This window comes from Kineococcus anabasis (genome assembly GCF_054590795.1).
Map to the genome: position 1 here is coordinate 2,651 of NZ_BAAIHU010000011.1, position 55,925 is coordinate 58,575.

Sequence of the window (55,925 nt, forward strand, 5' to 3'; positions counted from 1 at the left end):
CACGTCCCACAGCGTCGCGTCCCGCGGGACGTCGGGGTGGGCGCCGGTCACCAGGCGCTCACCCGTCGCGGCGTCGTAGTAGTACCAGGGGAACTCGGTCCACACCCCGCCCTCCGTCTGCTGGATGGCGTACCCCTCCAGGCCGGGACGCCCGGGGTCGAGGTCGCCGACGTGGAAGCGGTCGCCGTGCACGGCGCGGTCCACGACGTACCTGGGCGTGCCGTCGCTGCCGAGGACGTGGTTGCCGTCGGCGACGTCGTCGCGGCCGTCCCCGTCGACGTCGGCGATCCGCAGCTGGTGGAAGCTCGTCCCGCGGCCCAGGAGGTGCTTCCAGCGCTGGGTCAGGGTGCGCCCGTCGAAGTCCCACGCCGTGAAGAGGGTGCGGAAGCCCCCCCGGCCCGCCCCGGCCCGGGTGACCTGCTTGGTGACCAGGCTCGGGTGCGCGCCGTCGAGGTAGGCCACCGCGAACTGCCCACCCGAGGGGCCGTCGGCGGCGAGGTCCGGCGGCAGCGGCGCACGGGTCAGCTCCGAGCCGCTGCGCCCCTCGACGACCGAGACGTACTGCGACTCCGGCCGCGGCCCGCTCACCGTGGCGCCGTCGGCGAAGCGCACCCCGGGGGCCGTGTGCAGGAGGACCTCGGAGCGGCCGTCCCCGTCGAGGTCGTAGACGGTGACGTTGTCGTCGTTGCGGAACCCCGCGACGTCCCCGTAGCCGCTGACCGCCGCCGGCGCGGGGTCGTTCGCCCCGTTGCCGCCCGCACGGGTGTGCGAGGCGGCACCGAGGTCGATGCGCCAGAGGTTGCGGCCGTCGAGGTCGTACGCCTCCACGTAGGAGGGCAGGCCCGCGGCGAACGGCAGGCGGGTCACGACGAACTCGTAGCGCCCGTCGCCGTCGAGGTCCCCGGGCCAGGCGTGCTGGACGTGGTAGCCGGCGGCGGGCAGCAGGGGGATGTCGAGGCCCTGCTCCCCGCCGAACCGGACGGCGGGCGCGCTGTCGGCCTCCTCCCGCCCGCGCAGCACGGCGCGGACCGTGTAGCTGCCACCCGCCGCCCCGCGGTCGAGGTAGGTCGTGGAGCGCCGCACGGGTGCGGAGGTGATCCGCCGCCCGTCCCGGTAGACGTGGAAGTGCAGCGCCTCCTCGCCCTGCTCGGCGCCCAGGAGGCGCCAGCTCAGGAAGGTGCCCTCGGCGGTCGGGACGGCGGCGAGGCCGCGGTCGAGGCGCTCCACGACGCGGCGGGGGGTGTCGGCCACGGGGCGCGCGGCACCGGGTGCGGCGGCGGCGGGCGGCACCGAGGCGGGCAGCGCCGCGGCGAGCAGCAGCGCGAGCACCCCCGCGCGGCGGGGGGCGGGACGGGCGGGCACGGGTCCTCCGGTGGTGTCTCTGAAAGGTCTGGAACGTTTCACCGGTCCGCGCGGAAATGCCCGGGGCTCAGGGCCCCGGGCACGTCCGTGACAGCGGACCGGATCGGGCGGGGTGGTCCGGTGAGGTGGTCGGGTCGGGTGGTCGGGTCAGGTGGTCACGACGGGACCGGGGCCGGCAGGCGCCGGCCCGCGAACGTGCCCTCGCGCAGGGCCTCCAGCAGCGGGCGGCCGCTCACCTCGCCGGTGGCGTACCCGCTCTGCGGGCGCGGCAGCCCGTAGTGCTCGCGCAGCGTCGTGCCGGAGTACTCGCGGCGGAAGAGGCCGCGGTCCTGCAGGACCGGGACGACCTGGTCGACGAACGCCTCCAGGACGCTCGGCAGGAGCGGGGCCATGACGTTGAACCCGTCCGCGGCCCCTGCGCGGAACCACTCCTCCAGTGTGTCCGCCACCTGCTCCGGGGTGCCGGTGAACGTGCGGTGCCCGCGCCCGCCGCCCAGGCGGGCGATGACCTGGCGCACGGTGAGCCCCTCCCGGCGGCCCAGGTCGGTGACGAGGGTGAAGCGGCTCTTGTTGCCGTTGATCTCGGACTCCGCCGGCAGGTCCAGGGAGGCCAGCGGCCGGTCCAGGTCCTCCGCGGACAGCGGCACGGTGAGGATGCCCGAGAGCTGGGCGAGGCCGTGGTCCCAGACCAGGAGCTCCTCCAGCTCCCGCTCCAGCCGCCGCGCCTCGGCCTCGGTGGACCCCAGGACGGGCACGATGCCGGGCAGGATCTTCACGTGGTCCGGGTTGCGCCCCGCGGCGGCGACCCGGCCCTTGACGTCGGCGTAGAACGCCTGCGCCTCCTCCAGCGTCTGCCAGGCCGTGAAGACCGCCTCCGCGCTGTGGGCGGCGAAGTCCCGGCCGTCCTCGGAGGAACCGGCCTGCACGAGCACCGGCCGGCCCTGCGGGGAGCGTGGCACGGTGAGCGGGCCCTGCACCGCGAAGTGCCGGCCCCGGTGGCCGACCTCGTGCACGCGCTCGGTGGCGGCGTACACCCCCGACTCCTTGTCCAGGACGAGCGCGCCGTCCTCCCAGGAGTCCCAGAGCTTCACCGCGACGTCGACGAACTCCGCCGCCCGCTCGTAGCGCACCCGGTGCTCCAGGTGCTGCTCGTAGCCGAAGTTGCGGGCCTCGGCCTCCGTGCCCGAGGTGACGATGTTCCAGCCCGCCCGGCCGCCGGAGAGGTGGTCGAGCGTGGCGAACGCACGGGCCGTGGCGAACGGCTCGGTGAACGTCGTGGACACCGTGGCGATGAGACCCACCCGCGAGGTGTGCGTGGCGACCGCGTTGAGGATCGCGACCGGGTCGAGCCCGCCCTGGCTGTTGTGGCGCACGTTCCCGCGCACCGCCACCCCGTCGGCGAAGAAGATCGAGTCGAGCCTCCCCCGCTCGGCGGTCTGCGCGAGGGAGATGAAGTGCCGGACGTCGTGGGCGCGGGAGGGGTCGCTGGCCGGGTGGCGCCACGCGGCCTCGTGGTGGCCGAGGTTGAGGAGGAACGCGTTGAGGTGGAGCTGGCGGGACACGGGGGGCCTTCCTGGGTGCCGGGCGGGTACGGGGTCGGTGCGGGTCTCAGGAGCGGACGTCGGTGCGCCAGCGGGAGAAGCGGCGCTCCAGCCCCACGAGCAGCCCGTTCACGACCAGGCCGATGGCGGAGATCGTGAGGATGCCCGCGTACATCTGCGGGATCATGAAGTTGAACTGCGAGGAGTTGATGAGGTACCCCAGGCCGGCCTTCGCGCCGACCATCTCGGCGGCGATGAGGACGAGGATGGAGGAGGCCCCGGCCAGGCGGACGCCGGTGAAGATGGACGGGACCGCCGAGGGCAGGACGACCTTCCGGAACAGCTGCAGCGGGGGCAGCGCCATGGAGCGCGCCGACTTCAGCAGCAGCGGGTCCACCGTGCCCACGCCGCTGATGGTGTTGAGCACCACGGGGAAGAGGCAGGCGTAGACCACGATCGCGATCTTGGAGGTCTCGCCGATCCCCAGCAGCAGCGTGAAGACCGGCAGCAGGGCGAGGGCCGCGGTGTTGCGGAAGAGCTGGAGCACCGGGTCCAGGAGCTGGTGCACGACCTTGTACCAGCCGAGGAGCACCCCGAGCGGGACCCCGACGAGGACGGCGATGCCGAACCCGGTGAACGCCCGGGTCAGGCTCGCGCGGGTGTTGTCCAGCAGCTGCCCGTCGGCGGCCAGCGCCCACCACGCGCGGGCCACCTCGCTGACCGGGGGGATGAGGGAGCGCTCCACCCAGCCGAGGCGCGGGGCGAGCTCCCACAGGCCGAACAGGACGGTGAGGACCGCGGCCGAGCGCAGGACCGTGGCCGGCGAGCCCCGCCGGGGGCGCGGGCGGGCCGCAGGAGGCCGGCGGGCCGCGATCTGCCGTGCCGCGGTCGCCAGGGCCTGCGGTGTCGTGAGCGTGTCAGCCAACTCCGACGACCTCCTCCTTCTCGGGGTCGAGCAGGTCCGAGACCCGCCCGGGCCGCTCCAGCAGCTCGGCCTTGCGGACCTCGTCGTGCAGCAGCGACCACACCTCGTGGCGCAGCGCGGTGAACCCCGGGCTGGTCCGGATGTCGGCGTCCGCGGTGCGGTCGCCGAGGTCCACGTCGAGGACGTGCTTGATCCGGCCGGGCCGGGACGTCATGACGGCGACGCGCTGGCCGAGGTAGACGGCCTCCTCGATGCCGTGCGTGATGAACACGATCGTCTTGCCGGTCGCCTGCCAGATGCGCAGCAGCTCCTGCTGGAGGGACTCGCGGGTCTGGGCGTCCAGCGCCGCGAACGGCTCGTCCATGAGCAGCACCTCGGGGTCGAGGGCGAGCGACCGGGCGATCGCCACGCGCTGCTTCATGCCGCCGGACAGCTCGTGCGGGTACCGCTTCTCGAAGCCGTCCAGCCCGACCAGGCGCAGGAACTCCCGCGCCCTGCCGGCGCGCTCGCGGCGCGGGAGCTTCCTGGCCTCCAGGGCCAGCTCGACGTTGCCCTGGGCGGTGCGCCAGGGCAGCAGCGCGTACTGCTGGAACACGATGCCCCGGTCCAGGCCGGGCCCGGTCACGGGCTCGCCGTCGAGGAGGATCTGCCCGCTCGTGGGGGCGGTGAGCCCGCCGAGCAGGTCCAGCAGGGTGGACTTGCCGCAGCCGCTGGGCCCGACGAGGGCCAGCAGCTCACCCGGCCGCACGTCGAGGGTGAAGGAGTCCAGGGCGGTGAAGACCTCGTCCTCCACGCCGCGGATGGGGAACGTCTTGGTGACCGCGTCGAAGCGGATCCCGGCCGTCACGGGGCTCACCCGGCCTTCGCGTAGGGGTTGTACTCGTTGGTGTACAAGGACTTCACGTCCAGCTCGCCCTTCTTCACGGCCCCGGTCGCGTCGAGCCAGGTCTCCCAGCGGGTGAAGTCGGAGTCCTGGATGAGGCCGCCCTCGCTGGCCACGCCGGTGCTGTGCCAGTACTTCAGGGAGGCGGTGCTCTCGTTGGTGCGCTCGCGAGCCTCGATGATCTTCGTGTAGCGGGCGATGACGTCCTGGTGCGGGGTGGTCTTCGTCCACTCGATCGCCTTGGCGATGCCGGCGACGAACGCCTCCACCGTGTCGGGGTTCTTCGCGATGAAGTCGTCGCGGAACACGTAGGTGCCGGCGCTGAAGTCCCCGAAGAGCTGGGAGTCCTTGAACACCGCGCGCACGCCGCCTCCTGCCTCGGCCTGCTCGCGGAACTGCCCGGACAGCGCCGCGACGTCGATCTGCCCGGCGCGCAGGGACTGCTCCATGTTCGGCGGCGGCAGCGGGACGAGCTCCACCTTCTTGATCTCGTCCTTCGTGAGGCCCTCGGAGGAGAGGTAGGTGTGGATGACCGCCTCGTTGTGACCGCCGAGGGTGTTGACGCCGATCTTCTTGCCGATGAGGTCGCGGGCACCCCGGATCGGGCTGTCCTCGACGACGTAGAACCCGTTGAACGCCTTGGCGTCGGAACCGTAGTAGGCGACGACCGCCGTGACGGGTGCACCGGAGGAGATGAGCTTGGCGACGGCACCGTCGAACGCGCCGCCGAAGTCGGTGGCGCCGGTCGCGGCGGACTGGATGTCCTGCGGCCCGCTGATGGTGTTGCCCACCCACTCCAGCTCCACGTCGCCGAGGTAGCCGAGGTCCTGGGCGAGCTCGGGCAGGGTCACGGTGTTCGACCAGCCCTGGTAGCGCAGGGTCTTGGTCCCGCCCCCGGCCGCCGCCGCGGCGGCGGTCCCGGCCGGAGCGGCCTCGGAACCGCAGCCGCTGACGGTGACGGTGGCGGCGAGGAGGGCGGCGGCGAGGCCGGCCACGGACGACAGTCGGATCTTCACGGGTTCTGCAGCTCCTGCGGTACGGGTGGGTGGTCAGTGCGAGGGGGTGTAGGCGGCGTCGTTCCCGCGGACCACCCGGCTGGGGGTCCCGTCGACGCCGACGGGCACGTCCCCGGCGACGGTGACGCGGGTGAGCTGACGGTTCGCGCGGCCGTAGTCGTTGACGGCGTAGTGCTGGGTGGCGCGGTTGTCCCAGATCGCCACGTCGCCGGACGCCCAGCTCCAGCGGACCTGGTTCTCCGGGGAGGTGATGCGGTCCTGGAAGATCGTGAACAGCGCGGCGAACTCCTGCGAGGTCAGGCCGCGGAAGGCGCGGGCGAAACCACCGAGGACGAGGGTGCGCTCGCCGGTCTCGGGGTGGACCCGCACGACGGGGTGCTCGGTCTCGAAGAACTCGGAGACGAACTGCTCGTGGTAGGCGCGCTCCCGGGCGCCCTCCTGCTCGCGGGGGCGGACGTAGTCGTTCTGGTTGGTGTGCACGACGCGCAGGGAGTCGGCGAGGGCGCGCAGGTGCCCGGGCAGCCGCTCGTAGGCGCTGGCCGTGTTCGCCCAGACCGTGTCACCCCCGACCTCGGGCAGGGTGACGGCGCGCAGCACGGTGAACGCCGGCGGGCGCTCGACGAACGTGACGTCGGTGTGCCAGGTGTCGGCGCGGCCGGCCTCGGAGTCGATGGGCAGCACGTGCTGGGACTGCTCGGCGGAGAACGCCGTGGGGTGGGCGGTGGTGAGCTCCCCGAGGAGGCGGGCGAAACCCACCTGGCCGTCGAGGTCGAGGTCGTGCTGGCCGCGGAAGAAGAGCACCTTGCGCTCCAGCAGCAGCTCGCGGATCCGGGCGACGGTCTGCTCCGGCAGGTCCGGGCCGAGGGCGACGCCGGACACGACGGAGCCGGTGGTGGCGGTGAGGGAGGTGGCGGTGAGCGTGGTGGGCTCGGCGACAGCGGTCATCGGAACTCCAGGGGCGTGGTGGAGGGGGGCGTGGCGGGTGGCGTGCGTGCGGGTGCGCCCACCGGCGTCGGGATGCGCGGCGGCGGGGCAGGGACCGGACCGGGACCTGTTGCGGCTCAGGCGGGGACGTGCGTGCGCCGGCGGCGCGGATCGCGCGGGCGGCGGGGGCTGTCAGCGACAGCGCGTGCCGGGCGGCACGGGGGACATGCTGAGGAGATGACGCACGAGGGCGGGACCCGACGGGGTCCTGCTGCCCTGTGCGTGCATCGTGCGCTCCTCGTGTCGTGGCCGGGAACCCGGCGGGGAACACACCACCAGCACCGGCCGGTCATTGTCAAGTTCGCCGGTCGACATTGCCGGGAGAGCGGTGCCGCCGGGAGAGTTCAGCGGGTGACGACGTTGCCCATCATCATCATGTCCTCGTGCTCCAGGTTGTGGCAGTGGAACACGAACCTGCCCGCGTGGTCGGTGAACCGCACCAGGACCTCCACGACCTCCCCCGGCCGCACGTCGACCGTGTCCTTCCAGCCCGCGTCCCACGCGGAGGGCCCGTGCGCGCCGCGGCGCACCACCTGGAAGGGGTCGAGGTGGACGTGCACCGGGTGGTGCACGTCCGTGCGGAACCGCCAGCGCTCCACCTGCCCGAGCACCGGGTCCGCGTCCACGCGCGCCGCGTCCCACGGCCGCCCGTTGAGGACCCAGTGCGGCTGTCCGGGCCGGCCGCGGGAGAACCGGAAGTCCCGCGTGACGCGCACGGCGCGCGGGGACAGCGGCTCGACCTCGGACAGCCGCGCCGGCACGGTGGAGCCCTCCCGCCCCCGGCGCACGACGCGGAAGCGCAGCACCTCGGCGGTGCGGCCCTCGCCGAGGGAGTTGCGCACCGCGACCTCCGTCCCCACCGGGTAGCGCCCGAAGTCGACGACGACGTCGAACCGCTCGGCGGGCGCCACGCGCAGGCTGCCGAGTTCCTGCGGTGCGGCGAGCAGACCGCCGTCGGAACCCACCTGCACGAACACCGGCCCGTCCGGCGGGGGCGGGTCGAGGGTCAGCTCGTAGCGCCGGGCGCCGGAGGCGTTGAGGACCCGGAACCGGTGGCGGACGGCGTCCACCTCCAGGACCGGCCAGGGGGCGCCGTTGACCAGCAGGACCTCCCCCAGCACCCCCTCGGAGAACTCCGCGCGGACACCGGGGGCGTGCAGCATCGAGGGGTCCCGGGCCGGGTAGCGGAAGGACCCGTCCTCGGCGAAGGAGCGGTCGGTGAGCACCAGCGGCACGTCCCGCTCCCCCGCCGGCAGGCCGAGGAACTCCTCCTCCTCGTCGGTGACGAGGTGCAGCCCGGCCAGGCCCCGGTGCACGGCCGGGGCGGTGAAGTCCATGCGGTGGTCGTGGTACCAGAGGGTCGCGGCGCGCTGGCGCATCGGGTAGCGGTGCTCCCGGCTCCCGACCCGCACGTCGCCCGGGGCCCCCCCGTGCGCGCTCCCGTGTGCGTGCGTCGCGCGGGCGGCGGCTGGGTCGGACCCGGCGGGCAGGAGCAGGTCGGTGGGGAAACCGTCGCTGTCGGCGGGGGTGTGCCCGCCGTGCAGGTGGACGACGGTGGGGACGGGCAGCTCGTTGACGTGGGTGACGAGGGCGGCGCGGCCGCTGCGCGAGACGAGCGTCGGGCCGGGGAACGTGCCGCCGTAGGTGAACACCTCCGTGTCGCGGTCGGGCAGGATCCGCACGCGCGCGACGCGCTGGACGACCTCGTACACGTCCCCCGCGGCGGTGGTGCGCACCGGCTCCAGCACCGCGGGAACGGGCAGCGGCACGGCGAACGGGCGGGGCAGCGGCCCGGCGTGGGCGAGGAGCTCGCCGCTGCGCTCCCGGGTTCCCGAGCACCCGGTGGCGCCGGCGAGGGCCGCACCCCCGGCGAGGAGGAACCCGCGGCGCGACAGCGGGCTCACCGCGGGCCCCCCGGCGCGGTGCGCCGCCCGGGACGCCACAGCAGGGACCAGACGGCGAGGGCCACGAGCGCCCCGACGACGCCCACCCCGAGCGGGACGTGGACGGCCAGGACGCGGCCGTGGCCCATCCCGGTCTGCAGACCGACCGCGAAGAACAGCAGGAGGCTCACCGGCGCCGGCCACCAGGGGCCGCGGCCGGGCCGGACGAGCAGGACGGCGGCGGCGAACTGCAGCATCGCCCCGAGCGGCAGGAGGCTGCCGATCACCGAGTGCGCGGCGATGGAGTCGACGTCACCGGCGAAGTAGGACCCGGCCAGCAGCGCCTGGGTGCAGGCCAGGGCGGCCTGCAGGGCGACCACGGCGGTGAACAGGTACCGCGTGGTGCGGGGGCCGGTGCGCGCGGGCCGCGCGGCGGCGGGGGTCCGGGCGGGCGTGCTCGTCGTTCCCATGTGCAGACACGCTACATATCGATGTGTCAGCAGTCTACGTATGTAGCCGACCGACATCGGGAGTACGCTCCTCGTGTGGATGCCGAGGCCCTGCGCGGCCACCTGGAGTCCCTCGTGCTGGCCGTCCTGGAGGACGAGCCGCGGCACGGCTACGCCGTGATCGAGGCGGTGCGCGAGCGCAGCGCCGGCGTGCTCGCCCTGAACACCGGCAGCGTCTACCCCGCCCTGCGGCGCCTGGAGCGCGACGGGTTCGTCCGCGGCACCTGGAGCCTCGTGGACGGCCGCCGGCGCCGCACCTACCGCCTCACCCGCTCCGGGCAGACGGAGCTGGAGGCGTCGCGGGAGCGCTGGCGGCGGTTCACGGCCGTCGTCGGCGGCGTGCTCGACGCGAAGGGGGCCGCCTCGTGACCGCCGTGGCCGTGCCCGGGCCCGTCGAGGACTACGTCCGGGACCTCGCGCGGGAACTGCGCGGCCCCGCCCGCACCCGCCGGGAGATGCTGCGGGAGATCCGCGACGGCCTCGACGACGCCACCGGGGCGCTCACCGGGGAGGGCCTGCCCCGCCGGGAGGCCGAGCAGCTCGCCGTCGAGGAGTTCGGGCCGGTGGCGGAACTGGCGCCGCAGCTGCAGCGGGAGCTGGCCGTGCACCAGGCCCGCTGGACGGCCGGGTGGAGCGCCGTGTCGCTCGTGCTGCTGTGGGTGGCCTGGGACGCGGTCTGGGTCTCCGCGCCGCACGTGACGGCTCCCGCGACCGCCGTCGGCGCCGGCACCGGGCTCTCCCGCCTCATCGACGTCTTCGGCCTCACCACGGCCCTGCTGTGCCTCGGCGCGCTCGTGGTGCTGCAGGTCGCGGGCACCCGGATGCGCCGTCCCGAGCTCCTGGCGCGGGTGATCGGCCGCACCACCCTCGGCGGCGTCGTGGCGACGTACGCCACCTCCCTCACGCTCACGGTCCTCGCCGCCCCGCAGGTGGTGGCCACCCTCGGCGCCTCGGCCCTGCACTGGGCCGTCGTCACGCTCACCCTGGCCGTGCCCGCGGTCCTGCTCGTCTCGGCGCACCGCTGCGTCGGGGCCTCGGACCTGCACCGGAACCGCTGAGCGTCCCGCCCGCGCCCTCCGCGCCGGGCCCCCCGGGCGCACCGGGCGCACCGGTCAGGCGTACCCGGGTCCGCCGGGAACCCCGAAGAACTCCTCCAGGGTCACCACCCCCCGCTCCGCCATCCGCGCCACCAGCTCCCGCCCCACCCAGCGGTAGTGCCAGGACTCGGGGGCGTAGCCGGTGACGGGGGTGAGCCCGGCGGGGTAGCGCAGCAGGAAACCGAAACCGCCGGCGTGGGCCGCCAGCCAGCGCGCCTCGGGGGTCTGCCCGAAGCAGTCCTGCACCGCGCAGGCCGGCTGGGCGGCGCTGCCGAAGTCGACGGCGAGCCCGGTCTGGTGCTCGCTGTAGCCGGGCCGCGCGGAGAACCGCTCGGCCACCTCGCGCCCGTCGCGCCGCACCGCCCGCTCGTGCACCGCCTCCTGCTGGGCCCGCGAGCGGTAGCCGCTGGTCAGCGTCAGGCGCACCCCGTCGGCCTCCCCGGCGGCCAGCAGCGCGGTCAGGTCGGGCACGACGGCGGTGGCGACCGGCTCGCCCGCGACCTCGGTCAGCGACGCCGGGACGTGGTCGCCGGGGACGAGGGGGCGCTTCTTGTTGACGACGACCCACGGGCTGGCGGGGTCGGTGGTGGAGTGCCCCGGCTCGCCGGCGGCAGCGGGCTCCTCGCCCCGCAGCTGCGCCAGGCCCACCCCGGTCCCCGCGCCCGCCACCACGATGCCGGCCAGCAGCGTGCGCCGGGCCACGACCGCGCGGTGGCTGTAGCGGCGGCTGCCGTCGGGCATCCGGTCGGCGGCGAAGGGCGACGGCACCCGTACCTCCCCGGCTCGTCGGGTCGACCCACGCGGACACCCGGATCCTGGCGCACCGGAGCCCGCGCCGTCCGCCGGACGCGCCGGACGCGGGCACACGACGTGCCGTCCGCGTGGCCCCGGGTCGCAGGGCGAGGAGCGCATGGCGGCCCTGGAGGCGGCGGGCGGGAAGGTCCCCACCTTCCCCGGCGAACGGCGACCCGGGGCACGGGACGCGTGACGCCGGGCCCCGGTGCCCCCGGAAAACCGGTCGGCTCCGGGGCACCGCCGCACTACCCTCGTGACCGGGACCACCACCCCCGGAGCGGACGATGACGACCACGACGACGACGATCACCTGGCGCCGGCTGACCGAGCGCGACTTCCCCCTCGTGCGCTCGTGGTTGCAGCAGCCGCACGTGGAGCGCTGGTGGAACCACGAGACGTCCCCGGAGGCGGTGGAGCGCGACTTCGGCCCCCCGGCGCGCGGTGAGGAGCCGGCGGAGGACTTCCTCGTGTTCCTCGACGGCCGCCCGGTGGGCCTGTTCCAGCGCTGCCGCATCGCCGACTACCCCGAGGACCTCGAGGACCTCGGACCCGTCGTGGACGTGCCGGCCGGCGCGGCGGAGCTCGACTACCTCATCGGGGAACCCGGGCTCACCGGCCACGGCCTCGGCCCGCGCCTCATCGCCTTCGCGGCGGAACGCACGTGGGCCGACCTGCCCGACACCCCGTGCATCGTCGTACCCGTGGTGGCGGCCAACCGCGCCTCGTGGCGGGCGCTGGAGAAGGCGGGGTTCCGGCGCATCGCCGAGGGGGACATCGAGCCGGACAACCCGGTCGACGACCCCCTGCACTTCGTGTACCGGCTGGACCGCCCCTGAGGGACCGGCCGGCACCGCCCCGGCGCGAGTTCTCCTCGGCCGTCACGCCGGGTGGGTGGGGCGGGAACTGCTGCACCGCACGACTAGTAGCGGTCCCGGCGCACGACGTGTGCGTCGACCAGGCCGAGGAAGGCCCCCACGGCCGGGCTGGGCGTGGGACCGGCGAGGCTGGCCGCGGCCAGGGTCCACGGCGCGGGGGGCGGGTCGAGGTCGACCGCGGTGAGCCGGCGGCCGTCCTCGGTGGCCAGCGGCGGCACCAGGGCCACCCCGATGCCGGATTCGACGTAACCGGGGATGGTCGTGATGTCGCTGACCTCGACGGCGATCGTGCGGGCGATGCCGGCCCGGCGGAAGTCGTCGTCGGTGCGGATGCGGTTGCAGAAACCGGGGGGCAGGTCGATGAACGGCTCCTCGGCCAGGGCGGCCGGGCTGACCGTGCTCCGCCCGGCCAGCGGGTGGCCGGCCCGCAGCAGCAGCCGCGGCTGGAACTCTGCGATCGGGTCCAGGTGCAGGTCGGGCACGCTCGCGGCGTGGAGGGCGACGAAGGTGATGTCGAGCTCACGGGCGCGCAGGGCGGCCAGCAGTGCGTCGGTGCCTCCGGTCGCCGTGCTCAGGTACAGCCGCACGCCGGGGTAGCGGGCGCGGAAGTCGCTCACCAGCCCCGGCAGGTCGACGGCGGTGAGGCCCGAGAGCGTGCCGACGCGCAGGCTGCCGGTCAGCCCCTCGCGCGAGCCGTCCACCGCGGCGCGCGCCCGGGCGAGGGCGTCGAGCGTCCGGCGCGCCTCCGGGAGCAGCGCCCTGCCGGCCTCGGTGAGCGAAACCCTGCTGGTGCTGCGCTCGAACAGTGGCGTGCCGAGGTGCCGCTCGAGCGCCCGGATGCTCGCCGAGACCGTGGACTGCACAGCATGGCTGCGCTGGGCGGCGCGGGTGAAGTTGAGCTCTTCGGCGACGGCCACGAAGTACTGCAGTTGACGCTGCTCCACGCGCCGATGTTAATCGCCCGGGGCGATCGAGGACATGAAAACTGTTCGTTGGCGGCGAACGCCCGGGTCAGGGCAGTCTCGGCGGGTCATCCGAACCCGAACGAGGAGCCCCTCACCGTGAACGTCTTCCTGACCGGCGCCACCGGCTACATCGGCTCAGCGGTCCTGCCCGCCCTGATCTCCGCGGGCCACCCGGTCACAGCGCTGGTCCGCTCGGAGGAGAAGGCGGCGGCGGTGCGCGCTGCCGGGGCCGCGGCCGTCGTCGGCGACATCCGGGACCTCGACCTCGTGCGCCGCCTCGCTGCCGGCGCCGAGGCCGTCATCGCCACCGCGTCGCCGGGCGACGCGACCAGCGGCCCGGTCGAGACCGCCTTCGCCGGGGCCGTCCTCGACGCCTCGGGGCCGGGTGCCACGTTCCTGCGCACGGGGGGTGTCTGGGTGCACGGCTCGGCGCCGGACATCACCGAGGAGACCCCGCGCCACGCACCGCCCCTGGTCGCCTGGTACCAGGAGGTCGACTCGCGCGTCCTGGCCGCGGACGGCATCCGCTCGATCGTCATCGAGCCGGGCACCGTCTACGGCAACGGCGCCGGCATCCCCACCGTGGTGTTCGCGGGCGAGCGGGTCGGCGAGCCGTCCGCGCTGCGCATGGTCGGCCCCGGCACCCAGCACTGGACCAGCGTGCACGTGGAGGACCTGGCGGAGCTGTACGTGGCCGCGCTGGAGCGGGCGGAGAGCGGTTCGGTGTACCTCGGGGTGAGCGGCGACAACCCGACGGTCCGCGAACTGGGGGAGGCCGCGTCCCACCGGCTGGGTCTCGGCGGTCGCGTGCTGGCCGAGGACGCCGCCGCCCTGGTCGAGCGGCTCGGCGGGTTCGGTGAGGCCCTGCTGCTCGACCAGCAGGCCACCGGCGAGAAGGCGCGCAGCGAGCTGGGCTGGAAGCCGTCGCGCCCGTCCCTGCTCGAGGAGTTCGCCGCCGGCGCCTACGACCCCGTCTGACGACCCGGACGGAACGCGGTCCGCGATCCGGCGCGGCCGTCACCACCGCCGGGGCCGTGCCCGCGCCGCGCGCCGGTCGTGGACCACCGCACCGGACCATCAGTGCCCCTCGGCGTGCCCCTCGGAGTGCCCGGCGGGCGCGGTGTTCGGCACGGGGACCCCGCCCGGCGGGACCTCCCCCACCCGGTACCAGGCGGACGCGGCGCCCTCGGTGCCGGCGGCGTCGCGCGCCGCCACGGACACCAGGAGCTGGAACGCGCTGAGGGACAGCTGCGCCGCCTCGTCCTGCGCGACGCGCGCGGCGGGGCTGGTGCCCGCGGCGGCGTCCAGGGAGAACTGAGGGGCGTCGAGCACCTCCTCCCGCCCGCCGCGCCCCTCGGAGGTGCTGAACCGCAGGACGTAGCCCGCCGCGCCGGCCACGGGTTCCCAGCGCAGCACCCACCGGGTGCGCCACTCCACGAGGCCGCCGGGCACGTCCCGCCGCGAGCGCTCCAGCGCCACGGCGAAACCGGCCGGGACGGGCAGCGGGGCCGCCGCGGCGCGGGCGTGAGCGGCCGCCGCGGCATCGGTCGCGGGTGCGGCGGGGCGCTCCGGCCCGGCCGGCTCCGAGGCGCACCCGGCGGCGAGCAGCCCGGCGAGGACCAGCCCGGCCGGCAGGCCCGCGGCACCCCGGCGCCCGAGGGCGGGGGGCCTCACCACTCCACGGCGCCGAAGACGGAACCGTTGGCGTAGATGGTGCGGTCGGGGATGCGCTGACCCTGCGCGAGCTCGCTGCCCACGACGGCGCTGCGGGTCCCGATCTCGGAGTCGTTGGCGACGAACGAGCGGAACACCACCGAGCCGTCGCGCAGGACGACGTCGTTGCCGATGACGGTGGGGGCGGCGAGACCCGTGGTCGGGTCGACCTGGGGGCGCCCGCCGCCGTGGACGATGACGCCCTGCCCGTAGCGGACGCGGTTGCCGACGTGCAGGTCGCTGCCCTCCAGGGCGTGGAAGGTCACCCGGTCGCCCATGCGCTCAACGTTCCCGACCCCGAACGGGCCACCCTCGTCGGCGCGCAGGGAGATCCGCTCGCCCATCACGCGGTCGAGCTGCGCGGCGCTGTCCTCGAAGCAGACGTCGCCGATGATGCGGTTGCGGAACCCCGGGTCGCGCACCTGCGGGCCGGTGCACAGCGCCGACTCCACGGTGGGCAGGTCGCGGGAGCGGTCGAAGGGGTTTCCGCCCGGGTCGGGGCCGATGCCCCGGACGTCGGCGGGGGAATCCCCCGCCATCCGGGAGTACTCGCGGGCCAGGCCGACGTTCACCTCGACCACGCCGGCGTTGAACTCCCGGTCGGCCCGGGTGATGGGGCGCACCTTGCCCAGGGCGGGGTCGTCGGCCTCGGCCTGGGTGCGCACGTCCTTTCCGGGCAGCACGATGAACCCGGAGCGCAGCCGGACCCCGGGACCGACGCGCGCGAGCGCCGACACCCCGCTGTCCCGTTCGAGGACCGCGCCGTCGACCATCGCGCCGAAGCTGACGAACACCCCGGAGTCGCCGGTGCGGCCGCCCTCGCCGTCGGGGACCTCGATCTCCGGACCGACACCGATGCGGGCGGGGCCGCGGACGGAGGAGCCGTGGGCGAGGATGACGCGCTCGCCGGTCTCCACGCCGCTGCCCGGCCGCAGCCCGACCCGCAGGAGGGCCTGGGAGCGGGGGGCGTCGGAGAACGGGGCGGTGTCGACGGTGACGTTGTCCTGCAGGTTCGACTCGGCGCCCACGAGGAGGTTCGCGCGGCCACCGCGGACCGCGGCGAAGGGGCCGACGTAGACGTGCTCGCCGAGGTGGACGGCGGCCGGGCGGGAGACCGTGGCGGAGGGGTCGACGAACGCGGCCGTGGCGATCCCCCCGCCGGTGTCGCAGACCGGCCGCCGCTCGGGTGTGGGCGAACAGGTGGCGCCCTTCTCGTCCGCGCCCGCGGGAACGGTCAGCGCCGCGGCCACCGCGCAGGAGGAGACCGCCACCCCGGCGAGCCGCGCTCGCCACCACCGACGCCGCATGAGCCGCTCCAATCACCAAGGGTCGCCAACGGTCACCACAGAGTTGCGCAGGTGGTGCGCGGTGTCCATCCCCCCGCGGTGAAGAGCGCCTTGACGTCAGGTGATCCTGACGAGCACGCTGGAAGCGTGGTCACCGCCGACGAACTGGAGAGAGCGGTCAGCCTGCGGGCGGCCGTCGCACGCTACGAGGTCCTGCGCGCCCGGGACTCCCTCGTCGAGGGCGCCGACCCCCTCGGGGAGCGCGACGGCGTCCCGGACCCCCTGGACCGCGAGGAGGCGCTGGAACTCCTCGCACTGGGCGAGGTGATCGCCCGCAAGGCCGGGTACGGGCAGCAGCTCGCGGTCCGCACCGCCCGCAGCCACGGCGCGACGTGGGCGCAGATCGGCCAGGCCCTCGGCACCAGCAGGCAGTCGGCGTGGGAGCTGCACATGCGCTGGATCGAGCAGCAGGTCCACCAGCACGCCGAGCACGAGCACTCCGGGCTCGACGCGGCCGAGGAGGTCATCGCCCGCGCCGTGGCGGGGTCGGTGGACGACCCGGCCTGAACGGGGAGGCGGAGGGCTGCGCCCCGCGAGGCCTCACCCTCCCGCGCAGGGCTGCGGCCGTGCTGCGGGCCCCGCCCCGGCGGACCGCAGCCAGGTGGACGTCCAGCGGTAGAACTCCGGGGCGCCGTGGCTCACGTTGACCGAGTGGCCGGCACGGCGCACGACCAGGTCGGCGCCGCCGGTGCACGCCGTGCCGCCACAGGCGAGGGTGTCGTGCTCGCCCACGGCGTACGCGGTGGGGACCTCAGCCCGCGGCGGCGGCACCGGCCCGGGTTCCGCACCGGGTCCGGTCCCCGGCCCGGGGCGCACCGCGAGCAGTTCCGCGACGGCGAGCGTGTCCTTGGCGGCCTCCTCCAGCGGCACGACCGCCGGGTCGTGGGTGCCCTCGGCGAGGAACACCCCGGCCCGGGTTCCCGGCCGGGTCGTGAGGTAGTGCGCCGCCCACGGCTCGGCGGCGAACTTCGGGTCCTGCTGCGCGGGGTGGAAGGGGAACAGCGGATCGGCCGGCCCGTCCCCGCCCGGCCCGTCCCCGTCCGGCCCCGCCCCACCGGCGCCCCGCCGCGCCGGGATGCCGCTGACGACCACGGCGTCCACCCCGCCGAGCGCGGCGGCCCGCTCGGCCACCAGCCCGCCCATCGAGTGCCCGTTCAGCACGACCGTGCCCGCCCGCGGGCCCAGCGCCCCGGCGCGCAGGTGTTCCACCACCTGGTGCACGGCGGCGGCTCCCACCGCGAAGTCCAACCGCCGCCCGTCGGGACGGTCGCTGCGGCCGTACCCCAGGCGGTCGAGGTTCAGGGTGGCGTACCCGGCGCGGGTCGCGTGGTCGACGTAGGAGTGGGTGCGCGGCCGGTGGGGCCAGTCCCAGTACGCGTGGTCGTAGGTCCCCCCGTGGAGCAGAACCTGCACCGGGGTCCGGGAGGTGCGGCGGCCGCGCGTGCACAGCTCCCCGTACACGCGGTGCCGTGCGCCGAGGACGGCGACGGGGAAGGAGTAGGCGCGGCACCGGGCACCGCTGGGGCTGTCGGCGTGCGCGTCCAGGAGCACGACCCCGCGCGCCGGCCGGTGCTCACCGGGTGCACCGGCGGCGGGGACCGCAGGCAGGGCGGTGAACGCGAGGGCCGCCGCCAGGAGCGCGCGGGAGCGGGTGGGGTTTCTCGTCATGCGCCCAGCCTCCGGGCGCGTCCGCCCGGCGTCGTCGGCCTGGTGTGGAGATGCCGGTACGCACGACGTGCAGCCGCCTCACGGCACGGGCGGGCGCACCAGCCCGGAGGTGTACGCCAGGACCACGAGCTGCGCGCGGTCGCGGGCGGCGAGCTTCGCCATCGCGCGGCTGACGTGGGTCCGCACGGTGGCCGGGCTGACCACGAACTCCCGCGCGATCTCGTCGTTGGACAGCCCCTGCGCCACGCGGACGACCACCTCGCGCTCCCGCACCGTCAGGTCCGCCACCGCCACCGCCACCGCCACCGCCGCCGTGGAGGCCGGCGCCGCGACCGGGGCACCGGTGCGCGCGGTGAACTCCGCCACGAGCCGCCGGGTGACCCCCGGCGACAGCAGCGCCTCACCGGCAGCCACCACCCGCACGGCGCGCACGAGCTCGTCGGGGTGGGTGTGCTTGACCAGGAAACCCGCCGCCCCCGCCCGCAGCGCCGCGAACACGTACTCGTCGAGGTCGAAGGTGGTCAGGACGACGACCCGCACACCGGCCAGCCGCTCGTCCGCGCAGATCCGCCGGGTGGCCTCGATGCCGTCCACCCCGGGCATCCGCACGTCCACGAGCACCACGTCCGGGCGGGTCGCGACGGCCAGGGCCACGGCCGCGGCCCCGTCGCCCGCCTCGCCGACGACGTCGATGTCCTCCTCCGCCCCCAGCAGCGCGCGGAAACCGGCGCGGACGAGGTGCTGGTCGTCCGCGAGGACCACGCGGATCACCGGCCGCCCCCGTCCGGGGGCACCGGGGCGGGGGCACCCGCAGCCGCGACCGCCGCGGGCCAGCACGCGGTGACCTCGAAACCCCCGCCCGCCCGCGGGCCGGCGGACAGCACCCCGCCGGTGGCCTCCGCCCGTTCCCGCATGCCCCGGACCCCCGCCCCCGGGCCGCGGGCGGCGCCCGGGGCGGCGCCCGGGGCGGGACCGTCGTCCACGACGGCCACCCACAACCCCGCGGTGTCGAACGGCGCGACCGCGACCCGCGCCCGGGCGCCCGGCGCGTGCCGTGACACGTTCGTCAGCGACTCCTGCACGACCCGGTACACCGCGAGCTGCACCGATCCGGGGACCGGACCGGGCAGCGGCGCCACGTGCAGTTCCACCCGGGTCCCGGCCTGCTCGGCCGCCAGCGCCAGCTCCGGCAGGTCCACCAGTCCGGGAGCCGGGTCCAGGGGTGAGGCCGCCGGGCCGTCGCGCAGCACCCGCACGAGAGCGCCGAGCTCGTCGAGGACCGTGGAGCTGACCGCGCGCACCGACTCCAGCGCCTCCCTGGCCACCTCCGGCCTGGCCGGCAGGGCGCGCGCGGCGACCGCCGCCTGCACGGTGATGGTGGCCATGGCGTGCCCCACGGTGTCGTGCAGGTCGCGGGCCAGCTGCAGGCGTTCCTCCGCCAGCCGGCGCCGCTCCTGCAGCTCCCGCGCCCGGGCCAGCAGCTCCTCGCGCGCCTGCCGGGCGGCAGTGCGCTCCCGGGCCCCACGAGCGGCGTCCGCGCCGAGGACCGCGGCGGCCGCCCAGCCGGCGAACGCGACGTCGAGGGCCCCCACCCCGCCGTCGAGCAGCGCGCCGGCACCCACCACGACGCCCGTGGTCACCACGGCCACGGCGTACGCGGCGCGCCGCCGCCGTCGCCACGCCAGGATCACCGGGACCGCCAGCGGGACGAGCAGCACCGGCCCCTCGGGGTGCTGCCGCGCCGCGTGCGCCAGCACCGCGAGGACCACGACGGCGGCCGCGGCGACCGGACGCCACCGGGCCGCGGCGAGCGCCGCGCAGGCCAGTGCGACCAGGCCGTACCCCGCCGCGTCGAGAGGCCGCTCACCGTCACCGGGCCGCAGCATGGAGGTGCCCAGCAGGACGAGGCCGCCGCCGGCGAGGCACAGCAGGAGCCACGGCAGGGCACCGGCGGCCCGCGCCGGTGCCGCACCCCGGGTCCCCACCGCCCCTCGCCGCCCCACCGGGGCATCGTGGCGTGCACCGGCGGGCGGGCACCAGGGGCGGGCGCGACCGCCCCTGGCGGGAGCGGCTACACCGCGGCGATCTGGAGCGCCGCGCGTCGGCGCGTGGACTTGGTCGCGTACATCTCCGCGTCCGCGCGGCGCAGCAGGTCGTCCATGTCCCGGCCGCTGCCGACGACGTGCCCGACGCTGCCGCCCACCGGTGGAGCGGCGCCGACGACCACGGGCGGGTCCTCCAGCGCGGCGCTCAGGCGCCGCGCCAGGTCGTCCCCCGCCGCGGCGTCGGCCACCCGCGCCAGGACCGCGAACTCATCGCCGCCGAGGCGCACGGCGAGCTCGCCGGGACGTACCACCGCGCGCAGGCGGGAGGCCACCGCGCGCAGCACCTCGTCGCCCGCGGCGTGGCCGAAACCGTCGTTGACGGCCTTGAACCCGTCGAGGTCGACGTAGAGGACGGCGACCGGGCCGTCCTCCTGCTGCAGCCCGCGCACGGCCTCGGTGAAGGCGAGGCGGTTCGGCAGCCCGGTGAGCGGGTCGTGCGTCGCCTGGTGGCGCACCAGTTCCTGCTCCCGCTCCAGCGCGGCCTTGCCCGCCCGCTCCTGCGCCAGCAGGGCGTCCGCGGCCCGCTGCGCGTCCCGGTGCGCCGCCGCGTTGCCGCGCAGCAGCCCGGCCAGGAGCAGGGTGACGGTGGCCAGCGCCGCGGCGAGCGTGACGTGGGCCGTGCGGTGCGCCTGCTCCGACGACGACGTCGCGCTGTCGGAGGCGGTGAGCAGCAGGTCGTCGAGACGCTCGTAGGCCGGGGTGGTGCGGTCCTCCTCGGCCTTGCGCGCCTGGTCCGTGCGGTTCAGCGTGATGTGGGCGAGCTCCTGGTTGAGCGCCTCGTGGTACTCCTCGACGTGGCCGCGCAGGCTCGTCAGGTCGCCGATCCCGGAGGACACCAGCCCGTCGATGAGGCGCCGTTCCTCCTTGCGCGCGTCGCCGAGCCGCCGGGCGACCTCCAGGGAGGACTTGTCCCGGGCCAGGGCGCGCCACTGCAGGTCGCGCTCGTTGCTGAGCATCCCCCGCAGCGTGGCGATCTGGGTCACCATGCGGGCGCTGCCGTCGGCGCGCTCGTGCAGGGTGATGTTGACGTAGCCCACCGCGGCGAGCACGAGGGCGACGAGGACGGCGTGGGTGCGCCAGCTCCGCGGCGGGCGCGGGCTCCGCGCCTCGCTGCGGAACCGGGGCATCATGGCGCGGTCAGCTCCCCGACCTGCTGGGCGGACGCGGTGACGAGCTCCGCGACCCGCTCGTGGGGCAGGGGCCCACCGGTCTGCATGACCTCGCCCCACAGGTTGCTGAGGTCGTGCTGGAGCTGCGCCTCGACGTCGATCCACCGGGACGCCGGCGGGTACTGGCGGCCGTGCTCGGCGGCGGCGGCGATCGCGGCGGTCCTGGGGTCCGAGGCGGTCACGGCCGCGCGGACCGCGGGCAGCAGACCACCGGAGGCGGTCATCCGGCGCTGGCTCTCGGGGGAGGACAGCCACGTGATCCACCGCAGCGCCTCCGCGGGGTGCTCCGCGTGCGCGGAGACCGCGAGGTTGCTGCCGCCGAGGAAGCCGATGCGCCCGGCGGGGCCGGCGGGCAGCTCCGCGGTGGACCAGTTCTCGCGCACGACAGGCGCGGTGGCCTCGTCGGCGAGGACCGGCACCGTGTACGGCCCGGAGATAATGAGGGGGTAGTCGCCGCGGGCGAAGCCGTCCTTGGCGTCGCTGTCCGTGCGGTTGAGGATGTCCTGGTCGCCGAAGGTGCCGACGAGGCGCTGCATCCGGTGGATGCCGTCGAGGGTGCCCTGCTCCTGCACGGCGCGGCCGGAGGCGTCGAGGATGTTGCCGCCGGAGCTGTAGACCCACGGGGCGGCGTTGTGCACGACGTTCCAGTCGTTGACCCCGGGGAAGCCAAGGGGGCGCTTGCCCGTGTGCTCCTGCAGGCGTGTCAGCGTCGCCTCGAACGACTCGAAGGTCGCGAAGGCGGTGGCGGGGTCGAGGCCGGCGGCCGCGAGGACGTCGGTGCGGTAGAAGAGCACGCGGGTGTCCACGAGCCACGGCACCGCCACGGGGCGCTCGGCACCGAGCGGCTGGGTGGAGTGCCAGGAGGCGTCCAGGAACGCGTCCCGGCCGCCCACGGCGGCGAGGTCGGCGTCGGAGACGGGGCGGAAGGCGTCCTGCGCGGCGAGGCCGGCGACCCACGTGGAGCCGACCTGCGTGGCGTCGGGGCCCTCACCGCTGGCGGCCGCGGTGGTCAGCCGGGTGAGGGCCTCCTCCCACGGGACCTGCACCAGCTCGACGCGGACACCGGGGTTGGCCTGCTCGAACAGCTCGGCCTCGCGGCCGATGGCCTTGCCGGGGTGGGCACCGTCGGGCATGTACCAGAACTCCAGCGTCACCGGACCGGGAGCCGCCGCGGGCTCCTCGCCCCCGCACGAGGTCAGCCCGAGGGCTGCGCACGCGAGCAGCGCCGCTCCCCTCAGGGTGGCGCGCCTGGTCGTCCCGTGTCCGGTCATGTGCAGACCATCGGCACGCCGGGATCCCGGCTGAACACCTCTGCGGGGCCCGCCCGGACCGGGCCCGCGGGCGGGGGAGGCAGCCCGCGGGCCCGGTGGTCAGCCGGCCGCCACCGGCAGGTCCGACGGGACGTCCGCCGGGACGTCCTCGAGGGACCAGGACACCCCGTGCGGGGCGAGGGAGCCGAGGAAGCCCGCGGGGTCGAGCACCTGCGCGGGCGACCACGCCCCGGGCGGCACCGCCCCCGAGGCCGCACCGGCCGCGAGCACCCGCGCCGCCTCCACCGCGATCACGGCGGTGGTGCCGTACATGTCGCGGGCGGTCAGCTCCGCGCGGCGCCTGCGCCCGTCCACGGCCGTGGCGTCGACGACGAGGGAGAACCGCGCCCGGGCACGCGCCTGCGGGTCCGGTCCCCCGCGCAGCGGCATGGCGTCGACGAGCTCCTGCGTCGCCGCGGAGAAGAAGTGCTGGATCTCCGGGGTCGCCAGGCCCTCGGCGTGCCGGGTCCGCACGTGCCGGGGGATGGTCACGGCGGGCGGCAGGGCGAACCTCACCACGGGCGTCTCCTCCGCGCCGCCGGGCCAGCGCACCGCCCGGCGGCGGGCGGGGGTGCCCGTCACGTAGCCGGTGCCGTCCCAGGCGGAGCCGCCGGTGCGGAACGTCCCCGCGTGGGTGAGGGCCATGAGCACGGTGCCGCGGGAGCCCTCGGCGTCCCGGGCGTCGAAGGCGACGCTGACGGTCTCCAGCTCCCCCAGGCCCTCGGCGACGAGGGACCCGAGCAGGTCCCCGGTCAGGCAGTCGTTGTTCGCCGCGGGCAGGACCACGACCCCGGCGGCCGCGGCGGGCGCGGCCCAGGTGTCGAGCACCCGCCGGATCCACGCCTCCTCCCCGGAGATGTCCACGTGGTGCACGCCGGCGTCGATCGCGGCGCGCAGGACGGGCTCGGCGAACAGCGCGAAGGGGCTGACGCAGTTCACGACGGCGTCGGCACCGCGCAGCGCCGCGACGAGCGCGTCGTGGTCGCCGGGTGCCGCGACCCGCACCGCGTCCGGGCCGAGGCCCGCGGTGCGCGCCGCCGCCAGCAGCCGGCCGTGGTCGCGGCCGACGAGGACGACGTCGAAGCCGCGGCGCACGGCCTCGGCGGTGACGAGGCGCCCGGCGAAACCCGTGGCGCCGCCGACGGCGAGCCTCATGCCCGGCACGCCCTCAGAACCCGGCGACCGCGACGGAGCGGCCCACGGAGGCGGCCTGCCGCACGGCCTTCCACGGCGCGTACTCCTCGGAACCGAGGTAGGCCTCGATGGCCTCCTTGCTGTCGAACTCCACGAGGATGACCTGCGCCGGGTTCCAGCCGCCCTCCAGCGGCAGGACCTGCGGGTCGAACGCGACGACCCGGCCGCCGTGGCGCTCCAGGACCGGCAGGGCGCCGGCGGTGTACTCGCCCATCCGCCGGGCGTCGGTGGGGGTGATGTCGATGACCATGTAGGCGCTCACGGGGAGCTCCTTCCGGAGGGGCCGGCGGGTGCGCCGGCCGGTGGGTTCGGGGTGCGGCGCAGACACTGCCGCCGTCCGCGCCCGGCAGCCACACCGGCGTGCGGGTACCCCCGGCAGGGGCAGGCTGCGCCGCGGGCGGGGCGCGCATACTCCCGTCATGCAGGCGACCGAGGAGCTGGGGTCCTTCCTGACCGCGCGCCGTGCGCAGCTGCGGCCCGAGGACGCGGGGGTGGCGACGTACGGCGAGCGCCGGCGGGTGCCGGGCCTGCGCCGGGAGGAGGTGGCCCAGCTCGCCGGGGTCAGCGCCTCGTACTACCGGCGGCTGGAGCAGGGGGAGTCGCGCAACGCCTCCCCCGAGGTGCTCGACGCCCTGGCGCGCGCGCTGCGGCTGCGTCCCGACGAGCACGCCCACCTGCACGCCCTGGCGCGCCGGCCCGCCCGCCGGCCCGCCCGCCGCCCGCCGGCGGAGCAGTGCCCGCCGGCCCTGCTGGAGCTGCTGGGGGCGGTCGGGGACGTGCCGGCGGTCGTGACGGGCCGGCGGGGGGACGTGCTGGCGTGGAACGCGATGGGGCACGCGCTGTTCGCCGGTCACCTGGACCGCGCGAGCTCCTCGCGGCCGGCGGAGCGGCCGAACACGGCGCGGCTGGTGTTCCTGGACCCGCACGTGCGCGAGCTGTACGCCGACTGGCCGGGGAAGGCGCGTGCGGTCGTGGAGCACCTGCGGCTGGTGGTGGGCAACCACCCGGACGACCCGGTGCTCGCCTCCCTCATCGGGGAGCTGACGATGCGCAGCGCGGAGTTCGCGCGGCTGTGGGCGGACCACCGGGTGCGTGCCTGCGACGTCGCGACGTACGACCTGCGCCACCCGCTGGTGGGGACGCTGACGGTGACCCAGCAGACGCTGCGGCCGCTGTACGCCGCCGAGTGCGCGCTCGTGACGGCGACGGCCGCGCCGGGCTCCGCCTCGGCCGCCGCGCTGCAGCTGCTGGCGGGGCTGGTGCACGCGGGCGGTGCGGCGCGGGCCCCCGGTGCCGGCGCGTGGGCCGGCGACCGGGGTTGACCTAGACAGATCTGTCTGCCAGAGTTCGGGCACCGCCACCCGAGGAGGTGTCATGGCACGGCAGAGCACCCCGCAGCCCACCCGGGCACCGCGCGAGCGGATCCTCGCGACCGCCTCGGAGCTCTTCTACGAGCACGGCCTGCGGGGCGTGGGCATCGACCGGATCATCGCCGAGTCCGGCGTGGCCAAGGCGACCCTGTACGCGCACTTCCCCTCCAAGGACGAGCTCGCGGCGGAGTACCTGCGCCGCCGCGACGAGTTCTGGTCCGGCCGCCTGCACGCCGCGGCGGCCGCGGCCGGCGGGGACCCGCGCGCGCAGCTCCTCGGCATCTTCGACGCCGTGTCCGCGGCCTGCGCGTTCCACGGCTTCCGCGGGTGCGCCTTCGTGAACGCCATGTCGGAGAGCGAGCCGGGCAGTGCGCCGCACGCCGTGGCGACGGCCCACAAGGCCACCGTCCGGAACTGGGTGCGCGACCTCGCCGCGGCCGCCGGGGCCCGCGAGCCGGAGGTCCTCGCCCGCCAGCTCACCCTGCTCGTCGACGGCGCGCTCGTCGGCGGGCGCTTCGAGGAGGACCCCTCCGCGCTCGCCGCCTCCGCGGCGCGCGCCGCGGCCTCGCTCGTCGACGCGGCCTGCTCCCCCCGCTGAACCCCCGACCCCTCCCACCTGCGCCGAGCCCCACCGTCATCAGACAGACCTTTCTGTACAGGAGGATCCCGTGTCCGTTCCCCACACCCTCGTCGTCGTCGGCCACCCCGACCTCGCCACCTCCCGCGTCCACCGCGCGCTCGCCGACGAGGCCGCCGCGCACCCCGGCGTCACCGTCCACGACCTCGGCGCCCTCGCCCCGCGGGGCGGCCCGGACGTGGAGACCGAGAAGGAGCTGCTGCGGGCGCACGAGCGCGTCGTCCTGCAGTTCCCCGTCCACTGGTTCGGCGTCCCCGCCCTGCTCAAGCAGTGGATCGACACCTCCCTCGCCTTCGGCTTCGCCTACGGCCCGGGCGGGGACGCGCTGCAGGGCAAGACCCTGCACGCCGTCCTGTCCACGGGCATGCCCGCCGCGGACTACTCCCCCGGCGGGCGCGCCACGCGCTCCCTGGACGACCTGCTCTCCCCGCTCAGCGCCACGGCGGAGTTCACCGGCATGCGCTGGGCCGCCCCGCTCGTCCTGCACGGCACCCGGTGGCTGACCGACGAGCAGCTGGCCCGGCACGTCGCGGACTACGCCGCGCTCCTCGACGAGCAGCCCGCCCTCGCCGCCTGAGGCCCCGCACCGACCCCCGCACGACCCCCCGCACCGACCCCCCTGCACCGACCCCTGCAAGACCGACCGAGGAACCCGAGGAGCCGACATGTCCACCACCCGCCGTTCCGTCAGCACCGCACTGCTCGCCGGGGCCGCCGGCGTGATCGCCGCCCCCACCGCCGCCACGGCCGCCACCCCCGCCCGGCGGCCCGGGCGGCGCGGCCCCGCCACCCGGGAGAGGGCCAACACCGAGGCGGCCGTCGCCCTGCTCGTGGGGGCCTTCAGCGACCACGACCCGCGCACCGCCGCGCTGCGGTACATCGACCCGCACACCTACGTCCAGCACAACCCGCTGTACGGCAACGGCCGCGACGCCTTCATCGAGGGCATCTCGCACTTCGTGGCGCAGTTCCCGCAGTCCTCGGTGACCGTGCGGCGCACCGTCGCGCAGGACGACCTCGTGGTGGTGCAGACCCTCTTCCGCACCTCCCCGCAGGACCGCGGCACCGCCGTCAGCGACACCTTCCGGTTCAACCGGGAGGGCAGGATCGTCGAGCACTGGGACGTCCTGCAGCCCATCGCCGACAGCACCGTCAACGGGAACCCGCAGATCTGAGGCCCGCCCGGCCGGGCCACCGGCGGCACCGCGCACCGGACCACCACCGCTCCCCGGGGGGGCGGTGGTGGTCCCACTCCTGCGGAGCACCGTCCGGGGCGGCGACTGGACACCCACCGCCGGGAGCCGGTAGGCAGAGCGGCGGCCACCGCGCGGTGGCGGGAAGAGGTGCGGGGTGGGAGCGGATCGGCCGGTGCGGCGGCGCTCGCGGATGGTGACGCTGTCGGTGACGGGGGTGCTCGTCGCCACGTCGCTGGCGGCGTGCGGCGACTCCGAGGAGGAGGACCCCGACTACGCGGCCGTCTGCGTCGACGAGGAGACGCAGGAGCGCGTCGACGACGACCGGTGCGACGACGACGACGACCGCGGCGGCTACGTCGGCGGTTTCGGCTGGTTCTTCTTCTCGCGCGGCTCCTTCGCCCCGGCCATCGGGCAGCGGGTCAGCGGCGGCACCATGATGCCGCCGGGCAACGCGAAGGTGGTGCGCGGCGGCGTCCCGGCCAAGGGCGCCACCATCTCCCGCGGCGGCCTCGGCGGGGGCAGCGGCGACAGCGTGGGCGGCTGATGCGCCGCCTCGCCTCCTCCCCGCGCCCGGACTGGCGCCGCACGGTGGAGTCGCAGGGCCTGGCGTACGCGGTCGGCCGGGACGAGGGCTCCGGCGTCCCGCGGCCCTACTGGGACGAGAGCGCCACCTACGTCTTCACCGGGGACGAGGCGGACGTGCTGGAGGCGGCCACCGAGGAACTGCACGCGATGTCGCTCACCGCGGCGCGGCGCATCCTCTCCGACGAGCGGCTGCTGGCCTCCCTGGCGCTGCCCGCCCACGCGGTGCCCATGCTGCGCCGCAGCATCGACGCCGGCGGCCCCTCGATCTACGGGCGCCTCGACCTCGCCTACGACGGCAGCGCCCCGCCGCTGCTGCTGGAGTACAACGCGGACACGCCCACCTCGCTGGTGGAGTCCTCCGTGGTGCAGTGGTACTGGCTGGAGGACCTCCACCCCGACCGCGACCAGTTCAACATGATCCACGAGCGGCTCGTGCAGGGCTGGCAGCAGCAGCTCGTCGGCCGCGCCGGCCGCACCGTGCACTTCGCCGCCGGGCAGACCGAACCCACGGAGGACTGGCTCACCGTCGCCTACCTGCGCGACACCGCGCGCGAGGCGGGGTTCCGCGACAAGGGCCTGCGCATGGAGGACATCGGCTGGTGGCAGGAGGCCCGCCGCTTCGTCGACACCGACGGGGAGCCCATCGAGGTCTGCTTCAAGCTCTACCCGTGGGAGTGGATGGTCGCCGAGCGGTTCGGCCCGCTGCTGGACGACCCCTCCGCGGGGGTGGCGTGGATCGAGCCGATGTGGAAGATGCTGCTGTCCTCCAAGACGCTGCTCGTGGCGCTGTGGGAGGAGTTCCCGGGCCACCCCATGCTGCTGCCCGCCTGGCTGGAGGAACCGGCTCCGGGTTCGGCGGAGGCACGGCACGGCTACGTCAGCAAACCCGTCTTCGGCTGGGAGGGTGCGGGGGTCCGCATCGTGACCGGCGGGAGGGTCGAGGAGACCCCCGCGCGGCACACCCGCGGTCAGCACCTCGTCCACCAGCGCTACACCGAGCTACCGGTCCTGGACGGCAACCACGCCGTCGTCGGCAGCTGGGTCGTGGGCGGCCACGCCGCCGGGATCGGGGTGCGGGAGTCCACCTCCCGCATCACGGACCTGTCCGCGAGGTTCGTCCCGCACCACCTGGACGCCCCCCGCTCCACGCCCGAGCAGGTCAGCGCCTGGCTCGGCACCTGAACCGACCGGGACCGACCCCGACCGACCCCGACCGACAACCCGATGGAGGACCCTCCCGTGCTCGCCAGCCTCGGCTACGCCACCGCCTACTCCCTGCTCGGTGCGCTGCTCCTCGCGGTGGGGTTCGTGGTCCTCGACGTCCTGACCCCCGGCAAGCTCGCGCACCACGTGTGGGTGGAGCGGTCCATGAACGCCGCCGTCGTCGTCTCCGCCGGGTTCCTCGGCCTCGGGCTCGTCGTGTTCACGGCGATCTGGACCAACGGGGAGGCCGGCCTCGGCACGGCGCTGGCCTGGACGGCGGCCTTCGGGCTGCTGGGCGTGCTGCTGCAGGCCCTGGCGGGGGTGGCGCTGGAACTGCTGACCCCGGGGCGGATGCGTGACGTGCTCGTGCAGCGGGAGCTGCACCCGGGCAGCCTCGTCGTGGCGTCCGCGCAGCTCGCCGTCTCGCTCGTGGTGGCGGCCTCGATCTGGTGAACCCGCGCGCGGCGCGAGCGTGCCCTCCACCCCGGCCGGGGTGGAGGGCANCGCGCCGGGGCGGCCCGCGGCCGGGCCCGGCGCCGGGGTCAGCGCGCGGGGCGGAACGCCCGCAGCGCCGGCAGGGCGGCACCGGAGCGGTCGAACATGGTGAGGTTGTCGTTCGGGTTGCCCTGCCCCGGGGTCCAGCCCACGCCGGGCAGCCACTCCGGCTCCCAGGCGAAGAACCCGAGCCCGCGGCCGCCGGGGACGTCGAGCAGGACCTGGCGCAGCGTCTCGAAGAACGCGGCCTGACCCTGTGGCGTCGGGGGGTACGTCGCGGCGTCGGGGAGCTGGGCGAGGTCCTTGATGAGGTTCTCCAGGTCGTCCCCGTTCCCCAGCGTCCACGGGTAGGCGGTCTCGACGACGACGACGTCCTTGCCGTAGCGCTGCACGCTGTCGGTGAGGTTCGCCGCGAGGTCGGCGACGGAACCGTGCCAGAACGGGTAGTAGGACTGTCCGATCACGTCGAACTCGACACCGGCGGCGAGGATGTTGTCGAAGAACCAGCGGGTGTCGCCCATCTTCCCGCCGCGGTCGATGTGGACCATGGTCGGGATCCGCTTGCCCGTGGTGGTGGCGTCGTGGACGCCGGCGATCCCCGCCCCGAGCAGGGTGCTGAAACCCGACCAGTTCGGGGCACCGGAGCCGTAGATCTTGCCGAGCGGCCAGAGCATGCCCGCGGTGATCTCGTTGCCGACCTGCACCATGTCGGGCCGGGCGCCCGCGGCCTCCAGCTGCTCCAGGGTGACGCGGGTGTACCGGCGCACCGTCGCGGCCAGGGTGGGCAGGTCCTGGCCCTGCCACGCGGCGGGGATGGTCTGGTGGGCGGGGTCGGCCCAGAAGTCGGAGTAGTGGAGGTCCAGCAGGACGTTGAGGCCGGCCGTCTTCGCGCGGCGGGACATCTCGACGACGCTGTTCAGGTCGCTGTAGCCGGCGGGCGGGTTCACCCACAGGCGCAGGCGGATCCAGTTGGCGCCGTTGGCGCGCAGGACGTGCTCGATCGGGCGCACGCGGCCGCCGTCGCTGAACTCGATGCCGGCGGCCTCCAGCTGCGGGGTGAAGGAGATGTCGGCGCCGCGGATGCTCAGGGCGTGCCCGCGCCCGGAGCTGCCGGCCGCGGGACCGGCGGCGGCGGCCGGGGTCGCGCCGAGGGCGACGGCGCCCGCGGCGACGGGCAGGGCCGCGAGCAGCCCGCGGCGGCTGAGGGGCGAACCGGTGGGGGACGGGGTGTGCTGGTCGTTCATGACGCTCCTTCGCGTGAACGGTCCGGAACGTCCCATCGCTGGGCGTCCCGGGGGCGGGCCCCCGGCTGGGACCCGGGTCAGGAGGGCTCGCCGGCCGTGGAGGCGCGCACGACGAGCGTGGTGGGGACGGTGATGGACAGCGGGGTGCGGCCCTCGACGCCCTCGGTGAGGAGACGGACCATCTCCTCGCTGATGCGCTCCAGCGGCTGGCGCACCGTCGTCAGCGGCGGGTCGAGCGTGGCCGCGAGGCCGGAGTCGTCGAAGCCCACGACCGCCACGTCCCCGGGCACCGAGCGGCCCGCCTCGCGCAGCACCGACATCGCCGCCGAGGCCATCAGGTCGGAGGCGGCGAACACCGCGTCGAGGTCACCGGCGTCCGCCAGCAGGCGCCGCATCGCCGCCGACCCGCCGTCGCAGGTCCAGTCACCCTGCGCCACGAGCCGCTCGTCCCCGGGCAGGCCGCAGGCCGACAGCGCCTCCCGGTAGCCCAGGAGGCGGTCCACGCCGCCGGAGGTGTCCAGCGGGCCGGTGATCGTGGCGATCCGGCGCCGCCCGGTGGCCACGAGGTGCTCCACCGCCGAGCGGGCCCCGACCCGGTCGTCGGCGGCCACGAAGTTGATGACGCCCTCGTAGCCCAGCACCCGCCCGCACGCCACGGTCGGGACGCCCGCGCGCACCAGGTCCCCCAGCATGGGGTCCCCGGAGTGGGAGGAGACGAGGAGCACCCCGTCGACGTGCCCGCCGGAGAGGTACTCCAGCACCCTGCGGCGCTCGCTCTCGGTCCCCGCGATCATCAGGACGAGGGTGAGCTGGCGGTCCGACAGGGCCTGCGCGACCCCCCGCAGGAGCACCGAGAAGTTCGGGTCCTCGAACAGCAGGTGCTGCGGCTCGGTCAGCAGGAACGCGATCGAGCGCGAGCGCCCCGTGGCCAGCGAGCGGGCGTGCGCGTTGGCGGTGTACCCGGTGCGCGCGATCGCCTCGCGCACCGCCCGTGCGGCCTCCGGGCTGACCCACTCGCGGCCGTTCAGGACGCGGGAGACGGTCGCGTAGGAGACGCCGGCCTCCCGCGCGACGTCGCGGATGGTGGGGCGCTTGCGCGTGCTCCCCGGCCGGACCGGCGCGGCGGGGACCGCCGGGAGCTCCGGCCGGACGGGGGCCTGCGTCACGACTTCACGGCTCCCGCGGCGAGGTCGACCTGCCAGTAGCGCTGCAGGCAGAGGAACAGGGCGACCAGCGGCAGGATCGACAGCAGCGCACCGGTGATCACCGAGGTGTACATGGCCGGCTGCTGCGCCCCCTGGTTCAGCAGGCCGTTGAGGCCCACCGTGATCGGGAACAGGCGGTCGTCGCCGAGCATGATGTACGGGAGCATGAAGTTGTTCCAGATCGCGACGAACTGGAACAGGAAGACGGTCACCAGGCCGGCCTGCATCATCGGCAGCACGATGCGGAAGAAGATGCGCCCGTCGCGCGCCCCGTCGACCCGGGCGGCCTCCAGCACGTCGTCCGGCACGGCGGCGGCGGCGAAGATGCGCGAGAGGTAGATGCCGTACGGGCTGATGATGCTCGGCAGCAGCACCGACCAGTAGGTGTTCGTCAGGTCGAACTTCGCCAGCAGCAGGTACTGGGGGATGGCGAGGATGACGCCGGGCACCAGGACGCCGGCCAGCATCACGTTGAAGACGACGTTCTTGCCGGGGAAGGCGTACTTGGCCAGGGCGAAACCGGCCATCGCCGAGACGACGGTGGACAGCAGCGCCCCCACCCCGGCGTAGAGGGCGGTGTTCAGCATCCAGCGCCAGAACAGGCCGTCGCGGTAGGCGCTGAGGTCGGCGATGTTGGCGAAGAGGCTGGTGCTCGGCGCGAAGGTGAACGTGGCGAACAGCTCCGCCGCGCTCTTGGTGGAGGCGATGAGCACCCACAGCACCGGCAGCAGGCAGTACGCGGCGCCGAGGAGCAGCAGGACCGTGACGGTGGCGCTGGAGCGGCGGGGGCGCCCCGGGGCGCTGCCGGGCCCGGAGGCGGGGGCGGCTGCGGCCGAGGGGGCGGGGGACGGGGCGGCGACGGACGTGGTCACGGTTCACCTCTCCTGGTTGAAGGCGCGCGAGCCGACGAGCTTGAGGAAGCCGAAGGAGAGCACGAAGGTGGCCAGTGCGATGAGGACGGAGGTCGCCGCCGCGGAGTACACGTCGTTGCGGACGAACGCGTCGCGGTAGACCTTCATGAGCGGCGTCCAGGTGGTGGAGATGGTGTTGCTCAGCGGGCGCAGCGTCATCGGCTCGGCGAACACCTGCAGGGTCGCGATGAGCGAGAACACGAACGTCATGATCATGGACGGGACCACGATCGGGATCTTGATGCGCAGCGCGATCTGCAGGTCGCTCGCCCCGTCGAGCCGGGCCGCCTCGTAGATGTCGCCGGGGATGGACCGCAGCGCCGTGAAGAGGACGATCATGTTGAAGCCGGTACCGCCCCACACCGCGATGTTGGCGACGGCGAACATGATGAGCTGCGAGGACATCACGTCCGGCGCGGTGATGCCCACGGCGGCCAGGACGTCGACGAACGGGCTGACGCGCGGCAGGTACAGGAAGCCCCACAGCAGCGAGGCCACGACCGCCGGCACCGCGTAGGGCAGGAAGATCGCCGTGCGCGCGAAGCCGCCCACGCGGGAGCGCTCGGAGTCCAGCAGCAGCGCCATCAGCAGCGCCAGGCCGAGCATCGCGGGGACCACGATGAAGCCGTACGCCGCGACGCGCCCCACGCTGGCGAGGAACTCCGGGTCGGCCACGGAGCGGACGTAGTTCTCCACGCCGACCCACTGCTCGGTGCGCGAGCCGGACCCGAGCCCGAGCCCCTTCACCTTCGCGGAGCGGAAGCTGAGGTACAGCGAGTAGAGGATCGGGGCGGCCAGGAACGCGACGAAGAGCACGATCGCGGGAGCCAGGAAGCCGTAGGGGGTGGCGATGCGCCCGGCGGCCCGGGAGCGGCTCCCGAGGGAGCGCGCGGCGGGGACCACGGCGGGAGCGGACCCCTGCGGCGTGGCGAGCGACGGTGCTCTGGTCGACATGTCTTGCCTTCCTGCGCTCGGCGGTGGTGTGGACGGCCGGCGGGCCGTGGGTGGACCGGGGCGGGGCGAGGGGGTCAGCCCCGCCCCGGTCCTGCTCAGGAGAGCGGGATCGACCGGTTCGCTGGAGCGGGGATCACCTGCATCACCGGAGCGGGATCACTCGGCGACGGTGAAACCGCTGTTCTTCATGTCGGCGACCGTGGTCGCCTGCATGGCCTCGACCGCGGGGACGAACCCCGCGGCCGACTTCGCCTCCGCCGCCTTGCCGAAGGCGTCCTTGTAGGCGCTGTAGGCGACGTTCACGTTCGGGCCGTAGGTGAACGGGTTGGTGACCTCGGCGGCCTGGGCTGCGATGTCGTAGAAGTCGGCCTGGTCCGCGAAGAAGGCCGGCGGCGCGGTGAGGGCGCTCGCGCGGGCGTCGGTGGCGGCGGGGTAGACGTTCGCCGTGGAGGCCAGCAGCTTGACCGCGGCGGGGTCGGTGTTCAGCCAGGTGATGAACTCGGCGGCCTGCTCGGCGTTGTCGGACTGGCTGGTCACGCTGGTGGCGGAACCGCCCCAGTTGCCGTTGGCGGGGTTCGCGGCGTCCCACTGCGGCAGGGGGGCGGCCTTCCACTTCCCCTTGGTGTCCGCGGCGTTGCCCTCCAGGACGCCGGGGCCCCAGACGGCGCCGAGCCAGGCGGCCTGGGTCCCGTCGTTGAGGGCGGCGTTCCACTCCGGCGTGTACATGGGGGTCTTGTCGATCACGCCCTCCTGCACGAGGCCGCCCCAGTACCCGGCGACCTTCTTCGTGGCCTCGGAGTCGACGTCGACCTTCCAGGACTCGCCCTCCACTCCCCACCAGGAGGCGCCGGCCTGCTGGGAGAGGCCGGTGAACCAGCCCGGGTCGGCGGCGGAGAAGGTGCCGAGGAACTTGGTCGGGTCGGCGGCGCGGAGCTTGCGGGCCGCGTCGGCGTACTCCTGCCAGGTGGTCGGGACGGCGATGCCGTGCTGCTCGAAGATGTCGGCGCGGTAGAAGAACATCATCGGGCCGGAGTCCTGCGGCACGCCGTAGACGGCGTCGGAGCCGAGGGTCACGCCCTCCCAGGCGGACTCGGGGAACTTCGCCGCGACGTCGTCGCCGACCTGCTCGGAGATGTCAGCCAGGGCGTCGGCGGCCACGAGGGTGGGGACGGCCTGGTACTCGGCCTGCATGATGTCCGGCGCGCCGCTGCCGGCCTTGACGGCGGTGAGGAGCTTGGTGACGGCGGCGTCGCCACCGTCCTGCTTGTTCACGGTGACCTGGACGTCGGGGTGGGTCTTGTTCCACTCCGCGACGACCTCGTCCATGTTGGGCGTCCACGTCCAGTAGGTCAGCTTGACGGGGCCCTCGCCGCCGCCCTCACCGGTGGAGCTGCCGCCGGAGCAGCCGGTGACGAGCAGCACTGCCGAGGCCGCGAGCGCCAGGCTCTTCGACGCCATCTTGATCTTCGGTGCCACGTTGAGACGCAAGGATCCTCCTCGATCGGCCGCCGCGTCCTCGCGACGGGCGGCGGGCAGCGTCTGAACGCCGCGCCCTGCCTGTGACCGTTTACAGTCGTGGTCACCCCGAGGCTTGTCAAGTCCCTGATCGGTTCGCCCACGAACCGTTGGATGCACTGTGCCGCCTGGGTTAGCATCCGGCCCAGGAGCCTGTAACCGATCACAGGTCAGCTGGCGCCTCTCGAGCTGCCGGCCGCAACGACGCCCCGAAGGACTCCCGTGACGACGCCCTCCTCCCCCACACCCCAGCCGCCCGTCCTGGGCCTGCGGCACCGTCCGTGGGCCACGGCGGTCACCCGCCCGGCGATGGGCGACACCGTCGACCGCGACCCCCGGGTGTCGCTCACGAACCGCTACGTCGAGCGGGACGGCCGGCCGGTGATCCCCGTCTCGGGCGAGATCCACTACAGCCGCGTCCCACGCTCCCGGTGGCGCCGGCGACTGGAGGCGATGCGGGCCGGGGGCATCACTGTCGTCTCGACCTACGTCGTGTGGATCCACCACGTGGAGCAGCGCGGCGTTCCGCTGTTCGAGGGGAACCTCGACGTCGGGGCCTTCCTGGACGAGTGCGCCGCGACCGGCCTGGACGTCGTGCTGCGCATCGGGCCCTGGTGCCACGGTGAGGTCCGCAACGGCGGCTTCCCCGACTGGGTGCAGCAGGCCCCCGTCGCGCACCGCACCGACGACCCGGCCTACCTGGAGCTGGTGCGCGAGTGGTTCGGGCAGCTCGCCGGCGCCCTCGCCGGCCGGTGCACCCCGGGCGGGCCCGTCCTCGGCATCCAGCTCGACAACGAGCTCTACGACCAGCCCGGGCACCTCGTCACCCTCAAGCGCCTGGCGCGCGAGGCCGGCATGTCCGCACCCCTGTGGACGGCGACGGCCTGGGGCGGCGCCCAGCTCCCCGAGGAGGAGGTCCTCCCCCTCTACGGCGGGTACGGCGACGGTTTCTGGGTGGACGCCGACCAGCCGTGGGACCCCAGCTTCCGGGACCACTTCTTCTTCTCGCACGTCTGGGACGACCCGGGCATCGGCGCCGACCTGCGCGGGCGCGACGCGACGGTGGAGCCGCCCCGGGCGCCGTCCGCGCTGTTCCCGCCCGCCACGTGCGAGCTCGGCGGCGGGATGGCCACGGCGTACCACCGCCGCCCGAGGCCCGGCGCGCTCGACGTCGCCGCCGTCGCGCACTGCAAGATCGGCAACGGCTCGGCGTGGCAGGGCTACTACATGTACGCCGGCGGCACGAACCCCCCCGGCGAGCACGGCATGCAGGAATCCCACGCGACGGGGTACCCCAACGACGTCCCCCGCCTCGGCTACGACTTCCACGCCCCCGTGGGCGAGGCCGGCACCCTCGCGCCGAGCCACGCCGAGCTGCGCCGCCAGCACGCGTTCCTCGCGGCGTTCGGCCCCTCCCTGGCGCAGATGCCCTCCAGCCTCCCGGACCTGCGCCCGGCCGGGGTGGAGGACTCCACCACCCTGCGCTGGGCGGTGCGCTCCGACGGGAGCAGCGGTTTCCTGTTCGTCTCCTGGCACCAGCCGCACGTCGCCCTGGACACCTACCGCGGCGCCCGGTTCCGCGTCCGGCTGGACACCGAGGAGCTCCGGCTGCCCTCGCACCCCGTGGACGTGCCGGCCGGCACCCTGGCCCGCTGGCCGCTGAACCTGGAGCTCGGCGGCGTCCGGATCGCGTGGGCCACGGCCTCGGCGCTGACGGTGCTGCCCGGCGAGCTGCCCGGCGAGCTGCCCGGCGCGGTGCCCACCCTGGTCCTCACCGCGGAGGCGGGGATCGACGTGGAGCTCGCGGTGGACGGCGACGGCGGGCGGACGCTGCACGCCGTCGAGCCCGGCCTGGCGCCGCTGCGCGTGGACGCGGCCGGCGGGGCGCTCGACGTGCTGGTGCTGCCCGCGGACGTCGCCGCCGACGCGTGGGTGCCCGAGGGCGCCGGCGGGCGCAGGCTCCTGCTGTCCGGGGAGGAGCTGTCGTGGGACCGCGACGGGCGGGTCAGCGCGCACAGCGCCGCGGCCTTCCCGCAGGTCCTCGTCTACGACACCGCCGCGCGGGGGTTCACCGCCCTGCCGCTGGCGGCGGAGGGGAGTTCCGCCGCGGTCGTGGCCGACGCGGCGGTGGAGCCGCTCCGCCCCGCCGCCGCCACCGTGCCCGTCGTGCACGGCAAGCACGACGGGCGGCAGTCCGCCCCGGCACCGCAGGTGTTCGAGGAGATGGCCGCCGTGCTGCGCCTGACCCTCCCCGCGTGGGCGCACGAGAAGGAGCTCGACACGTACCTGCACGTCGACTGGGCCGGTGACGTCGCGGAGCTGCGCGTCGACGGGCGCGCCATGACCGACCGCTTCTGGGACGGCTCGCGCTGGACCGTCAGCCTGCGCGACGCCGGGTGCTCGGCCGGCTCGGACGTCACCCTGCACGTGCTCCCGCTGGCCACCGGTTCCACCGTCCACCTGCCCGCCGACGCCCGGGACCGGCTCGCGGGCACCGACGGGCAGCTCCTCGCCGTCGACGCCGTGCGCGTCGAGGCGCGCCGCACCTGGCGCGAGCGCGTCGCCGCCCCGTCCCCCGCCGGGGCGGGCCGCGACCGCTGACCGAACCCCCGGGCTCGCTGGGAGCCCGGGTGTTCCACCGATGGACCGATGCCTCGAAGGAGAGACATGCCCAGAGTCCTGACCGCCCTGCGTGCCGCGTTCGCCGCCTGCGCCGTCGCCGCCCCGGCGGCGCTGGCGGTGACGCCGGCCTCCGCCGCCACCCCGCTGACGATGCTGGGGGCGGACGTCTCCTCCCTGCAGCGCGCCCGCGACCTCGGCGCCCGGTACTACGACCAGAACGGCACGCTGCGCGACCCCCTGGACGTCCTGAAGGAGCGGGGCGTCAACTACTCGCGCCTGCGCGTATGGCACAACCCGAGGAGCGGCTACAACAACAAGGCCAAGGTCCTGGCCGAGGCGAAGGTCCTCAAGGCCAAGGGCCTCAAGGTCATGATCGACTTCCACTACTCCGACACGTGGGCGGACCCGGCGAAGCAGTACAAGCCCGCGGCGTGGTCGACGCACACCCTCAGCCAGCTGCAGAAGGACGTCTACGACCACACCTACGACGTGTGCACCTCGCTCAAGGCGCAGGGCACCACGCCGGACAGCGTGCAGATCGGCAACGAGATCAACGTCGGCATGCTGTGGAACGAGGGCAAGATCGCCAACAGCAACTTCGCCCCCCTGGCGGCGCTGCTGAAGTCCGGCTACAACGCCACCAAGGCGTGCAACGGCGCGACCCAGGTGATCGTCCACACCGCGCACGCCGACAGCAACACCAAGGCCCGCTGGTTCTTCGACGGGATCGCGGCCCAGGGCGTGCAGTGGGACATCACCGCCCAGTCGTACTACTGCATGTGGCACGGCTCCCTGGCCAACCTGTACGACAACCTCGTCGACCTGCGCACCCGCTACGGCAAGCCGGTGGTCGTCGTGGAGACGGCGTACATGTTCACCACGGCCGACGCCGACCACGAGGCCAACTCCATCCCGGGCGACGTGACGTGCGACGGGCAGCCCGCCACGTGGGAGGGCCAGGCCACGCAGTTCCGGTACGTGCAGAACACCGCGCGCAACGCCGGGGCGATCGGCGTCTTCTACTGGGAACCCACCTGGACCGCGATCCACGGCAACGGCTGGGACCCGGACGACATCTGGAACACCGGGGACGGCTGGGACAACATGGCCGTCTTCGACTGGAACGGGCGGGTCAACCCGCACATCCGCTGGACGCCGTGACCCGAGCGGCGCTCCCGCGCACGACGAGCGTGGTGGGCACCGTGACGGACAGCGGCCCGCGGCCCCCGACCCCCTCGGTGACCAGGCGCACCATCTCCTCGCTGATGCGCTCCAGCGGCTGGCGCACCGTCGTCAGCGGCGGCTCCAGCGTCGCGGCCAGCCCGGAGTCGTCGAAACCCACGACGGACACGTCCCGCGGGACCGACCTGCCCGCCGCGCGCAGCACGGGCAGCACCGCCGAGGCCATCAGGTCGGAGGCGACGAACACCGCGTCCAGGTCCGGCGCGGCGGCGAGCAGCTCCCGCATCGCCGCGGCGGCGCGCTCGCGGCCCCAGTCGCCCGTCGCGACGAGCGCCGGGTCGGCCCGCAGCCCGGCCCCGGCCAGGGCCTCGCGGTACCCGGCGAGCCGGTCCACCCCGCCGGAGGTGTCCTGCGGGCCGGTGATCGTGGCGATCCTGTGCCGCCCGGTGGCCAGGAGGTGCTCCACCGCCGAGCGCGCGCCGCCCCGGTCGTCCGCCGCCACGGAGGAGATCGCCGCCTCGTACCCCAGGGCCCGCCCGCAGGCCACCGCCGGCACCCCGGACTCGACGAGCCGGCCGAGGAGCGGGTCGCCCGAGTGCGAGGACACCAGCAGCACCCCGTCGACGTGGCCACCGGCGAGGTAGGCGAGGACCCGCTCCCGCTCGTCCGGCGTCGCGGCGATCATCAGCACCAGGGTGAGCTTGCGGTCCGACAGGGCCTGCGCGACCCCGCGCAGCAGCACGGAGAAGTTCGGGTCCTCGAACAGCAGGTGGTGCGGCTCGGTCAGCAGGAACGCCACGGACTCCGAGCGGCCCGTCACCAGGGAGCGGGCGTGCGCGTTGGCGGTGTACCCGGTGCGCTCGATGGCCTCGCGCACCGCGCGGGCCGCCTCCGGGCTGACCCACTCCCCGCCGTTGAGGACGCGGGAGACCGTCCCGTAGGACACCCCCGCCTCGCGCGCGACGTCACGGATCGTCGGGCGCTTGCGGGCGGGGCCCGGCACGGCTGGCACGGCCGGATCCTAGAGGGGTCCGGGGACGCGCTCCCGCGCACCGACCCGGCCCGGCCCGGGCGCTCAGCCCGCCCGGCGCCGAGGCCCGAGCCGGGCCCGCTTGTCGGCGAGCATCGCGGACTCCGCGGCGTGCCAGGCCTCGTGCAGCGAGTGCTCGGAGCTGCCGGCGCTGGCCCCCACCGACGCCTCCACCCCGGCGGCGTGCAGGGCGGCGCGCAGGCGGCCCGCCCAGGCGCGGACGCCGTCGCCGCCGGCGTCGGCGGCGATGAGGGCGAACTCGTCGCCGCCCACGCGGGCCACCTTGTCGCAGGGGCGCACGGTGGAGTCCAGGACGCGGGCGGTCAGCGCGAGGAGCTGGTCCCCGGCCTCGTGCCCGCGGCTCTCGTTGAGGGCGGCCAGGCCGTCGAGGTCGACGACGGCGACGGAGCTGCACCGGCCGCTGCGGACGCACCGCTGGGCCTCGGCGTCGAGGGCGCGCTGCCAGCCGCGCCGGTTGAGCAGACCGGTGAGGGCGTCCCGCTCCGCCGCCGCATAGGCGGCGGCGGCGACCTGCGAGCGCTCGTGGGCGAACTCCTCCTTGGCCAGCAGGGTGCTGAGCAGGCGGGCGAACAGCTCCACCAGGGGCAGCTCGCCGGCGATCCGCTCGGGCTGGCGGGAGCCGGCGAAGCCGCACAGGGTGCCGCGCAGGCGGCCCTCCTCGGTGAGCATCGGCACCCCGACGTAGGCACCGACCCGGAAGCGGCGGTCGACGCCGGGCGCACCGAAGGACATCTCGATGCGCGCGTCGGTGGCGACCCGGGGGGCGCTGCCGTCGAGCACCCGGCGGCTGAGGCCGTCCACCCACGGCAGCCGGGTGCCGGGTGGGATGCGGAAGGCGCCGGAGCGGGCGACGCGCACCTCCTGGGAGCCGTCGCGGACCTCGGTCACGGCCCACAGGTCCATCCCGAGGCTGCCCTGGAGGAACTCCAGGACCGCGTCGGCGGCCTCGGTGAACCCCGACCACGGCACCTCGGCCATGTCCGTGAGCACGCGCAGGTCGGGTGTGGAGGACACCCGCGGCCTGGACGTGTCCGCGGGGGCGGAGCCGGCCATGCGATCACCTACCTCGACGTTCACGACGCTGTGAGGTCAGCGAGGTGTTGCTCCCCGATGGTAGGCACGGAGCGTCACTGAACGTCACCCGAACGTCGGTCGGAGGCAACTCCTGCGCCATGAGGGTGAACCCGCGGGGGGCTCAGCGCGAGCCGGGCTCCCCGGCACGCCCGTGCGCCTCGTCGGCGGCGGTGCGGGTGGCCTCCACCACGCGCCCCAGCAGGCCCGCGAACCTCTCCAGCTCCGCCTCGTCGTGGGCGGAGAGGACCTCGCGCACGCGGTCGGCGAGCGGCGTGAAGAAGGACGTGGCCAGGGCCTGCGCCGGGGGCGTCATCCGCAGCCGCACCCGGCGGCGGTCGGACTCGTCCGAGAGGCGCTCGACGTGCCCGGCGCGCTGCAGGCGGTCCACCAGGGCGGTGGTCGCGGAGGTGCTGATCGACAGGGCGCGGGCCAGCTCCCCGGGGGTGACCGAGCCGCCGGTGGCGCTCGCGCGGGAGATGTGGGCCAGGGCGCTGAGGTCGGTCGGGTGCAGGGAGTGGGCGCCGGCGAACACCTGCGCGAAGCGCTGGGCCTCGATGCTGAAGGTCTGCAGCAGCACGAGGAGCAGGTCACGGGTGTCCGGGGGGCCGACGCTGTGCACGCCCCCACTGTGCGGCATCCCCGGTGTTGCCACGGCCCTCACCACCCTTTAGCTTGAACACAGGACTTTCCCATCATCGAACTAATTCGCCACCTGGGGGCCGCCGTGACGTCCTTGCTCACCCGCCTCGTCGGCCGCGCCACCGCCTGGCTGGTCGTCCTGCTCGCCGTCGCCGCCAGCGCGGGCGTCCTCGCCCTCAAGGGCAGCGCGCCCGAGGCCGAGGCCACCGGCGGCCTGCCCGCCTCCGCGGAGTCCAGCCGCGCCGCGGCCCTGGCCGAACGCCTCCCCGCCGCCCGCAGCGAGCCCGCCCTCGTGGTCGTCGAACGCGGCGGGCAGCCCCTCACCGCCGCCGACGAGTCCGCCGTCGCCGAGGCGGCCGCGGGCCTGCGCGACCTCGCCACCGCCGGGCCCGTCACCGGCCCCGTCCTCTCCCCCGACCGCACCGCCGCCCTCGTCACCGTCCCCCTGCCCGGCGGAGCGGGGAACGACGAGGCCACCTCGGCCGCCGTCGACACCCTGCGGGAGCGGCTGCGGGACCTGCCCGGCGGGCTCGACGCCCTCGTCACCGGCCCCGCCGGCTTCTCCACCGACCTCGGCCGCGTCTTCCAGGGCGCCGACGTCACCCTCCTGGCCACCACCGCCGTCGTCGTGGCCGTGCTGCTGCTCCTGACCTACCGCTCCCCCGTGCTGTGGATCGTGCCGCTCGCCGTCGTCGGGCTCGGCGACCAGGTCGCCGCCGCCCTCGTGACGATCCTCGACCGCGCCACCGGGCTCGGCATCGGCCCCTCCACCTCCGGCATCGTGAGCATCCTCGTCTTCGGCGCCGGCACGAACTACGCCCTGCTCCTCATCGCCCGCTACCGGGAGGAGCTGCGCGCCGAGCCGGACCGCCACGAGGCCATGCGCCGCGCCCTGCGCTCCGCCGCGCCCGCGATCGTCGCCAGCGCCGCGACCGTCGCCCTCAGCCTCCTCACGCTCACCGCCGCCGACCTCACCAGCAACCGCAACCTCGGCATCGCCGGCGCCCTCGGCATCGCCACCGCCCTGCTCTTCGGCCTCGCCGTGCTGCCCGCCGCGCTCGTCCTCTTCGGCCGCCGGCTGTTCTGGCCCTTCGTCCCGCACCTCGGCTCCACCGACCCCACCCGCACCGGCGTGTGGGCGCGCGTCGCCCGCGGGGTCGGCCGCCGCCCCGTCGCCGTCAGCGCCGCCTCGCTCCTCGTGCTCGCCGCGCTCGCCACCGGCGCCCTCGGCCAGTCCGTGGGGCTGTCGCAGACGGAGCAGTTCCGCGAGCGCCCGGAGTCCCTGCGCGGGCAGGAGGTGCTGGCGCGGGCGTTCGCCGCCGGCGCCGCCGAGCCCCTCTCGGTCCTCACCACCGTCGCCGACGTCCCCGCCGTGCTCGAGGTCGCCGCCGCCACGGAGGGCATCGCCTCCGCCCGCCCCGGCCCCGCGGCCGGCACCGCCCCCGGCGACGTCGCGCAGGTCCAGGCCGTCCTGGCCGACACCCCCGGCAGCGAGGCCGCCGACGCCACCGTCGCCCGCCTGCGCGAGCGCCTCGACACCGTCGGCCCCGGCGCCCTCGTCGGCGGCACCACCGCCACCACCTACGACACCGCCCGCGCCGCCGAGCGCGACCAGCGCGTCGTCGCCCCCCTCGTCCTGGGGGTCGTGCTGCTCGTCCTCGGGCTGCTGCTGCGCTCCCTGGTAGCGCCGCTCCTGCTGGTCGCGACCGTCGTGGTGTCCTTCGCCGCGGCCCTCGGCGCCAGCCGCTGGATCCTCGAGGGCGTCTTCGGCTTCCCCGCGCTCGACGTGTCCGTGCCGCTGCTGGCGTTCCTGTTCCTCGTCGCCCTCGGCGTGGACTACAACATCTTCCTCACCACCCGCGCCCGGGAGGAGGCGCACACGCTCGGCACCCGCGAGGGCATGGCCGTCGCCCTCGCCGTCACCGGCGGCGTCATCACCAGCGCGGGCGTCCTGCTCGCCGCCGTCTTCACCGTCCTCGGCGTGCTGCCGCTGGTGCTGCTCACCCAGCTCGGCGTCATCGTGGGCGTCGGCGTCCTCCTCGACACCCTCCTCGTGCGCAGCGTCCTGGTGCCCGCGCTCGTCACGCTGCTGGGCCCCCGGACGTGGTGGCCGTCCCGGCTCGCCGCCGCCCCTGCCACGCTGCACCATCGAGGTCCCCGGCCCGCCCCCGTCCCGGCGGTCCCCGGTGGACCGCGCACCGGAGAGGACCCCGCCCCGTGACCAGCACCTCCACCACCAGCACCCCGCTCGTCGCCACCACCGAGCTCGTCGTCCTCCTCGACGCCGACGGCCGGCCCTGCGGCACCGCCCCCAAGGCCGAGGTCCACCACGCCGACACCCCCCTGCACCTCGCCTTCTCGTGCTGGTTCCTCGACGCCCGGGGGCGCACCCTGCTGACCCGGCGCGCGCTGACCAAGCGCACCTGGCCGGGGGTGTGGACGAACAGCGTCTGCGGGCACCCCGGCCCGGACGAGGACCCCGCCGAGGCGGTGCACCGCCGCGCGGCCGACGAGCTGGGCGTGCGGGTCGCGGACGTGCGGCCGCTGCTGCCGGACTTCCGCTACCGCGCGGTCATGGCGGACGGGACGGTGGAGAACGAGGTGTGCCCCGTGTACGGCGCCCGGATGCTCGGCGACGTCGTGGCCGACCCCGCCGAGGTGGAGGACTGGCGCTGGGTCCCGCTGGAGGAGCTGCGCGCGCAGGTGGCGGCCGACCCGTCCCCGTTCAGCCCCTGGATGCTGGAGCAGCTGGCCCTGCTGGAGCTGTGAGGGCAGTCCCCCACCGCCCCACCCGCTCCCGCACCCAGGGCAGGAGCGCCTCGCCCTGCGCCCGCTGGAACTCCCGCACCGTCGGCAGCCCCGGCGGCGCGGGCAGCCGGGAGGTGTGCACGAAGTAGCCCGCCAGCCCGGCCAGCACCGCCGTCACCTCCGCCGGCTCCGCCCGCACCGTGGCCCCGCGCGGCAGCAGCGCCTCCACGTCGTGGCCGCCGTGCAGGTTGACGTTGACGAGCAGCATCAGGGTGTCCAGCCACGCCGCACCCCGGCACGCCCAGGGCCAGTCCACGACGACCACGCCGCCGTCCGGGCGCACGAGCAGGTTGTCCGCGCGCACGTCGCAGTGCACGAGGGCGTCCCCCGCGACGGCCGCCGCCGCCCGCACGCCCAGCTCCCGCAGCTCCGCCAGGTGCGCCGCCGCCCACGGGTCCAGGTCCGCCGGCGGGTCGGCCGCGACGGCGTCCCAGTTCCCGAGGTCCTCCGCGAGGGCGGTCCCGGCGCGCGGCAGGTCCGCCAGGGACGCGGGCAGGGGCTCCGCGGCCAGCGCCTCCAGCGCGGCGAGGACGTGGCCGACCTCGTCCGCGTGCCACGGCGTGTGCGGGTGCCGGCCCTCGACGTCCTCCAGCACGAGCGCCACCCACGTGCCGTCGTCGTAGGAGCCCAGCAGCCGGGGGACGGGCAGCGCGAGCGGTAGCGCCCCGGTGACGTGCACCTCGCGGCGGTGCATGTCGGGGGTGTGCGGGTTCAGCCCGGAGGAGACGGCCTTGACGAACGCCCGGCGCCCGTCCGCGGTCCGCACCCGGTCCGCCGTGCCCGGGGAGAACCCACCCGGCTGGGAGACGGCGGCCACCACCGGTGCACCGAGCACCGCCTCGACCGCCGCCCGCACGTGCCCGGGCAGGTCCGCCCACCCGATCCGCTGCCCCGACGCCCTCGCCACGGTCGCATCCTCCCCGCGCGGAGCCCTTGCGCGCCGCCGGTTTTCCGCGTCCCCGCGGGTGCTGGACGCGCCGGGGGGCCGTGGCTACGGTGCGTTGGCACCCCGGCCGCACACCGCCGTGCGCCGGAACCCCCGGACGAGAAGGGCAGGGTCGCATGACGGCACCCCGCCGGCGGATCCTGGCGCTCGGCGCCGCCGCCGCTCTCAGCACCACCGCGCTCCTCGGCATCAGCGCCCCGGCGCAGGCCCACCCCGACACCTGCGCGGGTGACCACAGCGGCCACGAGCACGACCACGAGGAGTTCTGCTTCACGCAGGAGGAGATCGAGGGGATGGACGACTCGGGGGCGCAGCTCGCGCCCGGCGGGACGGCCTCCTCGGGCAACCTCCGGCTCGTGGCCAACCTCCCCAAGGTGGCGCCCTTCGCCGCCCCCGGCGCCTTCAGCTCCGACCTGACGTTCAAGGACGGCTACGCCTACCAGGGCAACTACGACGGCGTCACCGTCTACGACGTGCGGACCCCCACCGCGCCCCGGGTCGTCTCCGTCATCCACTGCCCCGGCCCCCAGAACGACGTGACGATCTACGACGACGTCCTCGTCCTGTCGGTCGACTCCTCCCGCAGCGACGACAGCTGCACGAGCACGACGGGGAGCGTCGCGGTCGACGGGTCGTGGGAGGGCCTGCGCCTCTACGACATCAGCGACCCGGCCGCGCCGGAGCTGCTCACCACCGTCGAGACGGACTGCGGCTCCCACACCAACACCCTCGTGCCGGACCCGGCGAACCGCCGCGGCCTGATCTACGTCTCCTCCTACGGGCCGAGCCCCACCGCGGTCGACTGCCGGCCCCCGCACGACAAGATCTCCATCGTCGAGATCCCCGACGCCGCACCCGCCGCGGCGAAGGTCATCGCCGAGCCCGTGCTCTTCCCGGACGGCGGCTTCCCCGGCGAGGGCGAGACGCGCCGCGCGACCGCCGGCTGCCACGACATCACCGCCTACCCCGCCAAGGGCATCGCGGCGGGCGCCTGCATGGGCGAGGGCGTGCTGCTCGACATCCGCAACCCCGCCGAGCCGAAGGTGCTCGACACCGTCCGGGACCCGAACTTCGCCTTCTGGCACTCGGCGACCTTCGACGACGAGGCCGACAGCGTCGTCTTCACCGACGAGCTCGGCGGCGGCGGTCAGCCGACCTGCAACCCGACCGTCGGGCCGCAGCGCGGGGCCAACGCGATCTACCGCATCGAGCAGACCCCCACCGGCCCGGAGCTGCGCTTCGCGTCCTACTTCAAGATCCCCCGCACGCAGCACAACACCGAGAACTGCGTCGCGCACAACGGCTCCCTCATCCCCCTCGCCGGCCGCGACGTCATGGTGCAGTCCTGGTACCAGGGCGGGATCTCCGTGATGGACTTCACGGACCCGGCCAACCCGCGCGAGCTGGCCTGGTTCGACCGCGGCCCCCTGCCCCCGGGCGCCGACGGCAAGCCGGTCGTCGGCGGGTCGTGGTCGGCCTACTGGTACAACGGGTACATCTTCTCCAGCGACATCCAGAAGGGGCTGGACGTGCTGGAGCTGTCGGAGCGCTCGATCACCGCGCAGTTGCGGCCGAGCCCGTCGACGCTCAACGTGCAGTCCCAGGTGCCGATCGCGAAGAAGCGCTGACGGCCTGACGCGACAGGGCCCGCCCCGCCTCCCGGCAGGGCGGGCTCTGCGTCATCGGGGCGGGCACGGAGGAGGACTACGGGGCCCGTCCCCGGGCGGGCCCGCCCGCGAGACGAAAGGATCGGCACCGAACTGCCGATCGACCTGAGGTGGCGCGGCGTCCGCCGGCCCACCTCGACCCACGGAAGGGGGACGGCGTGCCGACGGGGCCGACCATCGCCGTGCTGTCCCCCATCACCGGCGGCTTCTACTTCGGCGGCCTCCTCGCCGGGATCACCCGGGAGGTCACGGCCGCGGGTGGGCGGGTCCTGCTGGTGCAGACCCTCGACGCGGGCCTCAGCGGCAACGAGGTGCTCGGCGCCCCCGACTTCGGCACCCCCACCGGCTGGGACCTCGCCGACGGGTTCGTGTCCCTCGCGGCGTCCACCCAGCGCGTCTACCTGGAGCGGCTGCTCACCGTCGGCAAGCCCGTCGTGCTCGCCGGCAACCGGGTCGACGGGCTGCCCGTGCGCTCCGCGATGCCCGACAACGCCGGCGGGGTGCAGGCCGCGGTCGACCACCTCGTCCGCGTCCACGGGCACACCCGCATCGCCTTCGCCGGCAACCTGGCCCAGACCGACATGCAGGAGCGGCACACCGCGTTCGGGGAGGCGATGCGCGCGCACGGCCTGGAGCCGGACCCCGCGCTGTTCTTCCCCGCACCCGACAACGCCGAGGCCGGTGGGCGGGTCGTCGCCGAGCGCATGCTCACCCGCGGGCTGCCCGCGACCGCCGTCGTCGCCGCCACGGACCGCAACGCCCTGGGCATCGTCGAGGAGCTGCGCGAGGTCGGGCTGTCGGTGCCCGGCGACCTCGCCGTGGTCGGCTTCGACGACGTCGAGCGGTGGTCGAGGACCCGCCCGGTGCTCACGACGGTCAACCAGCAGTTCGACCGGGTCGGGGCGCTCGGCGCCCGCCTGCTGCTGGCGGAGCTGCGCGGGGAGGCGGTGCCCGGCGGTCGGCACACCTCCCCCGCCGACCTCGTGCCGCGCACCTCCTGCGGCTGCTCCCGGCAGGCACCGGCAGCGGCACCGGCGACCCCGCCCGGCCGGGAGGAGCTGGAGCGCTCGCTGCACGCGGCGCTGCTGCCCGACCCGGACGTGCCGGGCTCCGGCACGACCCTGCGCGCCCTGGCGGACCTCCTCGCCGGTGCCGTGGAGGACGTCGCCACGGGCGGTGGGGAGGTTCCCGAGACGGACCTGGGCCGCCTCGGCGAGCTGCTGCGCACGCTGCGCCCGTCGCCGGAGTCCCTGCACCGCGTCACCACCGCCCTGGGCGCGTTCGTGTCCTCGGCCGTCGGGCGCCTGCGGCCCCCGGGGTCCGAGGCACCGGACCCCGCGGTGGAGGAGGCGACGCGCGACCGGATCATCCGCTGCCACAACCGCCTGGTGAGCGCCCTCTGGCTGCCGCACACCCAGGACCTGCTCGACGTGGCCGTGGCGCAGGAGAAGATCATCGCCGAGCAGTACCAGGTCAGCATGAGCCTGCTCGACCGCGACGGCACGGACCCGCGCTCGCTGGCGTGGATGGCCTCCACCCACGTGGAGCTGGGCTGCCTGGCGCTGTGGGACGGCGACGCCGGCAGCGGGCGCCTGCGCATCGTGGGTGTGCACGACCTGCGCGGCGGGCTCGGCCCGGCGCTGCTGGGCACGGGCACCACCGTGACGAGCTTCCCCCCGCAGCAGGTGCTGGAGCGCGCCGACGCGGCGGCGGGGCAGGTGACGTACGTCATCCCCGTCCGGGCGCGCGGCTCGGACTGGGGCCTGCTGGCCGTCGTCGGCCACATCGACGCGCGCTCCCTGGATGCCCGCGCCACCTACAACCACTGGGCGGCGCTGCTGACCGTGGCGTTCGAGCAGGAGAGGCTGCTCGCGGCGCTGCGCACCAGCGAGGAGCACCTGCGCCGGCGGGCGCTGCACGACGCCGTGACGGGCCTGCCGAACCGCACGCTGTTCCTGGAGCGGCTCACGCAGGTCCTCGACGGGGACGGCACCCACCCGCCGCGGGAGTTCGCCGTCCTCTTCCTGGACCTGGACGGCTTCAAGCAGGTCAACGACACCCGGGGCCACCACGCGGGCGACCAGCTCCTCGTGACGATCGCGGAACGCCTGCTGGGCACGATCCGCAGCGGGGACACCGCCGCGCGCTTCGGCGGCGACGAGTTCGCGGTGCTGCTGGAGGCGCCCGTGGGTGACGTGCTGCCGGTCGTGGAGCGGATGCAGCGCGCCATCGCCGTGCCCGTGGACCTCGACGGCCGGCAGGCGGTGGTCACGGCCAGCGTCGGGATCGCGGTGCGGCGCAGGGGGGCCGCGACCGCCGAGCAGGTCCTGCGGGACGCCGACGCCGCGATGTACCGGGCCAAGTCGACCCGGCGCGGCTCCTGGGTCCTCGACGACGGGGGCGCACGGGTGCCCCTGAACCGCCGCAGGAGCTGACGGGACGCACGCGGGGGCGGCACCGTCGCCGGTGCCGCCCCCGCCCTGCCGTCACTTGGGGGGCTGGACGTCCCCGCGCCAGGCACCGGTCTCGGCGCCGCGCTCCTCGATGAAGGACTTGAAGCGCTTGAGGTCCGCCTTGATCTGGCGGTCGTCCGCGCCGAGGGCCGCGCCGGCCTTCTCGACGAGGCTCTCGGCCTCCCAGTCGAGCTGGACGGTGACCTTGGTCTTGTCGTCGCTGAGGCGGTGGAAGGTCACGACACCGGCGTGGTCCTTGCCGTCCACGCTCTTCCACGCGACGCGCTCGTCGGGGTGCTGCTCGGTGATCTCCGCGTCGAACTCGCGCTCGACCCCGGCCACCTTGGTCTTCCAGTGCGTGAGGGTCTCGTTGACCTGCTGCACGCTCTCGACGCCGCCCATGAAATTGGGGAACGACTCGAACTGGGTCCACTGGTTGTAGGCGGTGCGGACGGGGACGTCCACATCGATGGTCTCGATGACGCTGGGCATGGCGTCTCCTCTCGTTCCGGTCTGATCGGGTCCAGGGGGGCGCCGCGGCCCCGCCCTGCAGCTCACCTACCCGGCTCCCCGCGATCCATGCACGGATCCGCGCACCCGCGCCCGGATGTGGCGCAGGTCTCCCACCGCGACGGTACGGGGGCCCGTGCACATGATGGGACGCATGCACAGAACGCCCCCGGGCCAGCCCGCACCGGATCCGCGCCGCCGGCGGGTGCGGCCGGACCGGGACCTCCCACCCGGGCGGGAGGTGCCGGGCGCACCCCCCGCGGCCCGCCCGGTGGTCGTCGCGTACCGGCTGCTGGTCGTCGCCCTCGTGCTGCTGGGGATGGTGTGGATCGACACCGGCCCGGACCTCGCCGGCCTGGACGAGCGGATGATCTACTTCACGCTGCAGAGCAACCTGCTGCTCGCGGTGGTCCTCGCGTGGGCCGTGGCGGCCGAGCTGCGCGGCGTGCGGCCGCCGCCGGCGTGGCTCAAGGGCGGGGCGGCGGTGTTCGTCACCATCACCGGCGTGGTCTACAACGCGCTGCTCAACCCCGGCGGCGGGGAGGGCGCGTTCCTGCTGCTGCAGGGCCGCGTGCAGAACGACCTGCTGCACGTCGTCGTGCCGCTGCTCGCGGTGGTCGACGTGCTGCTGTGGGACCGGCACGGGCGCCTGCGGTGGAACCACGCCGCGCTGTGGCTGCTGTACCCGCTGGGGTACCTGGTGTTCGTGCTGCTGCGCGGGGCGTTCTCCGACGGCACGCCGCGCTACCCGTACGCCTTCGTGGACGTCGAGCGCTCGGGCTACGAGGGGGTCGCGGTGAACGCGGTGGTGCTGACCGGCGCGTTCTGGCTGCTGGGGCTGCTCTACGTGGGGGCCGACCACCTGCTGGCGCGGGTGGACCGGCGGCGCAGGCCGGCCCGGACGGCGTAGCCGGCCACCTCCCCGGGCGCGCTCCCCCCTCCCCGCCCGGCCAGGAGACGTCAAGCCCCGCGCCGTCGGCGCCGATGCTCCGGGGAGGACCTCGCACCGGTGGTCCGGGACCCGGGGAGGTGGAGTGGAGCACGTCGCCGTCGTCGTCTACGGCCTGACCGCGCTGATCGGCCTGCTCACCGCCTCCCTGATGTGGCGCCGCCGCGCGGACAGCCCGCTCGTGCGTCCCCTGGTGCTCATGCTCGCGGGCGTCGTCCACTGGTCCACGCCCGCAGCGGTGGCCGCCGGGACGGCCGACCCGGACCTGGAGCCGCTGCTGCTGGCGGCCGTCTACCCGGGGATCGGGGCGGTCGTCGCGGGCACGCTCTGGTACGCGCTGATCCTGTCCGGCCGGCGCACGACCCTGTCCCGGCGCCTGGTGCTGCTGCTGGTCGCCGAGCCCCTGCTGGTGACGGTCGCGGCGCTCACGGACCCCTGGCACGGGCTGCTGCACGGGGCGAACACCTTCGCCGCGGACGCCCAGGCGGTGCGGATGGGCCCGCTGTTCTGGGTGCACACCGCCTACAGCTACGCCGTCCTCGGCGCCGCGGCGTGGCTGATCTTGCAGGCGATGCTGGGCAGCGTGGCCGCCCACCGGCGCCGCCACGCCATCGCGCTGGCGGCGATGTTCGTGCCGACCCTCGGCAACGTCATCGCCCTGAGCACGGACCTGTGGTCCCGCTTCGCGCTGGACCCCACGACGCCCTGCCTGCTGGTCAGCGCGGCGACGTGGTGGTGGGTGCACAGCTACGACCCCGATGCGCACCTGCTGCCCGTGGCGCACCGGCAGGTCCTGGACGCCCTGGGGGACGCGGTGGTGGTGCTGGACGCCACCGGCCGCGTCCTGGAGTCGAACCCGGCGGCGGCGGTGCTGCTGGGCGGGGCGACCGCGGGCCGCCCGTGGCGCGAGGTGGTCGACCCGGCGGTGGCGGACGCCGTCGGCCTCGGGGCGGGCACGGCCCTGGTGCCGCTGCCCGGTGGGACGGTCCTCGACGTGCGGGTGCAGGCGCTGCAGCCCGGCACCGGCGCGGCGGGCGGCTGGGTGGTGGTCGCGCGGGACGTGACGGAGCTGGAGGCGCTGCGCGCCCGGCTGGCCGAGCAGGCCTCCCGCGACGGGCTCACCGGCCTGCACAACCGCCGGCACCTGGACTCGACGCTGCCGCTGCTCGTGGAGGGGGCGGACCGCACGGGCTCCGCGCTGGCGGTGGCCGTCGTGGACGTGGACCACTTCAAGGCCGTGAACGACACCCACGGGCACGCCGTGGGCGACGAGGTCCTGCGGCACGTCGCCTCGCTGCTGGCGGGCGGTGTCCGCCCGGAGGACACCGTCGCCCGCTCGGGCGGGGAGGAGTTCGTGCTGGTGCTGGCGGAGGCCGACGGCCGGACGGCGGCCGCGCGCGTGGAGGAGCTGCGCGCCCGGTGCGCAGCCGCCCCGGTGGTCACGTCGGCGGGCCCGGTGCGCGTGACGTTCAGCGCGGGCGTGGCGCAGCTCGGGCGCGGCGGGAGCGCGGAGCTGGCCCTGCGCCTGGCGGACGAGGCGCTCTACGAGGCCAAGCGCCGCGGCCGCGACCGCGTCGTGCTGGGCCGCCCGGCGGAGGCCGGGGAGCGGCGCGCCCTCACGGGCCCCGCCGCCTGCTGACCGCTCCCCGGCGGGCGGGGCGGCACGGGGCGGCACGGGGCGGGGCCGTCGGCCCGGCGACCCGCCGACCGCGGACCCGGCTGGGAGGATGTGCCGGCGCGGCGGGACCGCCACGCGGGACGAGGGGAGCTGGGCGCCGATGCACGTGTCCGCCAAGGCCGACTACGCCGTGCGGGCAGCGGTGGAGCTGGCGCGTGCCCCCGAGGGACCGGTGACCGCCGAGACCCTGGCGCGGGCGCAGTGCATCCCCCGGCAGTGGCTGGAGACGATCCTGCGGGACCTTCGCCGGGCCGGCGTCGTGCGCAGCCAGCGCGGCCCCGCGGGGGGGCACTGGCTGGCACGGCCCCCCGAGGAGGTGACGGTCGCGGACGTGATGCGGGCGGTGGACGGCCCGCTGGCCTCCGTCCGCGGGGACCGGCCGGAGAACCTGGCCTACGAGGGGCTCGCCGTGCCGTTGCAGCAGGTGTGGATCGCCCTGCGGGCCAACCTGCGGGCGGTGCTGGAGGTCGTGACCCTCGCCGACATCGCCGACGACCGGCTGCCGGCCCCGGTGCTGGAGCTCGCGGCGGACCCGGAGGCCTGGACGACGCGCTGAGGAGGGGGCGGTCCCGCGCGTCGCGGCCCGCCCCCGCCCGCCCGTCTCAGGAGGTGGACCAGCGCGCCACGAGGGAGTCGTGCAGCGCGTCGACCTGCCCGTCCACGGCCCGGCGCGCCGGGTCGCCGTCGTACCACTCCACGATCTCCCGGGCACCGCGCCAGAACGGCACCGTCGCCGTGTAGCCCGGCACCAGCGCCTTCACCTTGGAGTTGTCGAACACCATCGAGTGCGCCTTGTCCCCGAGCAGGCCCGCCCCCGTCCCCGGGTCGGCCGCCGCGATGGCCTCGGAGGGCACGTGCACGAGGCGCGGGTCGTCCACGCCCGCGGCGGCGGCCAGGTCCAGCGCGATGCGGTTCCACGTCAGCGCCTCGTCGGAGGTGATGTGGAACGCCTCCCCGACGGCGGCGGGGTGGCCGAGGAGTCCCGTGAACGCCTTCGCGAAGTCGGTGTGGTGCGTCAGCGTCCACAGCGACGTGCCGTCCCCGTGGATCACGACCGGCTTGCCGCGGCGCATCCGCTCCACGACGGTCCACCCGCCCTCCAGGGGCACCAGGGTGCGGTCGTAGGTGTGGGAGGGGCGCACGATCGTGGCGGGGAACCCCTCGTCGCGGTAGGCGCGCACCAGCAGGTCCTCGCACGCGATCTTGTCGCGGGAGTACTGCCAGAACGGGTTGCGCAGCGGCGTGGACTCCACCACGGGCAGGCGCGCGGGCGGCGTCTGGTACGCCGAGGCGGAGGAGATGAACACGTACTGCCCGGTGCGGCCGCGGAACAGCTCCACGTCCGAGGCGACGTGCTCGGGGGTGAACGCCACGAACTCCGCGACCGCGTCGAACTCCTCGTCCCCGAGCGCCCCGCGCACCGAGGCGGGGTCGCGCACGTCGGCGTGCAGGACCCGGGCGCCCTGCGGTGCGGGGCGGGTGGTGCTGCCCCCGCGGTTGAGGATGGTCAGGTCGATCCCGGAGTCCACGGCGCGCTGCGAGCACGCCGAGCTGATGATCCCCGTCCCACCGATGAACAGCACCTTCGGCCTCGTCATCGCCCCTGGCTACCACAGGTACCGGCCCCGGGCGCGGGCGGCACACTGGCGCCGTGACGCCCACCCCCGTGCTCGCGGTGCAGGAGGCCGGCCCCGCCGGGGCGCCCACCGTCGTGCTCCTGCACGGGCTGATGGCCGACGGGTCGGCGTGGCGGGACCTGGTGGCCGACCTCGCCGGGGACCTGCGCGTCGTCGTGGTGGACCTGCCGGGGCACGGCCGTAGCAACCGGCGGGCCTGGGGGTCGCTGGCCGGTGCCGCCGGGGACGTGGCGGACGTCGTGGCCGCGCACGCGGGCGGCACGGCCTGCCTCGTCGGGCACTCCGTCGGGGGCTACGTGGCGCTGGAGCTCGCGGCCTCCCGGCCCGGCGTCGCACCCGCCGCGCTGGTCACGGGGGTGAACGTGCTGCCGTCGCCCTCCCCGCGGTTGCTGCGGGCGGAGGGGCGGCTCACCGGCCCGGCCCTGGCGGCGGGGCCCGCGGTCCGCTCGCCCGGCGCGGGAGCGGAGGGCGCCGCGGCGGCGCGGGCCGTGGCCCCCGGCACGTACGCGCGCATCGCGTCGGAGCTGCTGCGCTACCGGCTGCCCGCCGCCGCGGCGTCCTCCCCCGCGCGGGTCCTCGCCCTCGCCGGGCCCGGCGCGCAGGTCCCGCTGCTGCGCTCCCTGCCGCACATCGCGGGGGCGTTCGGGCGCGGGACGGCGAGAACCCTGCCCGGCGCCGGGGACGTGCGTGCCCTGTTCGCGGCGACCGTGCGCGCGCACACCCTCGGCGCGGGGCTCCCCGCGGAACTGCTCGACCCGGACGTCCCGCACCGCCGGGTCCCCCTCCGCCGGGAGGACGACCCGGCGTAGGGCGGCCGGCAGCAGGGTGGTGCGCGCCGGCCGGACGGGATCCGGCGCGGGTACCGGGCGCTGGCGGCGGTCCGGACGTGGCGCGTGGCGCAGGCCGGCCGGGTCCTCCTGCGCGGTCCACGACAGCAGCAGGCGCAACGCGTCCTCGGAGCGGCTGCCGGGTTCGGGTGCGTGGACGATCAGCGCCTGGGTGGGGATCTCGTCCATGTGACGACCTCGGCGAACCGTCACGGGCGCATCCAGGACGAGGACCACCCCGGGACGGCCGGAGCCACCCTGACGTCCGCGCCGGTCCCGGCCCTAGCCGCTCGTCGTGCGGTGGCGCACGTGCTCGCCCGGTCGGCTGTGGAGGCTGAGCACCTCCGCCGATTCCTCACCCGTGCTGCCGAACCAGTGGGGCAGAGCGGTGTCGAACTCGACCACCTCCCCCGGACCCAGGACGACGTCGTCGTCGTCGAGCACGAGACGCATGCGACCGGACAGGACGTAGAGCCACTCCCGGCCCTCGTGCCTCCTGGGTTCCGGTGTGCTCTTCGAGGCCGGGATGACGATCTTCCAGGCCTGGGCGGCTCCCGGTCGGGGTGACAGCGGGATGACCGTGCGGCCCTTGACGCGCCGGGGTTTGAGACGGACGCGCGGGTCTGCGACGTCCGGCGCGCCGACGAGGTCGTCCAGCGGGACCCGGTAGGCCTGCGAGAGCAGCAGCAGGAGTTCCAGGGTGGGCCGGCGTTGCCCGGTCTCCAGGCGCGAGAGGGTGCTCTTGGAGATCCCCGTCCCGGCTGCCAGTGCGGTCAGGGTCACGCCGCGCTGCTTGCGCAGTCTCCTCAACCGGGGCGCCACCTGCTCCAGCGCCGCTGCGATCACGGCCGTCGCGTCCTCCACCGGGCTCATCCAACACTCTTCCCAGGAACGGCAACGATCCTCGCCTGCCCGGGTCGGCGGGGCGAAGCTCGGGACGTGGACGAGGTCGACGCCGCAGTGATCGAGGTGCCGCGGGGCCGCCCGCCGTCCATCCACGTCCTCTCCACCCGCATCCCGCCAGGAGGCACCGTGTCCACCCAGGCAGCACCGCGTTCCGCACCCGCCGGGCCGCCGACGAAGCACCAGCTCGCCCTGATGATCTGGCTGGCCGTCTTCCCGACCCTGACCGTCCTCAACCTCGCGCTCGGCGAGTGGCTCGACACCCTCTCCCCGGTCGCGCGCACCTTCGTGCTCGCCACGATCGCCGTGCCGATCGTCATCTAC

At 75.4% G+C, this 55,925-nt stretch carries 53 protein-coding genes and 1 pseudogene (1 of these 54 cut by a window edge); 23 read left to right on the plus strand and 31 right to left on the minus strand.

Features of this window, described 5'->3' with window-relative positions; all coding sequences use genetic code 11:
* From ACYQBY_RS17635 to ACYQBY_RS17670, 8 genes and pseudogenes are all read right to left on the minus strand, one after another.
* Positions 1–1,404, minus strand: a pseudogene (locus tag ACYQBY_RS17635) (rhamnogalacturonan lyase family protein); the annotation flags it as partial.
* A gap of 113 nt (positions 1,405–1,517) precedes the next feature.
* On the minus strand, positions 1,518–2,924 hold the full coding sequence (locus tag ACYQBY_RS17640) for an LLM class flavin-dependent oxidoreductase (RefSeq protein ID WP_459645195.1): 1,407 nt from the start codon (positions 2,922–2,924) through the stop codon (positions 1,518–1,520).
* Positions 2,925–2,970: 46 nt separating this feature from the next.
* Positions 2,971–3,828 (minus strand): ABC transporter permease, encoded by an 858-nt coding sequence (locus ACYQBY_RS17645; RefSeq protein ID WP_459645196.1) that lies wholly within the window; start codon positions 3,826–3,828, stop codon positions 2,971–2,973.
* Positions 3,821–4,684: an ABC transporter ATP-binding protein gene (locus ACYQBY_RS17650; protein WP_459645197.1), complete on the minus strand. Its 864-nt coding sequence runs from the start codon at positions 4,682–4,684 to the stop codon at positions 3,821–3,823. The genes ACYQBY_RS17645 and ACYQBY_RS17650 overlap by 8 nt, the downstream gene beginning before the upstream one ends.
* The gene (locus tag ACYQBY_RS17655; RefSeq protein WP_459645198.1) at positions 4,681–5,727 is read right to left on the minus strand and encodes an ABC transporter substrate-binding protein; all 1,047 of its coding nucleotides are present in this window, start codon (positions 5,725–5,727) and stop codon (positions 4,681–4,683) included. The genes ACYQBY_RS17650 and ACYQBY_RS17655 overlap by 4 nt, the downstream gene beginning before the upstream one ends.
* Positions 5,728–5,760: 33 nt before the next feature.
* Positions 5,761–6,672, minus strand: coding sequence for a TauD/TfdA dioxygenase family protein (locus ACYQBY_RS17660; RefSeq protein ID WP_459645199.1), 912 nt, complete (start codon positions 6,670–6,672; stop codon positions 5,761–5,763).
* A gap of 383 nt (positions 6,673–7,055) precedes the next feature.
* Positions 7,056–8,615: a multicopper oxidase family protein gene (locus ACYQBY_RS17665; RefSeq protein WP_459645200.1), complete on the minus strand. Its 1,560-nt coding sequence runs from the start codon at positions 8,613–8,615 to the stop codon at positions 7,056–7,058.
* Positions 8,612–9,064, minus strand: coding sequence for a hypothetical protein (locus ACYQBY_RS17670; RefSeq protein ID WP_459645201.1), 453 nt, complete (start codon positions 9,062–9,064; stop codon positions 8,612–8,614). Before ACYQBY_RS17670 ends, ACYQBY_RS17665 begins: the two co-directional genes overlap by 4 nt.
* Before the next feature lie 75 nt (positions 9,065–9,139).
* On the opposite strand from ACYQBY_RS17670, the gene ACYQBY_RS17675 reads away from it, so the two are divergent.
* Positions 9,140–9,472: a PadR family transcriptional regulator gene (locus tag ACYQBY_RS17675; RefSeq protein WP_459645202.1), complete on the plus strand. Its 333-nt coding sequence runs from the start codon at positions 9,140–9,142 to the stop codon at positions 9,470–9,472.
* Positions 9,469–10,161 carry a permease prefix domain 1-containing protein gene (locus ACYQBY_RS17680; RefSeq protein WP_459645203.1) on the plus strand — a complete coding sequence of 231 codons (693 nt, stop codon included), beginning with the start codon at positions 9,469–9,471 and terminating at the stop codon, positions 10,159–10,161. Before ACYQBY_RS17675 ends, ACYQBY_RS17680 begins: the two co-directional genes overlap by 4 nt.
* Positions 10,162–10,215: 54 nt before the next feature.
* Here ACYQBY_RS17680 and ACYQBY_RS17685 read toward each other — a convergent pair whose 3' ends face one another.
* Complete coding sequence (locus ACYQBY_RS17685) at positions 10,216–10,968, minus strand: M15 family metallopeptidase (protein ID WP_459645204.1); 753 nt, start codon at positions 10,966–10,968, stop codon at positions 10,216–10,218.
* A 311-nt stretch (positions 10,969–11,279) separates the two neighbouring features.
* Between ACYQBY_RS17685 and ACYQBY_RS17690 the strand changes: the two genes are divergently transcribed.
* The gene (locus ACYQBY_RS17690) at positions 11,280–11,831 is read left to right on the plus strand and encodes a GNAT family N-acetyltransferase (protein WP_459645205.1); all 552 of its coding nucleotides are present in this window, start codon (positions 11,280–11,282) and stop codon (positions 11,829–11,831) included.
* Positions 11,832–11,914: 83 nt separating this feature from the next.
* Here the strand turns inward: ACYQBY_RS17690 and ACYQBY_RS17695 are convergent, their stop codons facing one another.
* Positions 11,915–12,814, minus strand: a complete 900-nt coding sequence (locus tag ACYQBY_RS17695; RefSeq protein ID WP_459645206.1) for a LysR family transcriptional regulator — start codon at positions 12,812–12,814, stop codon at positions 11,915–11,917.
* A 117-nt stretch (positions 12,815–12,931) separates the two neighbouring features.
* Between ACYQBY_RS17695 and ACYQBY_RS17700 the strand changes: the two genes are divergently transcribed.
* Positions 12,932–13,813: an NAD-dependent epimerase/dehydratase family protein gene (locus ACYQBY_RS17700; protein WP_459645207.1), complete on the plus strand. Its 882-nt coding sequence runs from the start codon at positions 12,932–12,934 to the stop codon at positions 13,811–13,813.
* 99 nt (positions 13,814–13,912) lie between these two features.
* On the opposite strand, the gene ACYQBY_RS17705 is transcribed toward ACYQBY_RS17700, so the two are convergent.
* Together ACYQBY_RS17705 and ACYQBY_RS17710 are read right to left on the minus strand one after the other, a co-directional pair.
* Complete coding sequence (locus tag ACYQBY_RS17705; protein WP_459645208.1) at positions 13,913–14,509, minus strand: hypothetical protein; 597 nt, start codon at positions 14,507–14,509, stop codon at positions 13,913–13,915.
* Positions 14,506–15,855: an acetyltransferase gene (locus tag ACYQBY_RS17710; protein WP_459645209.1), complete on the minus strand. Its 1,350-nt coding sequence runs from the start codon at positions 15,853–15,855 to the stop codon at positions 14,506–14,508. The genes ACYQBY_RS17705 and ACYQBY_RS17710 overlap by 4 nt, the downstream gene beginning before the upstream one ends.
* A gap of 126 nt (positions 15,856–15,981) precedes the next feature.
* Between ACYQBY_RS17710 and ACYQBY_RS17715 the strand changes: the two genes are divergently transcribed.
* The gene (locus ACYQBY_RS17715) at positions 15,982–16,401 is read left to right on the plus strand and encodes a hypothetical protein (RefSeq protein ID WP_459645210.1); all 420 of its coding nucleotides are present in this window, start codon (positions 15,982–15,984) and stop codon (positions 16,399–16,401) included.
* Between the two features lie 33 nt (positions 16,402–16,434).
* Here the strand turns inward: ACYQBY_RS17715 and ACYQBY_RS17720 are convergent, their stop codons facing one another.
* The 7 genes from ACYQBY_RS17720 to ACYQBY_RS17750 form a co-directional block, all read right to left on the minus strand.
* Positions 16,435–17,562: an alpha/beta hydrolase gene (locus ACYQBY_RS17720; protein WP_459645211.1), complete on the minus strand. Its 1,128-nt coding sequence runs from the start codon at positions 17,560–17,562 to the stop codon at positions 16,435–16,437.
* 78 nt (positions 17,563–17,640) lie between these two features.
* Positions 17,641–18,333: a response regulator gene (locus ACYQBY_RS17725; RefSeq protein WP_459645212.1), complete on the minus strand. Its 693-nt coding sequence runs from the start codon at positions 18,331–18,333 to the stop codon at positions 17,641–17,643.
* Positions 18,330–19,547 (minus strand): sensor histidine kinase, encoded by a 1,218-nt coding sequence (locus ACYQBY_RS17730; protein ID WP_459645213.1) that lies wholly within the window; start codon positions 19,545–19,547, stop codon positions 18,330–18,332. Before ACYQBY_RS17730 ends, ACYQBY_RS17725 begins: the two co-directional genes overlap by 4 nt.
* An 86-nt stretch (positions 19,548–19,633) precedes the next feature.
* Entirely contained in the window at positions 19,634–20,797 is a 1,164-nt protein-coding gene (locus tag ACYQBY_RS17735; RefSeq protein WP_459645214.1) for a diguanylate cyclase domain-containing protein, read from the minus strand.
* A complete protein-coding gene (locus ACYQBY_RS17740) occupies positions 20,794–22,107 on the minus strand; it encodes an extracellular solute-binding protein (RefSeq protein ID WP_459645215.1) in 1,314 nt (437 codons plus the stop codon). Before ACYQBY_RS17740 ends, ACYQBY_RS17735 begins: the two co-directional genes overlap by 4 nt.
* A 99-nt stretch (positions 22,108–22,206) precedes the next feature.
* Positions 22,207–23,301, minus strand: a complete 1,095-nt coding sequence (locus ACYQBY_RS17745; protein WP_459645216.1) for a saccharopine dehydrogenase NADP-binding domain-containing protein — start codon at positions 23,299–23,301, stop codon at positions 22,207–22,209.
* A 13-nt stretch (positions 23,302–23,314) separates the two neighbouring features.
* Positions 23,315–23,602: a DUF1330 domain-containing protein gene (locus ACYQBY_RS17750; RefSeq protein ID WP_459645217.1), complete on the minus strand. Its 288-nt coding sequence runs from the start codon at positions 23,600–23,602 to the stop codon at positions 23,315–23,317.
* Positions 23,603–23,759: 157 nt separating this feature from the next.
* On the opposite strand from ACYQBY_RS17750, the gene ACYQBY_RS17755 reads away from it, so the two are divergent.
* From ACYQBY_RS17755 to ACYQBY_RS17785, 7 genes are all read left to right on the plus strand, one after another.
* Entirely contained in the window at positions 23,760–24,662 is a 903-nt protein-coding gene (locus ACYQBY_RS17755) for a helix-turn-helix domain-containing protein (protein ID WP_459645218.1), read from the plus strand.
* A gap of 52 nt (positions 24,663–24,714) precedes the next feature.
* Complete coding sequence (locus ACYQBY_RS17760) at positions 24,715–25,308, plus strand: TetR/AcrR family transcriptional regulator (protein ID WP_459645219.1); 594 nt, start codon at positions 24,715–24,717, stop codon at positions 25,306–25,308.
* A gap of 70 nt (positions 25,309–25,378) precedes the next feature.
* Complete coding sequence (locus tag ACYQBY_RS17765; RefSeq protein WP_459645220.1) at positions 25,379–25,924, plus strand: NAD(P)H-dependent oxidoreductase; 546 nt, start codon at positions 25,379–25,381, stop codon at positions 25,922–25,924.
* Positions 25,925–26,012: 88 nt separating this feature from the next.
* Positions 26,013–26,522, plus strand: a complete 510-nt coding sequence (locus tag ACYQBY_RS17770) for a nuclear transport factor 2 family protein (protein WP_459645221.1) — start codon at positions 26,013–26,015, stop codon at positions 26,520–26,522.
* A 175-nt stretch (positions 26,523–26,697) separates the two neighbouring features.
* The gene (locus tag ACYQBY_RS17775) at positions 26,698–27,087 is read left to right on the plus strand and encodes a hypothetical protein (protein ID WP_459645222.1); all 390 of its coding nucleotides are present in this window, start codon (positions 26,698–26,700) and stop codon (positions 27,085–27,087) included.
* Positions 27,087–28,310, plus strand: coding sequence for a glutathionylspermidine synthase family protein (locus ACYQBY_RS17780; protein ID WP_459645223.1), 1,224 nt, complete (start codon positions 27,087–27,089; stop codon positions 28,308–28,310). Before ACYQBY_RS17775 ends, ACYQBY_RS17780 begins: the two co-directional genes overlap by 1 nt.
* Positions 28,311–28,367: 57 nt before the next feature.
* On the plus strand, positions 28,368–28,784 hold the full coding sequence (locus tag ACYQBY_RS17785; RefSeq protein WP_459645224.1) for a DUF350 domain-containing protein: 417 nt from the start codon (positions 28,368–28,370) through the stop codon (positions 28,782–28,784).
* Between the two features lie 89 nt (positions 28,785–28,873).
* On the opposite strand, the gene ACYQBY_RS17790 is transcribed toward ACYQBY_RS17785, so the two are convergent.
* The 5 genes from ACYQBY_RS17790 to ACYQBY_RS17810 form a co-directional block, all read right to left on the minus strand.
* The gene (locus ACYQBY_RS17790) at positions 28,874–30,070 is read right to left on the minus strand and encodes a glycoside hydrolase family 53 protein (protein ID WP_459645225.1); all 1,197 of its coding nucleotides are present in this window, start codon (positions 30,068–30,070) and stop codon (positions 28,874–28,876) included.
* Positions 30,071–30,147: 77 nt separating this feature from the next.
* The gene (locus ACYQBY_RS17795; RefSeq protein ID WP_459645226.1) at positions 30,148–31,236 is read right to left on the minus strand and encodes a LacI family DNA-binding transcriptional regulator; all 1,089 of its coding nucleotides are present in this window, start codon (positions 31,234–31,236) and stop codon (positions 30,148–30,150) included.
* The gene (locus ACYQBY_RS17800) at positions 31,233–32,033 is read right to left on the minus strand and encodes a carbohydrate ABC transporter permease (RefSeq protein WP_459645361.1); all 801 of its coding nucleotides are present in this window, start codon (positions 32,031–32,033) and stop codon (positions 31,233–31,235) included. Before ACYQBY_RS17800 ends, ACYQBY_RS17795 begins: the two co-directional genes overlap by 4 nt.
* 117 nt (positions 32,034–32,150) lie before the next feature.
* Positions 32,151–33,140 carry a carbohydrate ABC transporter permease gene (locus ACYQBY_RS17805; protein WP_459645227.1) on the minus strand — a complete coding sequence of 330 codons (990 nt, stop codon included), beginning with the start codon at positions 33,138–33,140 and terminating at the stop codon, positions 32,151–32,153.
* A gap of 156 nt (positions 33,141–33,296) precedes the next feature.
* A complete protein-coding gene (locus ACYQBY_RS17810) occupies positions 33,297–34,598 on the minus strand; it encodes an ABC transporter substrate-binding protein (RefSeq protein ID WP_459645362.1) in 1,302 nt (433 codons plus the stop codon).
* Positions 34,599–34,964: 366 nt separating this feature from the next.
* On the opposite strand from ACYQBY_RS17810, the gene ACYQBY_RS17815 reads away from it, so the two are divergent.
* Together ACYQBY_RS17815 and ACYQBY_RS17820 are read left to right on the plus strand one after the other, a co-directional pair.
* Positions 34,965–37,256, plus strand: coding sequence for a beta-galactosidase (locus tag ACYQBY_RS17815; RefSeq protein WP_459645363.1), 2,292 nt, complete (start codon positions 34,965–34,967; stop codon positions 37,254–37,256).
* A 66-nt stretch (positions 37,257–37,322) separates the two neighbouring features.
* A complete protein-coding gene (locus tag ACYQBY_RS17820) occupies positions 37,323–38,438 on the plus strand; it encodes a glycoside hydrolase family 53 protein (RefSeq protein ID WP_459645228.1) in 1,116 nt (371 codons plus the stop codon).
* On the opposite strand, the gene ACYQBY_RS17825 is transcribed toward ACYQBY_RS17820, so the two are convergent.
* From ACYQBY_RS17825 to ACYQBY_RS17835, 3 genes are all read right to left on the minus strand, one after another.
* Positions 38,410–39,471: a LacI family DNA-binding transcriptional regulator gene (locus ACYQBY_RS17825; protein ID WP_459645229.1), complete on the minus strand. Its 1,062-nt coding sequence runs from the start codon at positions 39,469–39,471 to the stop codon at positions 38,410–38,412. The two genes, ACYQBY_RS17820 and ACYQBY_RS17825, sit on opposite strands and share 29 nt — an antisense overlap.
* A 63-nt stretch (positions 39,472–39,534) precedes the next feature.
* The gene (locus ACYQBY_RS17830) at positions 39,535–40,563 is read right to left on the minus strand and encodes a GGDEF domain-containing protein (RefSeq protein WP_459645230.1); all 1,029 of its coding nucleotides are present in this window, start codon (positions 40,561–40,563) and stop codon (positions 39,535–39,537) included.
* 142 nt (positions 40,564–40,705) lie between these two features.
* A complete protein-coding gene (locus ACYQBY_RS17835; RefSeq protein WP_459645231.1) occupies positions 40,706–41,203 on the minus strand; it encodes a MarR family winged helix-turn-helix transcriptional regulator in 498 nt (165 codons plus the stop codon).
* Between the two features lie 105 nt (positions 41,204–41,308).
* Here ACYQBY_RS17835 and ACYQBY_RS17840 point away from each other — a divergent pair, with 105 nt between their 5' ends.
* Both ACYQBY_RS17840 and idi read left to right on the plus strand, forming a co-directional pair.
* Positions 41,309–43,444, plus strand: coding sequence for an MMPL family transporter (locus ACYQBY_RS17840; RefSeq protein WP_459645232.1), 2,136 nt, complete (start codon positions 41,309–41,311; stop codon positions 43,442–43,444).
* The gene (gene idi / locus ACYQBY_RS17845; protein WP_459645233.1) at positions 43,441–43,992 is read left to right on the plus strand and encodes an isopentenyl-diphosphate Delta-isomerase; all 552 of its coding nucleotides are present in this window, start codon (positions 43,441–43,443) and stop codon (positions 43,990–43,992) included. Before ACYQBY_RS17840 ends, idi begins: the two co-directional genes overlap by 4 nt.
* On the opposite strand, the gene ACYQBY_RS17850 is transcribed toward idi, so the two are convergent.
* A complete protein-coding gene (locus ACYQBY_RS17850; RefSeq protein ID WP_459645234.1) occupies positions 43,949–44,938 on the minus strand; it encodes a phosphotransferase in 990 nt (329 codons plus the stop codon). The two genes, idi and ACYQBY_RS17850, sit on opposite strands and share 44 nt — an antisense overlap.
* Positions 44,939–45,093: 155 nt before the next feature.
* Here ACYQBY_RS17850 and ACYQBY_RS17855 point away from each other — a divergent pair, with 155 nt between their 5' ends.
* Both ACYQBY_RS17855 and ACYQBY_RS17860 read left to right on the plus strand, forming a co-directional pair.
* A complete protein-coding gene (locus tag ACYQBY_RS17855) occupies positions 45,094–46,605 on the plus strand; it encodes an LVIVD repeat-containing protein (protein ID WP_459645235.1) in 1,512 nt (503 codons plus the stop codon).
* 197 nt (positions 46,606–46,802) lie between these two features.
* On the plus strand, positions 46,803–49,079 hold the full coding sequence (locus tag ACYQBY_RS17860) for a diguanylate cyclase domain-containing protein (protein ID WP_459645236.1): 2,277 nt from the start codon (positions 46,803–46,805) through the stop codon (positions 49,077–49,079).
* 51 nt (positions 49,080–49,130) lie between these two features.
* Here the strand turns inward: ACYQBY_RS17860 and ACYQBY_RS17865 are convergent, their stop codons facing one another.
* Complete coding sequence (locus tag ACYQBY_RS17865) at positions 49,131–49,589, minus strand: SRPBCC family protein (protein WP_459645237.1); 459 nt, start codon at positions 49,587–49,589, stop codon at positions 49,131–49,133.
* A 172-nt stretch (positions 49,590–49,761) separates the two neighbouring features.
* Between ACYQBY_RS17865 and ACYQBY_RS17870 the strand changes: the two genes are divergently transcribed.
* From ACYQBY_RS17870 to ACYQBY_RS17880, 3 genes are all read left to right on the plus strand, one after another.
* Positions 49,762–50,517, plus strand: a complete 756-nt coding sequence (locus tag ACYQBY_RS17870) for a Pr6Pr family membrane protein (protein WP_459645238.1) — start codon at positions 49,762–49,764, stop codon at positions 50,515–50,517.
* A 124-nt stretch (positions 50,518–50,641) separates the two neighbouring features.
* The gene (locus ACYQBY_RS17875; RefSeq protein ID WP_459645239.1) at positions 50,642–52,195 is read left to right on the plus strand and encodes a histidine kinase N-terminal 7TM domain-containing diguanylate cyclase; all 1,554 of its coding nucleotides are present in this window, start codon (positions 50,642–50,644) and stop codon (positions 52,193–52,195) included.
* Between the two features lie 139 nt (positions 52,196–52,334).
* Entirely contained in the window at positions 52,335–52,790 is a 456-nt protein-coding gene (locus ACYQBY_RS17880; RefSeq protein WP_459645240.1) for an RrF2 family transcriptional regulator, read from the plus strand.
* Positions 52,791–52,836: 46 nt separating this feature from the next.
* On the opposite strand, the gene ACYQBY_RS17885 is transcribed toward ACYQBY_RS17880, so the two are convergent.
* Positions 52,837–53,832: an NAD-dependent epimerase/dehydratase family protein gene (locus tag ACYQBY_RS17885; RefSeq protein WP_459645241.1), complete on the minus strand. Its 996-nt coding sequence runs from the start codon at positions 53,830–53,832 to the stop codon at positions 52,837–52,839.
* 53 nt (positions 53,833–53,885) lie between these two features.
* Here ACYQBY_RS17885 and ACYQBY_RS17890 point away from each other — a divergent pair, with 53 nt between their 5' ends.
* The gene (locus tag ACYQBY_RS17890) at positions 53,886–54,680 is read left to right on the plus strand and encodes an alpha/beta fold hydrolase (RefSeq protein WP_459645242.1); all 795 of its coding nucleotides are present in this window, start codon (positions 53,886–53,888) and stop codon (positions 54,678–54,680) included.
* Positions 54,681–54,980: 300 nt separating this feature from the next.
* Here the strand turns inward: ACYQBY_RS17890 and ACYQBY_RS17895 are convergent, their stop codons facing one another.
* A complete protein-coding gene (locus ACYQBY_RS17895) occupies positions 54,981–55,571 on the minus strand; it encodes a helix-turn-helix domain-containing protein (RefSeq protein WP_459645243.1) in 591 nt (196 codons plus the stop codon).
* Positions 55,572–55,796: 225 nt separating this feature from the next.
* On the opposite strand from ACYQBY_RS17895, the gene ACYQBY_RS17900 reads away from it, so the two are divergent.
* Positions 55,797–55,925: the 5' portion of a hypothetical protein gene (locus tag ACYQBY_RS17900; protein ID WP_459645364.1), read on the plus strand. The gene runs 57 nt beyond the window's last position; the window shows 129 of its 186 coding nt (coding positions 1–129); the start codon lies at positions 55,797–55,799; its stop codon lies beyond the right edge, outside the window.

Excerpts from the sequence above, each read along its gene's own strand:
- ACYQBY_RS17805 (WP_459645227.1), bottom strand. The coding sequence starts at position 33,140 with ATGTCGACCAGAGCACCGTCGCTCGCCACGCCGCAGGGGTCCGCTCCC.
- ACYQBY_RS17870 (WP_459645238.1), top strand. The coding sequence starts at position 49,762 with ATGCACAGAACGCCCCCGGGCCAGCCCGCACCGGATCCGCGCCGCCGG.
- ACYQBY_RS17855 (WP_459645235.1), top strand. The coding sequence starts at position 45,094 with ATGACGGCACCCCGCCGGCGGATCCTGGCGCTCGGCGCCGCCGCCGCT.
- ACYQBY_RS17710 (WP_459645209.1), bottom strand. The coding sequence starts at position 15,855 with ATGCGGCGTCGGTGGTGGCGAGCGCGGCTCGCCGGGGTGGCGGTCTCC.
- ACYQBY_RS17720 (WP_459645211.1), bottom strand. The coding sequence starts at position 17,562 with ATGACGAGAAACCCCACCCGCTCCCGCGCGCTCCTGGCGGCGGCCCTC.
- ACYQBY_RS17740 (WP_459645215.1), bottom strand. The coding sequence starts at position 22,107 with ATGACCGGACACGGGACGACCAGGCGCGCCACCCTGAGGGGAGCGGCG.
- ACYQBY_RS17830 (WP_459645230.1), bottom strand. The coding sequence starts at position 40,563 with ATGGCCGGCTCCGCCCCCGCGGACACGTCCAGGCCGCGGGTGTCCTCC.
- ACYQBY_RS17815 (WP_459645363.1), top strand. The coding sequence starts at position 34,965 with ATGGGCGACACCGTCGACCGCGACCCCCGGGTGTCGCTCACGAACCGC.
- ACYQBY_RS17760 (WP_459645219.1), top strand. The coding sequence starts at position 24,715 with ATGGCACGGCAGAGCACCCCGCAGCCCACCCGGGCACCGCGCGAGCGG.
- ACYQBY_RS17880 (WP_459645240.1), top strand. The coding sequence starts at position 52,335 with ATGCACGTGTCCGCCAAGGCCGACTACGCCGTGCGGGCAGCGGTGGAG.
- ACYQBY_RS17895 (WP_459645243.1), bottom strand. The coding sequence starts at position 55,571 with ATGAGCCCGGTGGAGGACGCGACGGCCGTGATCGCAGCGGCGCTGGAG.
- ACYQBY_RS17820 (WP_459645228.1), top strand. The coding sequence starts at position 37,323 with ATGCCCAGAGTCCTGACCGCCCTGCGTGCCGCGTTCGCCGCCTGCGCC.
- ACYQBY_RS17780 (WP_459645223.1), top strand. The coding sequence starts at position 27,087 with ATGCGCCGCCTCGCCTCCTCCCCGCGCCCGGACTGGCGCCGCACGGTG.
- ACYQBY_RS17810 (WP_459645362.1), bottom strand. The coding sequence starts at position 34,598 with ATGGCGTCGAAGAGCCTGGCGCTCGCGGCCTCGGCAGTGCTGCTCGTC.
- ACYQBY_RS17790 (WP_459645225.1), bottom strand. The coding sequence starts at position 30,070 with ATGAACGACCAGCACACCCCGTCCCCCACCGGTTCGCCCCTCAGCCGC.
- ACYQBY_RS17660 (WP_459645199.1), bottom strand. The coding sequence starts at position 6,672 with ATGACCGCTGTCGCCGAGCCCACCACGCTCACCGCCACCTCCCTCACC.
- ACYQBY_RS17865 (WP_459645237.1), bottom strand. The coding sequence starts at position 49,589 with ATGCCCAGCGTCATCGAGACCATCGATGTGGACGTCCCCGTCCGCACC.
- ACYQBY_RS17885 (WP_459645241.1), bottom strand. The coding sequence starts at position 53,832 with ATGACGAGGCCGAAGGTGCTGTTCATCGGTGGGACGGGGATCATCAGC.
- ACYQBY_RS17690 (WP_459645205.1), top strand. The coding sequence starts at position 11,280 with ATGACGACCACGACGACGACGATCACCTGGCGCCGGCTGACCGAGCGC.
- ACYQBY_RS17670 (WP_459645201.1), bottom strand. The coding sequence starts at position 9,064 with ATGGGAACGACGAGCACGCCCGCCCGGACCCCCGCCGCCGCGCGGCCC.
- ACYQBY_RS17770 (WP_459645221.1), top strand. The coding sequence starts at position 26,013 with ATGTCCACCACCCGCCGTTCCGTCAGCACCGCACTGCTCGCCGGGGCC.
- ACYQBY_RS17745 (WP_459645216.1), bottom strand. The coding sequence starts at position 23,301 with ATGAGGCTCGCCGTCGGCGGCGCCACGGGTTTCGCCGGGCGCCTCGTC.
- ACYQBY_RS17735 (WP_459645214.1), bottom strand. The coding sequence starts at position 20,797 with ATGATGCCCCGGTTCCGCAGCGAGGCGCGGAGCCCGCGCCCGCCGCGG.
- ACYQBY_RS17755 (WP_459645218.1), top strand. The coding sequence starts at position 23,760 with ATGCAGGCGACCGAGGAGCTGGGGTCCTTCCTGACCGCGCGCCGTGCG.